The organism is Curtobacterium sp. PvP017 (assembly GCF_054060195.1).
On record NZ_JBSSCY010000006.1, the window covers coordinates 1 to 57,671 of the forward strand.

Here is a 57,671-nt window from a genome sequence, read left to right on the forward strand (position 1 = left end):
TACCCCGTCGTCATCACCCAGCAAGACGGCACCAACAAGATCAAGCGCATCACCCACACCATGCAACCCACCACCTGAACACCACACCACTGAACGACGAAGGACCCGGCTCTGGAGAAGAGCCGGGTCCTTCGTCTGTCGGAGCGTTCGGTCAGCGCGGGCCGCGGTACAGCACGATCTGGGTGTTCCGCTGCGGTCGCGCACCGGCCCGCAGCGACACCGCGGCTCCCGTGGTCGTCGCCGCGAACACACGTGCACCAGGCCGGTTGATGAGCTGGTCCGCCAACGCGGTCTCCAGCTCACGCACCCGATCACGCAGGTCCTTGTTCTCGTTCTCCAGTTCGAGCACCCGCCGGATCCCCTCCAGGGACACCCCCTCGGAGCCGAGGCGCGCGATCTCGCGCAGCTGCGCGATGTCGCGCATCGAGTAGCGGCGGGATCCGCCGCGGGTGCGGCCGGGCACGACCAGGCCGAGCCGGTCGTACTGCCGCAGCGTCTGCGGGTGCATGTCGGACAGCTCCGCGGCGACCGCGATCGCGAAGACGGGCGAGTTCTCGTCCATGTCGGTCATGGCGTGTTCCTTCCGTCGTTCGCGTGGTGGTGAAAGCCAGCCTGGAGGCTCGGTGCGGCTTCCTGACGGAGCCGCACCCCGCCTCCAGGCCGGTTCTCCTGCTGTTGGTGCGTGACGCTAGTCACGCGCCTTGGCGAGGAGGTCCTCGCGAGGGTTCTCGTCGGGCAGGACCTCCGCAAGCGCCTCGACGGCCTCGCGCTGCTTGTCCGACAGGTGTGACGGCACCGCGACCTGGACGGTCGCGAGCAGGTCGCCCGTTCCGTTCTTCGTCGCGACACCGCGCCCCTTGACGCGCAGGACGCGACCCGACGGCGTGCCGGGAGCGACCTTGAGCTTGACGGGCTCGCCGCCGAGCGTCGGCACCTGGATCGTGGCGCCGAGTGCCGCTTCCGGGAACGTCACGGGGACGTCCACGCGCAGGTTGAGTCCGTCGCGCTCGAAGACCGGGTGCTTCCGGACCGTGACGGCGACCACCAGGTCACCGGCCTCGCCGCCGTCGGGCGAGGGTTCGCCACGACCGCGGAGCCGGATCTTCTGGCCGTCCGCGACGCCCGCGGGGATGCGGACGTTCACCGGGCGACCGTTGCCCTGCGACAGCTTGACGGTGTCGCCGGCGATCGCCGTGGTGAAGTCGAGCGTCGTCGACGCCGTGACGTCGCGACCCTTCGTCGGTCCACCGAAGCCGCGGTAGCCGCCGGAGGTCTGGCCGAAGCCACCACCACCGCCGAACATCCCGCCGAGGATGTCCTCGAAGCCGCCGGCACCGCCCGGGCCGCCCTGGCCGAAGCGGACGCGCTGTCCGCCACCGCCGGCACCCTGCTGACCGAACATGCCACCGAAGACGTCCTCGAAGCCACCGCCCTGGCCCCCGCCGCCCGCCGTGAAGCGGGCGCCGGAGCCCATGGCGCGGACCTGGTCGTACTCCTGACGCTGCTCCTTGTCGGAGAGCACCGAGTAGGCCTCGCTGATCTCCTTGAAGCGGTTCTCCGCCGCGGCGTCACCCGGGTTGGAGTCCGGGTGGAACTGCCGGGCGAGCTTCCGGTAGGTCTTCTTCAGCTCGGCCTCCGACGCGTCCTTCGACACTCCGAGGACCTTGTAGAAGTCCTTGTCGAACCAGTCCTGACTGGCCACTGGTACCTACCTTCCGTTCCGGCTCAGGCCGGGACCGCCACCGCGACCTTGGCCGCACGGAGCACGCGCTCACCGAGCTTGTAGCCCGGCTCGACGACGTCCGCCACGGTCTGGCCGGTGGCACCCGGGGTCGGGAGCTGGACGATCGCCTCGTGGATGTTCGGGTCGAAGGCTTCACCCTTCTCACCGATCTGCACGAGCTTGAACTTCTCGAAGCCCCCGCGGATCTTCTGACCGATGACCTGCATCGGGCCCTCGGCGAGGTCACCGTGGGCCTCGGCCCGGGTGAGGTCGTCGAGCGCCGGCAGCAGGGCCCGGACCACTTCGGCGATGGCGACCTCGCGGTTCGCTTCGCGGTCACGCTCGACGCGCTTCCGGAAGTTCACCAGCTCGGCCTGCGCACGGAGCATGTCCGCGCGCATCTCGGCGACGAGGTCGCGGTCCGCCGTGGACAGGTTGTCCTCGGCGATGCCACGAGCGGCGTCGTCGAGCAGGGCCTGGTCCTCCGGGGAGAGGTCGTTCGCCGCGTCCGCTGCCGGGCCGCCGGCGGCGGGGCCGTCGGTCGGTACTTCGACGTCGGGCCCCTCCGCCTCGATGAGGTCCTCGGGTTCGGCCGCGTTCGTGGCGTCGCCCTCGACCTGGGGCTCGTCCTCGCCCGGCGCGTTGTCCTTGGGATCCGTCATCGTTACTTCTTGTCCTTGTCGTCCTCGTCGTCCACGACCTCGGCGTCGACGATGTCCTCGTCGTCCGCCGGCTGCTCACCCGCGGGCTGCTCGCCACCGGCCGCGCCGGCTGCTGCGTCCTGCTGGCTGTAGATGGCCTGACCGAGCTTGCCCTGCGACTCGTTGAGCCTGTCGAAGGCGGTCTTCACGGCCTCGTCGTCCTCACCCGCGAGCGCGGACTTGAGCGCGTCGACGTCCGCCTGCACCTCGGACTTGACGTCCTCGGGGAGCTTGTCGTCGTTCTCCTTGATGAGCTTCTCGATCGAGTAGACGAGCTGCTCGGCCTGGTTGCGACGCTCGTTGGCCTCACGACGGGCCTTGTCCTCGGCCGCGTGCTCCTCGGCCTCGCGGACCATGCGCTCGATGTCCTCCTTCGGCAGCGACGAGCCGCCGGAGATGACCATCGACTGCTCCTTGCCGGTGCCCTTGTCCTTCGCGGACACGTGCACGATGCCGTTGGCGTCGATGTCGAAGGTGACCTCGACCTGCGGGACGCCACGGGGAGCCGGCGCGATGCCGGTGAGCTCGAACGTGCCGAGCGGCTTGTTGTCGCGGGTGAACTCGCGCTCGCCCTGGAAGACCTGGATCGCGACCGACGGCTGGTTGTCGTCAGCGGTCGTGAAGGTCTCGCTCCGCTTGGTCGGGATCGCGGTGTTGCGGTCGATGAGCTTCGTCATCAGGCCGCCCTTGGTCTCGATGCCGAGCGACAGCGGGGTGACGTCGATGAGCAGGACGTCCTTGCGCTCGCCCTTCAGCACGCCGGCCTGCAATGCGGCGCCGACGGCGACGACCTCGTCCGGGTTCACGCCCTGGTTCGGGGACTTGCCACCGGTGAGCTGCTTGACGACCTCGGCCACGGCGGGCATGCGGGTCGAGCCACCGACGAGCACCACGTGGGCGATGTCGTTGACCGAGACACCGGCTTCCTTGATGACGTCGTTGAACGGCTTCTTGGTGCGGTCGAGCAGGTCGGAGGTCATCTGCTCGAACTGTGCGCGCGAGATGGTCTCGTCGAGGTTGAGCGGGCCCTCGGCCGTGAGCGTCAGGTACGGCAGCTGGATGTTCGCCGACATCTGCGACGACAGTTCCTTCTTGGCCTGCTCAGCCGCTTCCTTGAGACGCTGCTTGGCGATCTTGTCCGTGGACAGGTCGACGCCGTGCTCGTCCTTGAACTTCTTGACGAGGTAGTCGACGATGCGCTGGTCCCAGTCGTCGCCACCGAGGCGGTTGTCACCGGAGGTCGCGCGGACCTGGATCGTCGAGAAGTCGTCGTCCTTGCCCACCTCGAGCAGGGAGACGTCGAACGTGCCGCCACCGAGGTCGAAGACCAGGATGAGCTCGTCTTCCTTGCCCTTGTCGAGGCCGTAGGCCAGAGCGGCCGCGGTCGGCTCGTTGATGATGCGGAGGACGTTGAGACCGGCGATCTCACCGGCGTCCTTCGTGGCCTGGCGCTCGGCGTCGTTGAAGTACGCCGGCACGGTGATGACCGCGTCGGTGACGTCTTCACCGAGGTACTGCTCGGCGTCGCGCTTGAGCTTGCCGAGGGTGCGGGCCGAGATCTCCTGCGGCGTGTACTTCTTGCCGTCGATCTCGACGGTCCAGTCGGTGCCGACGTGACGCTTGACCGACGCGATGGTGCGGTCCACGTTCGTCACGGCCTGACGCTTGGCGGTCTCGCCGACCAGGACCTCGCCGTCCTTCGTGAAGGCGACGATCGACGGCGTGGTGCGGAGCCCCTCGGCGTTCGCGATGACGGTGGGCTCGCCACCCTCGAGAACGCTGACGACCGAGTTGGTGGTTCCGAGGTCGATGCCTACTGCACGTCCCATGTGTGGTGCTCCTTCTTGCTCGAGGTAAGTCGTTGGACTTGCGTCCGATGGACTCAACTCTACTCCGGACGGGGGGCGCGTCAACTCTGGGACCAAAAACTTGCGTTGGTCACACTCAACTCTCAGGGCGTCGATTGTGGAACGCACTCGCCAAGCGTTGGTATTTCATGTGATATTCTGTATGTACATACTGCGCTGGTTCGGCTGGCGCGTGCGTATCTCCCTTCCCGAACGGCCGCGCTCTGCGGCCCGTCCTGAAAGATGCACATGTCTCACAAGAAGAGGGCTTCGACGGCCTTCAAGTCCATGGGTGCGGCCGGGCTGGTCGCCGCCACCATCGTGTCGGGGCTGTCCTTCGGCGCCGCCCCGGCCACTGCCGCTCCCAACTCTGCGACCACGGCCGCATCATCGCAAGCTAAGCTCGTTTTCAAGAACGGATCGACGTTCAGCGCGTTCGTTCCGCGGTCGGAGGGGACGGAGAGGGTGAGCGCCAGGTCATTCTCGACGCTGGCCGAGGCAACGGCGGCTGCGGCCAAGCTCAGCGTCACTGCGGTGAGCGGCGGCTTCTTTCTCAGTGGCCCGACGTCAGGCACGTGCCTCGGAACGTCTACGAAGCTCTCGGGCGTTGCTCTCCACGTTTACCCCGCGAACATCAATGCAAGCTGCGGGACGTTCAGCGTCAGCGGCGGCAATCTGCTGATGAATGGATCGAACTTGGGAGATGTGGCGACCGTGAGAGGGACCTCGCCGGAGGACAGGTGGGTGTACCGCGGAATCCGCACGAGCGGAAACGCCGAATTTGTGGGTGACCCCGGGCCGATGCAGCCAGACGTCCCCCTCGTCGCCAGCGTGTCAACGGTGAACCACATCGCGAAGAGCGCGGTGGTGTCGGGAACGGCGACGCCGGGTGCGAAGGTGTCCATCGGCTCCCAGGAAGTCGAGGCCGACAAGACTTCCGGCGCCTGGTCGATCACGGTGACCGGACTCGCCGCGGGCAAGAACGACCTTGTGGTGATCCAGAAGATCAACAGCACCGAGTACGACCAGAAGACCGTGTCCCCCGAGATCGTCGAAGGTGGCACGCTCGTCGGTGTCGATCAGGGCCCGATCGAACTCGAGAGCGGCGAGACCACCCAGGTGCCGTTCGTCGTCGAGAACCGCGAATCCCGCACGGACGCCAAGGGCACGGTCGTGCTCAACGCCCCCGACGGCACGACCTTCTCCGAGCAGGACACGGTCCAGGGTTCCTGGCGAGGGGTCGGCAACACCGCGTGGAACGCCTCCACGTCCATCCCGCTCACCGACGGCCGTCTGTCGAACGACAACACGACCCTGACGTTCGACGCGGACTGGGCGAGCGAGCGTCCGGCCGACGTGCAGTACCGCTTCATGGTCGGTGTCACCGCCGGCGACGAGACCCCCGAGGGCTCGAGCGCCATGGAGTTCGACTTCAGCGGCACGAGCAGCAAGGGCGACTTCCGGGCACAGGGCGAGACCACCACCACCGTCGCCGACAGCGAGAACGTCGCAGCCCCGACGGGTGAGGTGGAGTTCTCGGACGACGTCACCGAGAAGGCAACCGTGAAGGGCACGGGTGCCGAGGGCGCCACGATCGACCTGTTCAACGGGTCCACCAAGATCGGCACGGCGACCGTCGAGAACGGCGAGTGGTCGACCACGATCGACCCGATCGGTGCCGGCACGCACACCATCCGCGTGCAGCAGACGCTCGGCGAGGACGTGCAGAACGTCAACGTCGAGGCGGACTACCGCCAGGCTGCGGAGTTCACCACCGCCGACAACGTGCAGTTCACCGACGGCACCGTCACCGTCTCGGGTCGGTCGTCCCAGGGCGCGATCGTGAAGATCGTCACCGGCGGCAAGCAGGTGGACGAGTTCACCGTGACCGCTGCTGACGGCACGTTCACCCGTGAGCTCGAGGGTGTCGGCTCCGGTCCCATCGTCCTGACGATGACCGCCGCGTCCCGTGGTGGTCTCGAGACCTCCGACACGCTGCGGGCGGAGTCCCCGGTCAAGGTCGAAGACCTGACGGTCGCCTCGCACGTCCGCGGCGGCACCTTCGTTCCCGGCACGCAGGCCTTCACCGGTCAGGGCACGGCTGGCACCACGGTCACGCTGAACCCGTTCGGCTTCGACCCCCGGTACGCCGCCTACGACGTCACCACCACGGTGAACCAGTTCGGCGAGTGGACCATCAACCGCGGCCTGTCCGACACTCCGTACGCGCTGATCTCGTTCAAGCAGACCACGCAGCGCGGCGTCGTGAACGAGGTGCTGAACTACGACCTCAAGCCCTTCAAGGAGATCGGCGAGCCGGGTGACCTGATGATCACCAACTTCAAGGCCGGCGACTTCTTCACCCCGGGCGGCCAGGTCTTCACCGGCATCGCGACCCCCGGCGCGACCGTCATCGTGAACCCGTTCGGCTTCGCACCGCAGTACGAGCAGTACAACATCACGACGACTGCCGACACGACGACCGGCGCCTGGGAGATCCGTCGAGGGCTCGCGGACACCGTGTACCGCGAGTTCGCGGTCAAGCAGGACCCCGAGGCCGAGGGCAAGGTCAACAAGATCGAGAAGATCACCATCGCGGCCACGGGTTGGGTGGGCTCGCCAGCCGACCTCACCCTCGCGACGACCGAGCCCACGTTCGCGCCCGGCATGGTCACCTTCTCCGGCACCGCGACCCCGGGCACCGTCGTGACGATGTACCCGTTCGGTGACGACCGCTACGCCGACATCACCACCACCACGGTGACGAACGCCGTCGGCAACTGGGAGATCAAGCGAAACATGGGCAACCAGGCGTTCCCGGCCGTCTTCACCCAGACCGACGCCGGCGACAAGGTCGACCGCATCGAGCACCGCATCACCCCGGCGAGCTAGCCGGTACCTCGGCCGGCCGTTCCGGCACGGTGGCGGCGAGCATCACGCTCGCCGCCACCGCTCCCCTGCTCTTCCCGACTTCCCCAAGAAGGAGACCTCGTGCGATCCCGCATCATCACCGCCGTCCTCGCCGTCGGCGTCAGCGCGGCACTGCTCACCGGCTGCTCGAGCACGCCTGACAAGTCCGACAAGCCGGAACCGACCGCGACCAAGTCCGTCGCCGCTCCGGACCGCGAGACGCCGGCCCCGTACGACAACGCGTGCGACGGCAACCAGGCCGTGCTCAGCGGCGACGGCGGGCAGCACGAGCTGCCGAAGGGCTGTGACGCGGTGTCCGTCGTCAGTTCGGGCAGCGAGATCACCCTCGGCGAGACCGAGTCGATCGTCGTCGAGGGGAGCAACAACGACATCACCGTCTCCTCCACGAAGAACCTGCTGCTCCTCGGCACCAACAACAAGGTCCACGTCGAGGGCGAGGCGCCCGAGGTCGACGACCAGGGCACCGGCAACACCGTCGACTGACCCACTCCCCACCAGCTCCACATCCGAAGGCCGTCCCGTTCCGGGGCGGCCTTCGTTCGGTATTCCGGGTTTACATATCACGTGATAGACTTCAAATACCGAACAGACAGGGACACGAAATGGACCTCCCCGACCTCCTGCACTCGCTCCGCCGCCGCTGGCCGATCGTGCTCGCGGGGACCGCGCTCGGCACCGCCGCAGCTTGCTCGCAGCTCGCCCTGGCGACACCGACCTACGACGCCACCGCGAAGCTCTACATCACGATCGCTGCGGCGGAGAACGGTTCCGCCACCGACCTGGTGCAGGGCGGCAACGCCGCCGAACAGCGCGTGCGCTCCTACGTCGACATCGTCACGACACCCCGCGTGCTCGAACCGGCGATCGAGTCCCTCGGCCTGAAGACCTCCGCCGCCGACCTCGCCGAACACGTCCGAGCCGACTCGCCGAACGACACGGTGCTGCTCAACGTCACCGTGCGCGACACATCCCCCGAGCGTGCAGCAGCGATCGCCAACGCCATCAGCACGAGCTTCACGACACTGGTCAGCGACGACCTCGAAGTCGGCAAGCCGGACGCGGTGAGCCCGGTGTCCGTCCGCACCGTCCAGCCGGCCGTTGCTCCGGAGGACGCTGCCACCCCGCAGCCCGCGAAGAGCGGCCTGCTCGGCTTCGGCGGCGGTCTCGCGCTCGGGCTCCTCGCGGCGGTCCTCCGCGACCTGCTCGACACCCGGATCCGCGGCCGTGCCGAGGTCGAGTCAGTGACCGACCGCCCGATCCTCGGCGTCGTCCCGAAGAGCAAGTCCGTCCAACACACCCCCGTGTACATCCAGGGTGACCGTCGCGGACAACTCGCCGAGGCCTTCCGGTCCCTCCGCACCAACATGCGCTTCGTCGAACAGCGGGGCGCCGAACAGGTCTTCGTCGTGACGTCGGCGAACGCCAGCGAGGGCAAGACCACCACGGCCCTCAACCTGGCGGCGGCCCTGATCGAGGGCGGTTCCCGCGTCACGGTGGTCGACTGCGACCTCCGACGCCCGGCCGTGGCAGGCCGCCTCGACTTCGAGAACGCGGCCGGCCTGACCGACGTGCTGACCGGACGCGCCGAGCTCGAGGACGTGCTCCAGCCGTGGGGGACGACCGGGTCCGTGCTGCCCGCGGGCCCGACCCCGCCGAACCCCGGCGACCTGCTGGCCTCGCCGGCGATGTCCGAGGTGCTCCGCATCCTGTCCACCGACAACGACTACGTCATCCTCGACACCCCGCCGCTGCTCCCGGTGACGGACGCGGCGATCCTCGCGAGTTCGACGGCCGGCGCACTGCTCGTGACGGCAGCCGGCAAGTCCCACACGCACGACCTCCGCGACGCGCTCGAGGTCCTCGACCGCGTCGGCGCCCGCACGATCGGCATCACCGTGTCGATGGTCAAGCCGCCCCGACGCCGCGACCGCTACGAGTACCTGCACACGACCGACGAGCTCACCGGGCGACCGGGCATCGGACGGGGCGTGCGCGCAGCAGACTGACCCACCGCCCACCGGGACGCTGACGGCGGACCCGCACCGCGCCTCCAGACAGGCACGCACCCCAGACGAACGCACCGCACCGCACCGCACCAAGCAGAGGAACAGGCCCACACCATGACCCACACCGACTCCCTCATCGGCTCCCGCGTCCTCGTGACCGGCGGGACCGGCTCCTTCGGGAAGACCGTCACCAAGCGCCTGCTGGCACGCGGCGTCGGCGAGGTCCGCATCCTCAGCCGGGACGAAGCGAAGCAGGACCAGATGCGGCACGAGATCGGCGACGCACGCGCCCGGTTCTACCTCGGCGACGTCCGCGAGCCGGAGAGCGTCGGCCGGGCGATGCGCGGCGTCGACCACGTCTTCCACGCGGCGGCGCTGAAGCAGGTGCCGTCCTGCGAGTTCTTCCCGCTCGAAGCGGTCCGGACGAACGTGCTCGGCAGCCAGAACGTCGTGGCAGCGGCCGTCGCCGCCGAGGTCAAGTCGGTCGTGTGCCTCAGCACCGACAAGGCCGTCTACCCGGTCAACGCGATGGGCATCAGCAAGGCGCTCATGGAGAAGGTCGCACTGTCCTACGGACTCAACAACCCGGACGCCGGCACGATCGTCTCCTGCGTGCGCTACGGCAACGTCATGTACTCGCGAGGATCCGTGATCCCGCTGTTCGTCGACCAGATCCGCAAGGGGATCCCGCTCACGATCACCAATCCGGAGATGACACGCTTCATGATGTCGCTCGACGACTCCGTCGACCTGGTCGAGCACGCGTTCGTCAACGCCAACCAGGGCGACCTCTTCGTGAAGAAGGCCGCGTCCTGCACGATCGGCGACCTGGCCCGTGCGCTCGCGAACCTGTTCGACGTCCGCGGGGAGCCGTTCCGCGTGATCGGGACCCGGCACGCCGAGAAGCTGTCCGAGGCGCTCGCCAGCCGCGAAGAACTGTCCCGCGCCGAGGACATGGGCGGCTACTTCCGCATCCCGGCAGATGTCCGCGACCTCAACTACGCCGCCTACATGGAAGAGGGCGACCCGGCCCAGACCGAGCGGATCGCCTACGACTCGCACACCGTCGAGCGGCTCGACGTCGCCGGGGTCGAAGCGCTCCTGCTCAGCCTGCCCGAGTTCCGCACGGAGCTCGAGCGCGCCGGCCGTCGGACCGGACTGGTCGCCGCGTGACCCAGGTCATCAGCGGCCGCGCCGGGCTGGTCGGCTGGCACCTGCGCGCCGTCCTCCACAGCACCGGTGGGACCTGGCACGACGTCGACCTCCGTCAGCCGGACGTGCAGCTCGACGAGGTCGACTCCATCGACCGGGCCGTCCACGTCGCCGGGATCACCCGGGGGACGACCGAGGACCTGCACGAGGGCAACATCGCGCTCGCTCGTCGCTTCGTCGACGCGATCGACGCCACCGGTGCCGTACCCAGGCGCGTCGTGCACGCAGGATCCGTGCAGGCCTTCCGCGACACGCCCTACGGGCTCGGCAAGGCCGGCGCTTCCGCGGTCCTCGCCGACGCGGCCGAGCGCTGGGGCGCGGAGTTCCTCGACCTCCCGATCGAGAACGTCTTCGGTGAACACGGTGCCCCGGACCACAACACGGTCACTGCCACCTTCTGCCACCGACGAGCACGTGGCCTGCCGATCCCCGTCGACTCCGACGCCGAGCGCGTCTTCGTCCACGCGCAGCACGTCGCGGACGCCCTGCTCGGGACGATCTCCCCCGCACGGCTCGCCGAGCTCGGGACGGTCATGACGATCCCGGCCCTCGCAGCCCGGCTGGACGAACTCGCCGCGGTGTACGACCTCGGAGAGGTCCCCGACCTCAGCAGTCCGTTCGACCGCGACCTGTTCAACACCTACCGAGCCGCCGTCTTCGACGTCCGACCGGTCCACCCGCTGCACGCGGCGCAGGACCACCGCGGCGCGTTCACTGAACTCGTCCGGGTCCACGGTGGGACCGGCCAGACCGGCATCTCGACGACCAAGCCAGGGGTCACGCGCGGGGACCACTTCCACCGGCGGAAGGTCGAGCGCTTCGTCGTCGTCGCGGGGCGTGCCCGGATCACGCTCAGGCGCGTGCTCACCGACGACCGTCGGCACTTCGACGTCGACGGGGACCACCCGGTCGCGATCGACATGCCCACGCTCTGGAGCCACGCCATCACCAACACCGGCGACGAGCCGCTCGTCACCGCCTTCTGGACCAACGACCTGTTCGACCCGACCGCCCCCGACACCCACCAGGACCGCGCATGAACGCCCCCGCAGCAGACGCCCGCCGCACCAAGGTGCTGACCGTGGTCGGGACCAGGCCGGAGATCATCCGCCTGTCCTCCGTCATCCACCTGCTCGACGCCACCTGTGACCACGTCCTCGTGCACACCGGGCAGAACCACGACCGGCAGCTCAGCGACGTCTTCTTCGAGGACCTCGGACTCCGCCGCCCCGACCACCACCTCGACGTCGACACGTCGTCGCTCGGCTCCGTCCTCGGAGGCATCCTGATGCGTATCGAGCGCGTCCTCCGCGACGAACGCCCGGATGCCGTCCTGGTCCTCGGCGACACGAACAGCGCCATCGCCGCCCTCATCGCGAAGCGGATGCGCATCCCGGTGTTCCACATGGAGGCCGGCAACCGGTCGTTCGACGAGAACATCCCGGAAGAGACGAACCGCCGGATGGTCGACCACCTGGCCGACTACAACCTCGTCTACACGGAACACGCGCGCCGCAACCTGCTCGCCGAGGGCATCCACCCGTCTCGGATCCTGCTCACGGGGTCGCCGCTGCGCGAGGTCCTCGGCGAGCACGCCGACGCGATCATCGCGAGCGACGTCCTCAGTCGGCTCGGTCTCGCCGCGGACGGCTACGTGCTCGTGAGCGCGCACCGCGAAGAGAACGTCGACGAGCCGGACCGCCTGATGGCGCTGCTCGCCGCCGTCCAAGCGGTCGGCGACGCCCACGACCTCCCCGTGCTCGTGTCGACCCACCCACGGACGCGTCGATCGCTGAACGGGCTCGACGAGTCGACGTGGCCCCGCCTCCGGTTCCACGAGCCCTTCGGCTTCCACGACTACAACGCACTCCAGCGGTCCGCGTTCGTCGTCCTCTCCGACTCGGGCACGATCAGCGAGGAGTCCGTCATGCTCGGCTTCCCCGCGGTCACACTGCGCGACCGCATCGAGCGCCCGGAAGCCCTCGATGCCGGCTCGATGATCACCGCCGGCGTGCAGACGGCGCCGGTGCTCGAAGCGGTCGCCTTCGCCCGGCGCGTCGCCGAGACGACGGACCGGACGGGAGGCCCGGGAGACTACGCCATCACCGACACGGCCCGGCGTGTGGTCGCGTTCATCCTGGGGACGGCGCACACGCACCACGCGACGTTGGGTATCCGGAGGCGGCCGTGACGGCGCAGCCGCCATCGCTGGCGCTCCGGCTGTTCCGCCGCTTCCCGACGACGACGCTGGTCATGGCGCCGTACGTCCTGCTGTACCTGCCGCTCGCGATCTGGAACGACAACCCGGGGACCGACTTCATCATCTACACCGGTGGGCTCGCGGTCGGCGCCGCCTTCGTGGTCGAGTTCTCGTTCGCACTCGTCGTCCTCAGTGAGCGACGAAGCCGGCGCGCTCCCGGTGCGCCCGCCACCACCTCGACGACCTCGATCTGGCACGGGGACCGTGTGGGCGTCGTGGCGCGTGCGGTGTCCGTCGTCTCGATCGTCACGAACCTCGCCTTCGTGACCCTCGGCGGAACCACGCTGACGTCGCAGGTGGCCGGAGTCGTCCCGAGCGGTGTCCTGACACTCCTGAGCCCGTTCGTCTCATGGGGGTGGGTCGCACTGGCCCTGCTCTTCTCCGCACACGCCCTCGGCGGGATCGACCGGTGGACCCTCGTCCGGTGGCTGGTGGCGCTCGTCGCGACGCAGGCCGCCGTCGCGTACGTGACCAACATCACCGCCCGGACCCTGGTGTTCCTGGTCACGCTCGCCGCCGTCGCCCTCCTGACCCGACTGCTCCCGCGGAGTTGGATCCTCGGTGGCGTGGCCGCGGTCGCGGTCGTCTGGCCGACCGTCTACCAGATCCGCAACACGCTCCGCCAGGCGAACGGCATCGCGGTGGCCGAGGACGTGTCGGCGACGGACCGGCTCCGGTTCGACGAGCAGATCGTCAAGGCGGAGCAGTACGGTCCCGGGCACGACCTGGGGCAACCCGACCTGTTCTCCGCACTCCGGTACGGACTGGTGCCCCGCTTCCTCGACCCTGGCCGTCCCGCCGTCTCGTCCGGCAACCTCGTCAACGAGTTCCTCGGCGGCGCATCGTTCTCCTCGTGGACTTTCATGTCGGTGGCCACGTCGTGGTTCTTCTGGGGCACGGTCGTCGTCGTCCTGATCTACGCGGTGCACGCCGTCGTCATCCTCGGCCTCCGCCCGTGGAACGACATCGCCCGACGCCCCGCAGCGTTGATCATCCTCACGCTGATCATCGGCGGCCCGTTGTCCTGGGTCGCCACCCCGCCGGACGTCTTCATCATGTTCCTGCAGACGACCGTGTCCGCGATCCCGGTGTTCCTCGTCCTCCGCCTGTGGGCCCGGTCGAGCCGCGAACCGCGCACCGCGCGAGTCGGGAAGCTGCTCCGGGATGCCCCACGACCGGTGCCGCAGGGATCGGCCTGATGGCCGCGAAGCGCGCTCCGGTCCGACTGTTCCGCGCTCGAGCGTCGGCAGCACTGATCGTGAGCTGCTGTTCGAGTGCGTCCGGCATGCTCGTCGCCGTCGCCGTCGCGCGGTCCTCGACGGTCGCCGAGACGGGCCGCTACGGCGTCGCGGTCGCAGCCGTGCTGCTCGTGACGGCGCTCGCGCGGTCCGCCGTCGCAGATCCCCTGACGGCGACCTCGGGCGCCACCGGCGTCCTGCGTCGGACCGGGCGGGCGTCGGTGATCGGCGTCGGCGGTGCGGTGCTCCTCGGCATCGCTGCGATCCTGCTCCGCTCCGAGTACCTCGCCATCGGTGCCCTCGCGATCCACGGACTGGCCGTGCGCGACACCGTACGCGCGGTCCTGCTGGCACGGGGGACCGCCTCCGTCGCGGTCGTCGCGGAACTCGTCGGCCTGGGATCGACGACGATCGCGTTCGGCGGAACGCTGCTCGGGGTGTGGGACAGCGTGACGGCGTTCGCGGTCTGGGCGGGCACCGGCGCCCTGCTCGGGTACGCAGTGTCGACGGTCACGAAGTCGACGCTCCGGCCGCGGTGGCACGACACACCGGTCCCGACCCCGCGGAGTCTCGCCTTCGGGGGCGACACCATGATCGGCAGCGGGGTCGTCCAGGTCGTCACCTGGATCGCCACCGCGATCGGCGGGCTCCCCGTCGCAGCGGCGCTGCGCGGTGCCGGCACGCTCGCCGGCCCCGTCACCGTGGGGTTGACCGCGGCTCGTGCGGTCCTCATCCCCCACGCGGTCCGCCGCCTCGACGGCGGCGGCGGCATCCGCGGGTTGCTCGGCGACACGACGAAGCTCTGTGCCGTCGCAGCACCGGCCCTCGTGCTGCTCGCCGTGGTCCCCGAACGACTCGGTGTCGCCCTGCTCGGCGCCACGTGGCCGCTCGTCGCCCCGATCCTCGTCTGGACGGCGATCGAGCTCTTCGCCCAGCTCGTGGCCGCGGTTCCGGAGTCCGCGCACCGTGCGCTCGGCGCCGGTCGCAGGATCCTCGCCCTGCGGTGCACCACCGCGTTCGTCCGGATCCCGCTCGTCCTGCTCGTCGCGCCGTCGGGTGTCGGCGCCGTCGTCGTCGCCGCCGCTGCGGTCACGGCCGGCAGCGCGGTCATCTGGTGGATCAGCCTCGCCACACTCGCGCCGCGCCCCGTTCTGCTCCCGACCTCCGACTGAAGGACCCCGCACCATGCGCACACTCGCTCTCGTCGTCCCCGAGTACCGAACCCCCGAGGCACGCGGCGGTGGTCTGGCCGCCGTCGCCGACTTCGTCGTCGGCGCGGTCAGCGGGCCGGAGGTACCGGCCGACGAGCGCTGGCGCGTCCGGATCGTCGCGCCCCGCATGTACCACCGAGCAGCCGAGCACCGGTCGGTGTTCCGCCCGGGCAGCCTCGTGCGTGGTCCGGTCGCGCAGCGCCGACCCGGCTCCGACCCCGAGGTCTGGGACGTCGGTACCTCGATGCCCGAGTTCGAGGCGAACCGGTACCGCCCCCGGCGTGCGCTGTCCGAGCTGGTGAACGGGTGTGACGCGGCGGTCGTCGTCGCGGGCACGCCGGCCATCGGCGCCGCGATGCGGGACGTCACCGTCCCCTGGGTGCTCAAGGTCGCGACCCTCGTCGAAGAGGAGCGCGCCGGCCGGCTCGCCGAGGCCCGGGGTCTCCGCGGGCTGCTGCTCCGCCGGGCCACGACGTCGACCGCGCGCCTCGACCGGGCGGCCCTGCAGTTGCCGGACGCGGTCGTCACGCTCAACGACACGATGGCAGCACGCCTCCGCGAACTCACTCCGCGTCCGGTGCACCTGCTGCCGACCGGGGTCGACACGGACCACTTCCGCCCGGCCGACCGCTGGGCCGCAGACGGACCGATCACGATGGTGAGCCGCCTCAACGACGCGCGCAAGGACGTGCCGACGCTCCTCCGCGCCTACGCCCTGGCCCGCACGCGGCACGGACTCGAGAACCCGCTCGTCCTCGCGGGCCGACACGACCTGCCGACGGAACACCGCACGTTGATCACCGAACTGCACCTCGACGAGCACGTGCGGGTGATCGAGTCGCCCTCCGACGCCGAGCTCGCCGAACTGCTGCGCGCAACGTCGGTGTTCGCCCTGGCGAGCCGCGAGGAGGGACTCGGCGTGGTCTTCCTCGAGGCGATGGCCAGTGGGCTCCCCGTCGTGACGACTGCCACCCGCGGAGCCTCGTACGCAGTGCCTGCGGAGGCCGGACAGGTCATCCCCTTCGGCCCCGGCCTGGTCGACGACCTGGCTGCTGCGCTGGCGGACAGCGTGCAGAACGTGCCGCTGGCGGTCGAACGCGGTGAGGCCGCACGGCGCCACGTCCTCGAGCGCTTCGCCCTGCCCGTCGCCGAACACCAGTGGCGCACCCTGCTCGAAGCCGTCGCGGGCGGTGACGCACGGTGACCACGGTCCGCGTCCTCGCACCGTACTTCGCCCCCGCGGTCGACGGCGGCGGCCCGATCCGCACCCTGGAGGCACTGACCCGCGCAGCGCCTGCGGACGTGTCGGTGACGGTCGTCACCCGCGACCGCGACCGGGGCCACCACGAGCGTCTCGCCGTACCGGTCGGTCCGGTCCGCGACGGCGACCGCCGTGTCCACTACGTCGACACGCGCGGCCTACCCGGCCTGGTGCGGTTGGCGTCGGCGATCCGCCGCCGTCCGGCCCCTGACGTCCTCTACCTCAACAGCGTCTTCGACGCCCGCTTCGCCGTGCTGCCGCTCATGCTCCGGCGGCTCGGCCTGGCGCGGCCCGCGTGCACGCTGCTCGCGCCCCGTGGCGAGTTCGACGCGGGGGCACTCGCGGTGAAACGCCCGAAGAAGGCGGTCTTCCTGGCGCTCGCAGCCTCCACGCGCCTCTTCTCGGGGGTCGTGTGGCACGCCTCGACCGCGCTCGAGGCAGCACACATCCGCTCGGTCGTGGGAGACGGCGCCGACGTGGTGGTTCGGGAGAACGAGACGTCGCTGCCCGAACGGGCCGAACGAGCACCCGTGCCGCGTTCCTCGCGGCTCGAACTCGTCACCCTGGGTCGGATCAGTCCCAAGAAGCGCACACACCTGCTCATCGAGGCACTGGCGGACGTCGGTCGTCCCGTCCGGCTGGTCGTCGTCGGTCCCGACGACGACGCGGCGTACGCGCGCCGGTGCCGAGCGGCCGCCGCAGCCCTGCCCGACGACGTGACGGTCGAGTTCCGCGGCTCACTGTCGCACGATGCCGCGATGGAGGCGCTCACCCACGCGCACGCCATGGCCACCGCGACCGCCGGCGAGAACTTCGGACACACGATCGCCGAGGCACTCGCTGCCGCACGGCCCGTCCTGCTCCCGGCGACGACCCCCTGGACCGATCGCGTGCGAGCCGGTGGTGGGAGCGTGGTGGACGACGACGGGTGGGGCGAGGCGTTCCGGACGTGGGCGGACCGCGACCAGGCGGATCTCGAAGCGCGGTCGGCCGCGGCAGCCGACGGCTACGACGCCTGGCGGGCGACCGCCGCGGGCGCACCCCACGTGTTCGACCTCGTCCGTCGGTCGCGGTCCTGACGTCCGGCCGTCGAACGGCGCGGAGAACGAACCAGCCCGGTGCCGTGTCGGCACCGGGCTGGTTCGTTCATCGGGGGGGGGTGTGCTCCGTTCAGCGCGCTCCGACGGGTTCCTGCACGAGCGGCACCGAGGCGGTCCCGTGGTTGCCCTCGAACAGCGCCATGGTGGCGTGGCCGGGAGCGGAGACGCCACGACGGCCGAGGACCGTGCCGACGGTCGCGAGGAGGATCCGGAGGTCGAGGACGAGCGACCGCTGGTCGACGTACTCGACGTCGTGGTCGAGGCGTGTCGCCCAGTCGACGGCGTTGCGGCCGCGGACCTGCGCCAGGCCGGTGATGCCGGGTCGCACCTCGTGGCGCCGGGACTGGTGATCGGAGTAGAGCTCCAGGTACGACATCAGGTGCGGTCGGGGCCCGACGATGCTCATCTCACCCCGCACCACGTTGACGAGGTTCGGGAGTTCGTCGATGCTCGTCGCGCGGAGGACCCTGCCGAGCGGCGTGATGCGCTGGTGGTCGGCGTCGGCGCCGATCCGCTCGAGCGTCTCGTCGGAGCGCATCGACCGGAACTTCAGGATCTCGAAGCCGTGCCCGGAGCGCCCTGGCCGGGTCTGCCGGTAGAGCGCAGGACCGCCGTCGTCGAGCCGGATGAGGAGTGCGACCACCAGGAGCAGCGGCGACAGCACGACGAGCAGCAGGACAGCGGCGACCAGGTCGAACCCGCGCTTCCACGGGTCCCACGGACGGCGGGCGATCTGATCGGGGACGGTTCGGGTGGTCATGCTGCTGCCTTTCGGAGGACGTGTTCCAGGTGGTCTGTGGCGGCGTCGACGTGCATCGTCCGTTCAGCCGTCGTCCGCGCACGGCTGCTGAGCCGCGCACGTTCGCCGGCGTCGGTCGCGTGCGCCGCACGGAACGCGGCTTCGAGCTCGTCGACGTCCTCGGGGGTGACGACGAACCCGGCACCGCTGGACGCGACCAGGTCGGCTGCGTCACCGGGCACCGCGGCGATGACCGGGACACCGTGGGCCATGGCGTCCTGCAGCTTCGACGGGATGGTGACGGCGGACATGGCGACGTCTCGCAGGGCGACGATCTCGAAGTCGGCGCTGGCGTGCACCGAGGGCATGTCGTCCGGTGCGACCGGAGGACGGAAGACGATGTCGTGCGCGCCCGCACGGGCGGCGAGGGCACGGAGGGCGTCGAGGGCGATGCCGTCGCCGACGAAGGTGAAGGACAGGTCGGGGAGGTCTGCGCACCGGGCTGCCGCGATGACGACGGCATCGAGGCCCTGGTTGGGGCCGATGGTCCCCGCGTAGACGACGTGGGTGCCGGGTGCCTGCGTCACCGCGGAACGGTCGGCGACCGCGTCGGGACGACCCCAGTTGCGGCAGACCGACGTGCGGTCGGGGTCGGCGCCACGGTCGATCAGCAGCTGCGCAGCGCCGGGCGAGATCGCGACGACACCCGCTGCGGCGCCGTGCAGGACCCGCAGGGCCCGCAGGAGCACCGCGCGGACCGCCTTCGTGACGACGCCCGACGGGAGCATGTCGGAACCCGTGACGGACTCGGGCCAGATGTCCTGCACGTGCAGGACGAACGGGATGCCGAGCAGACGACGCCAGAGCATCGGGGCGACGGCCGCCGTGGGTTGGGCACAGTAGACGTAGACGACGTCGGAACCCCGGACGAACCGGGTGGCTGCGAGGACCGACACACCGAAGCTCACGTACGCGAGGATCCGCCGGAGTGCCCGGCCCGAGTGGTCCGGCACCATCGGGACGCGGCGGATCGCGATCCCCCGGTCGCGCTCGAGGTGTCGGAGTCGTTGTCGCCAACCGGGGAACACGCGGCCGTAGGGGTGGTTGGGGAAGCTCGTGACGACCCGGACGTCGTGTCCCCGCCGAGCGAGTTCTCGTGCAAGGGAGTCGGGTAGTGCGCCGTGCGTCTCCGGTGGGTAGTACTGCGAGACGACGATCACGCGCAGCCGGTCCGACACGATATCCATACGTGAAATATTAACATCGATGTTTCGTCGAGTCGACAGTGTGGAGTTTACATTTCACATGTGAATAACTCGTGGGGAGCCGGTCCGTCTGGTGAGACTGCTTCGATGGACATCCCGGCTCATGCGACGAGACTCACCCAACGCATCACCGCCCTCGACGGGCTGCGAGCGTTCCTGGCGTTGCTCATCACGGCGTACCACCTCGGAGCCCCGGGGATCCACGGTGCGGTCGTGGCGCTCCCGGTCTTCTACGCGATGTCCGGAACGCTCATCACGAGCCTGCTCCTCGCCGAGGTCCGCAAGCACGGCAGGGTCCGTCTCCCCCGCTTCGTCCTGAACCGCTTCCTGCGGATCGCACCGCCGGTGGTCGTGCTGGTCATCGGGGTGTCCGTGCTGTGGCCGGTCGTCGGCGGGTTCAACCGATCCGTCGAGGACCTCGGCGTCGCCGCGACACTCGCCCTGACGTGGACGACCAACATCGCGCGGGCGTTCTTCGGCATCCGCCAGGGCGTCCTCGATCCCCTGTGGAGCCTGTCCGCAGAGGAGCAGTTCTACGTGCTGTGGCCCGTGCTGTTCGCCGTGCTCATCGGCTGGCGTCTGGGGCGACGTGCCCTCGTGGTGGCGCTGCTGCTCTTCATCGTCGTGGGCCCGGCGTTGTGCGCGCCCTTCTTCGTCCCGGGCGTCGATGCTGCCCCTGCGGCCGTCTACTACTCCCCGCCGATCAGCATGTCGTCGCTCGCCTCGGGGTGTCTCGGAGCACTGGTGCTGGACCGGCTGCGGGCCACGGGTCGCTGGGGCAGTCGAGCAGCACGGGCCGCGACGTGGGGTGGCCTCATCGCCCTGCTCGCCATCGCCGCGGCGTTCCACCCGGGATGGAAGTCCGATCCGCTCCTCATCATCGGTGCGCTGCCGCTCTCGGGGGCTGCTGCAGCGTGCTTCATCGCCGGCCTCGGGACGGTCGAGACCCTGCCCGCCCGCGTCCTGAGCGTCCGTCCGCTCGCGTGGTACGGGGCCCGCGCCTCGTACTCGCTGTACCTGTGGCACCTCGTCGTCCTGGCGATCCTGACGCCGCACCTGGGCGGGGTGAGCGGTCGCCTCGGCATCCTCGTGGTCGCGGTGGGGATCGGTGCCCTGTTCGGCATCGCGGTGGAGCAGCCCGCGGACCGCTTCCGGAAGTGGGCGTTGCGCCCGCGTTCCTCCGGCCAGCGAGCGCTCGACACGGCAGCCGGTCAGCCGTGAACTAGTGTCGACCCGTGCGATGGAGTCGAGTGAACTGGCCGTCCGTGGGCTACGTCTCCCTCGAGGACTTCGACGGACAGCGGGAACACGTCGCCCGGGTGCTCGAGGACGCTCCCCCGGCCGTCGCCGCACTCCTCACCGTCAAGTGGACGGACTCCCGCATCGCGCGCTGGGACGTCGAGCACCCGGACCTCGAGCACCCGGACGACGACGATGACGACGACACCGCGACGACCGTGGACCTGCCGGGCCACGGCGTCCCCGACCCCGTGGTCGTGCACACCGAGGTCATCGTCCGCAACGACGAGGTGCTCGACACCCCGGACGGCCTGTGGCGCCGCTGGAACCACGCCAGGGTCACCCTCCGCCTTCGGGACGCGGTCGTCGATCCCCCGGGGACCGACCCCGCGGCGCTGCTCGCCGGCGACGCCCACGTGGTGCGCGGCGAGTTGGAGTACCTGCACGAGCTCGACCAGTGGGAGCTCCGCCTGCTCGTGTCCCCCGTCGGCGAGGTGGCGATCCGCTTCCGCGGCGTCCGGGTCGCGATCCGGAGCGTCCCCGAGTCCGTCTACACGGAGCTCGACGCTCGGCCGGCCCGTGGGTGGCACGGCCCGGTGCCCGATGGCTGGGTCGAGTACGCCACCGAGGTGGTGCGTGCCGCCGCGTACGGCGACCTGGGCGGGCTGCACCTGGCCGACGACGCGAGCGACGTCGACGACGTCGACCCGCGTTGGGGCTTCGCCCCGCTGCACGCCGCCGCGTGGTTCGACCGGCCCGAGATGCTCGAGGAGCTCCTCCACCGCGGGGCGTCGCTGCAGCTCACGGACGCCGAGGGGCGGACGCCGCTGACGCTGGCGATCGACCGCGACGCACGTCGGGCGATCGACGTGCTCGTGGCTGCGGGCGCCGACCTGGAGGCCCGGGACGGCGACGGCAACACCCCGATCGTCCGCGCCGCATGGGGTGGCCACGCCGCGATCGTGCGTTCGCTCGCCGCCGCGGGTGCGGACACCAGGGCGCTCGGCTCACGGGGCGCGTCCCTGCTGATCGCCGCAGTCGACTCCGGTGACCTGGACACCGTGCGGTCGGTGCTCGCACTCGACGTCGACGTGAACGCCGAGGACGACGAGGGCTCGACCGCCACCGCGCGCGCAGAACTGCTCCGCGACCGTGCGGTCGCGGAGCAGTTGGCGCACTACTACTCGGGCAGCTGAACGAGCAGGCGGACTACTCCGTCGTCTCGATCGCGTTCGCCTGGGCGACCTTCCCGTACCAGCGAGCCGAGTCCTTCGGCGTGCGCTCGAACGTCTCCGGGTCCCACGACACCAGGCCGAAGGTCGGTCGGAAGCCCGACGCCCACTCGTAGTTGTCGAGGAGCGACCAGTGCTGGTAGCCGAGGACCTCGATGCCGTCCTCGATGCAGCGGTGGATCCCCTCGAGGGCACCCTGCGTGTACGCCTGCCGACGGGTGTCGTCGGCGGTGGCGATGCCGTTCTCGGTGATCATCAGCGGGACGCCGCCGGAGAGCTCCCACGCGCTGCGCAGCCCGTCGGCCGAGGCCTCCGGGTAGAACTCCCAGCCGGTCAGGGTCGTCTCGACGTCGTCCGCCACGGGCAACGGACCGGAAGCGCCGATGAAGGTCCGGGTGTACGCCTGCACGCCGAGGAAGTCGTCGCCGGCAGCGTTCTCGAGGTACCAGTCGTCGCGCGGGTACCCGTACTCGCGGAGCATCGCGTCCGCGCCGGGCTCGCCGTTGGACCTGAAGGCCTGGGTCGCGATGGTCCACCCGGACTGGAGGCCCGACACCTGTCCCAGCACCTCGCGCGACCGCTTGTGGCTGGCCAGCAGGGCGTCGGCGACGCCGAGGTCCGGGTTCGGCAGGCCGTAGGCCACGAGGTTCGACGCGTCCTCGCCGCCGGCGAGCATCGCCGCGATGTTCGGCTCGTTGATCGTGCAGACGTACCGGACGCCGTCGGACACCACGGGGAGCGCCGCTTCCGTGTACCGGGCGAACAGGTCGGCGGCGTCGGGGGCGCGCCAGAAGCCGTCGCGCTCGAACCAGCGCGGCACCGTGAAGTGCATGAGCGTGACGATCGGTTCGATGCCGAACTCGTGGCACGTCTCGACCATGCGGCGGTAGTGGTCGATCTCGGCGCGGCTGACGAACCCGCGCTCCGGCTCGATGCGCGCCCACTCGATGCTGAAGCGGTACGAGTTCAGGCCGAGCTCGGCAGCGATCCGGATGTCGTCGCGGTAGCGGTGGTAGCTGTCCGCGGCGTCGCCGGAGGGTTCGACGATGGTGGTGTCCGGCTCGTGCTCGTGCACCCACCAGTTCGAGTTGATGTTGTTGCCCTCGATCTGGTGCGCAGCGGTGGCGGCGCCCCAGAGGAAGCCCTTCGGGAAGTCGAGCGTGGTGATGACGGGGTCCTTTCAGTGGGCGTTCGTGTCAGTGCTTGCTCATGAACGTGTCGAAGACGGCGACCGTCCCGAGCGGGTTCTCGACCTGGGGGCCGTGGTAGCTCTCGGCGATGACGGCGTACTCGGCGGCGAGCCGCTCGGCCATGTCCGCCTGCCACGGGATCGGCCATGCGCCGTCCCAGACGCCGTGCGCGACGAGGACCGGCAGTCCGGTCGCACGCAGGGCGTCGGTGGTGTCGGCGCGGTCCTCGAGGATCGCCGCGCCGGCGAGCACGCTGAGCACGCTCGTGTGGTCGAAGCGTTCGCGGACCATCCGGACGTCGTCGGGCAGCTCCGCGTCGGGACGGCCGGCCCAGAGCGGGTTCTGCGCGTCGAACAGCGCGCGGTTGGAGCACGTGTCGGCGACGATGGTCTTCTCGGCGGCCTTCCGGTACTGCCAGCCGTGCGGGCCGGAGCAGAACAACGTCACGTCGCGGAACGACGTCGGGGATGCGATCGCCGCGGCGCGGACGATCACACCGCCGAGCGAGTGGCCGATGAGGTGGACCGGTGCCCCGTCGTCGAGCAGCTCAGCGACGCGGACGACGTCCGCGGCCTCGTGCTCGAGCGAGTAGGCCGTGCGGTCGTCCGGTGCCGCCGAGTCCGCCTGTCCGCGGCGACTGATCGCCACCGCTGACCACCCGGCGTCGCGGAGGATCGGCAGGAACGTCCGCCAGTCCTCCTTCGAACCGGTGTAGCCCGGGACGACGAGGACCGTGCCCTTCGAGGGGCCGGACGGCACGATCCGGTACGCGGTGAGCCGTCCGACCGGCAGGTCGATCCCGACGACGTCCACGCCGTCCGGTGTCGGCAGGTGGCCGAACGCCGGCACCGCCGGGAAGTCGTGGAGCGTGGTCACAGCCGCCCCTCCGCCAGTGCCCGACGGGGGTTCGGCACGGCGTCGAGGAGGGCGATCGTGTACGGGTCCTGCGGGTTCTGCAGCACCTCGGCCGTGTGCCCGCGCTCGACCACGGCGCCCTCGTGGAGCACCATGATGTCGTCGGTGATGAGCCGTGCGCTGAGCAGGTCGTGCGTGATGTAGAGGAGCGAGACGCCCCACTGCTCGCGCAGGTCCTCGAGCAGGGCGAGCACGCCGGCGCGCAGGGTCACGTCGAGCATCGAGACCGGCTCGTCGGCGATGATCACCTGCGGGTCGGATGCGAGTGCCCTGGCGATGACGACGCGCTGCCGCTGTCCGCCGGAGAGCTGGTGCGGGAGCTTCTGCGCGAACTGCTCGACCGGGGTCAGCCCCACGGTCTCGAGGAGCTCGAGCACGCGGTGCCGCGCGTCCTTGCCCGTCAGGTCCGTGTAGTTCGCGATCGGGCGGGACAGCGTGTACTCCACGGTGTGCAGTGGGTTGAGCGCCGCGTACGGGTCCTGGAAGACCATCTGCACCTCGGACCGGAGGTCGCGCAGACCGCGCTTGCCCAGCCGCGCGACGTCGAGGTCGCCGAACCGGACGGTACCGGTCGTCGGCTTCTCGACCCCGGTCAGCAGCTTCGCGATCGTCGACTTGCCGGATCCGGACTGGCCGACCAGGGCGAGCGACTGCCCCGGCTCGAGGGTGAACGACACGTCGCGCACCGCCCGCACGGGCTGCTCGCCGCGGCGCGGAGCCGGGTACGTCTTCACGATGTTCGAGACGACGATCGGGTTCTTCGCCGCCGAGCGCTCACGCGAGCCGACGGTGCTGAACGACGACGTCGCCTCCTGCCGCTTCTCGCCCGACGTCGCGCGCTGCGACCGGTCCGGGAACCCGGGCAGGGACACGACCTCGGCCCGTGGGTCGGCGTAGTGCGAGAGCAGCATCTGCGTGTACGCGTCCTGCGGGTTGCGCAGGAGCTCCTTCGAGCCACCGTCCTCGACGATGCGGCCCTCGTGCATCACGAGCACGCGCTCGGTGGCCTCGAGCACGATGCCGAGGTCGTGGCTGATCAGGATGGCCGTGAAGCCCTCGGACTGCTGCAGCTCGATGATCGTGTCCATGACGGCGTGCTGCACGAGCACGTCGAGCGCCGTGGTCGGCTCGTCGAACACCATGAGCTGCGGTTCGAGCGACAACGCCAGGGCGATCGAGACGCGCTGCCGCATGCCGCCGGAGAGCTCCCCCGGGAACCGGGCGAGCATCGACGTCGGCAGCTTCACCTTCTCGATGAGCTCCTTCATCCGGGCGTCCCAGCGGTCGCGCGACACGTGGCCGTGCGCGTTGAAGATGTCGATGAAGTGGTTCCGGACGGTGCGCACCGGGTTCAGTGCGTTCATTCCGGACTGCAGCACCATGGCGAAACCGCCCTGGCGCTGCTGGCGGAGTGCTTCCTCGTCGAGGTCGCGGATGTCGTGGCCGTTGAAGACGATGCTGCCGCCGTTCGTGCGCGCCGGCGGCTTCTGCAGCCGTGTCAGCGCGTAGCCGAGCGTCGACTTGCCCGAACCGGACTCGCCGACCAGGCCGACGAACTCGCCCTTCCGAAGCTGGAACGACACGTGGTCGACCGCCTGGACGGCCGTCTGGCCGGCCGACTCGTAGACGACCGACAGGTCGCGGACGTCGAGCAGGACGTCCGCAGCCTGCGGGGCGGACCCGGCACGGGCCTCCAGGGTGGATTCAGGCATTCTTGGCTCCCTTGGGACGACGCGCGCCCTCGCGCAGCCGCGGGTTGGAGACGGCGTCGACGCCGAAGTTGATCAGGGTGAGGCTCATCGCGAGCAGCGCGATGCAGAGGCCGGGGGCGAAGAGCAGGATCCACTGGCCGGTGAGCAGTGCGTTGGAGTTCTGCGCCCAGTAGAGGATCGTGCCCCAGCTGACGATCGACGAGTCGCCGAGCCCGAGGAACTCGAGGCCGGCCTCGGCCAGGATCGCGCTCGTGGCCGCCCCGAAGAACGAGCCGACGATGAGCGAGGTCATGTTCGGCAGGATCTCGCGGAACACGATGCGGGTCGCACCGTCACCGGAGAACTGCGCCGCCGTCACGAAGTCACGGCCGCGCAGGGACTGCGTCTGGCTCCGCAGGACGCGAGCGCCCCAGGCCCAGCCGGTGACGACGATCACCGCGATGATGACGGCGATCCCGCCGTTCTGCAGGTACGCGGCGATGACGATCATCAGGGGCAGACCCGGGATGACCAGGAACAGGTTCACGACGAAGCCGATGACCTCGCCGATCCACCCGCGGACGTAACCCCAGCTGAGGCCGATCGCGACGGCGACGAGCGTGGACAGGATGCCCGCCACCGCGCCGACCATCACGGAGATCCGTGCGCCGTAGATGATCTGGGACAGGACGTCCTCGCCGGCGGCGGTGGTGCCCATCCAGTGGTCGGCGGTCGCGTCGGCGGAGCGGGCGAACCCGTTCTGGCTGGCGCCGTACGGGGCCAGGAGCGGCGCGAAGATCGCGACCAGCACGAACACCCCGAGGATGATGATGCCGATCCGGGCCTTCGAGTTCGACCAGACCACGCCGAACTGGCGGGCGGCTGCGCGGAGCTTGCTCGGGGCGTGCTGTTCTTCTTCTTGCGTGCGGACTGCGACTGTGGCGTCCGGAGTGGTGGTGTTGGTCATCGACGCGTCCTCGGGTCCAGGACGCCGTACATGACGTCCACGATGAAGTTGGCGATGAGCACCGACACGGTGATCATCAGGAAGAGGGCCTGCATGAGCGGGTAGTCCTGGCCGATGACGGCGTTGAACAGCAGGTAGCCGATGCCGGGGTAGCCGAAGACCTGCTCGACCAGGACCGAACCGCCGACCACGCCACCGAGTGCCAGACCGAAGCCGGTCAGGTTCGGCAGGATCGCGTTGCGGGCCGCGTAGCGGATGGCGACGGTGCGTCCGCGGAGGCCGTTTGCCTCGGCGAACGTCACGTAGTCGTCACCGAGGGTGTTGATCATCGCGTTGCGCATGCCGATGATCCAGCCGCCGAGGCTCGTCACCAGGATCGTCACCGCGGGCAGCACAGCGTGCTGCAGGGCGTCGGCTGCGAACGCTCCGTTGAGCCCCGGGGTGGTGGTCGCCGAGTAGGCGCCCGTCGTCGGGAACCAGTGCAGCACGTAGCCGAGGAAGAACAGCAGGAGCAGGGCGGTCCAGAAGTACGGGAACGTCGACATGAACGAGCCCGACAGCGTCGGGAGCGAGTCGAGCCAGGTGCCGCGCTTCCACGCCGCTGCGACACCGATGAGGGTGCCGAGCACGAACGCGAGGATCGTGACGACGCCGACCAGGATCAGCGTGTACGGCAGGGCCTTCGCGACGAGGTCACCGACGGGCTGCGGGTAGAACGTGTAGCTCGTGCCGAAGTCGAGGGTGATGACCTGGTGCAGGTAGCTGACGTACTGGTCCCACAGGTTGCCGGTGGGGACGCCGAGCTGGGCTTCGATGGCCTTCTTGGTGGCGTCGGTGACCGGACCGTTCTGGCTGAGCTTCGCGAGCGCGGCGTCGGCCGGGCTGCCGGGCATCAGGCGCGGGAGCAGGAAGTTCAGCGTGACCGCGGCCCAGAGGGTCAGGACGAACAGGACGAGTTTCTGCAGGATGTACTTCACTTCTGGTCCCCCTGCGGCTTCTGCTCCTGCAGGATCTGCTTGCCGGCTGCGCTGTCACGGAGCCGGAGCTTCGTGAAGATGAGCAGCGGCGCGGAGTCGTAGTTCTGCGGTGCCATGTACGGGTCCTTCGCGGTGGGCCACCCGACGAACTTGCCGGTGTTGAACAGGCCCCAGAGCCCGCCGTAGTACATGCCGATGACGGGCAGGTCGTTGTAGACGATCTCCTGCAGCTGGTTCAGGATCTCCTGCTGCTTCGCGGGGTCCGTCGTCGCCTTGTACTCGTCGAGGAGCTTCTGGGTGTCGGCGTTCTTGTAGCGCTCGTAGTTGTTCACCGTCGACTTGCCGACCGGCTGGTAGAAGTCGCTGCTGAGCAGGGAGTTGAACGCCTGGTAGACGTCGCCGTTGCCCATGCCGCCCATCGCCATGTCGAAGGTGCCGTTGTTGATGTTCTGCTGGTAGCCGGCGGGCTGCGGGGCCTGGATCGTCACCTTGATGCCGATGGCCGTCAGGGAGCGGCGGACCTCCTGCGCGGCGCGGAGCCAGTCCGAGTAGCCGTTCGCGGTCATGATGTTGATGGACAGCTGCTTGCCGTCCTTCATGATCTTGCCGCCCTGCTCGGTGTAGCCGGACTTCGCGAGTTCGCGCTTCGCGGCGTCGACGTCCTGCGTGATCATGCCCTGGTCGGGGATGTCCGGGTTGAGGTACTGCTCCTGGTTCGGCAGGATCAGGCCGGTCTGGCCCGCGGCGGACAGGTTGCCCTCGGACGCGGTCTCGGCGATGTCGTCACGGTTCAGCGCGAGCGAGATGCCCTTGCGGACGTTGACGTCGTTGTACGGCGCCTTCGTCAGGTTGGGGATGAGGCCGATCACACCGCCGGCCGGGAACCACCACTGGTTCGTCTTCGACGCGGCGCCCCAGGTGCCCTTGACGTCGGAGATGAACGAGTACGCCCAGTCGTAGCCGCGGGTGACGGTGTCGAGCTGCGTGTTCGTCGCCGGCAGGATGAGGTGCTTGATGGCGATCTTGTCGGCTTGCCAGTACGTCGGGTTCTTGTTCATCGAGTACTGCTGGTCGGTGTAGTTGCCGAGGACGAACGGACCGGTGCCGACCGGGTTCGGGTCCCGCCACGTGGTCGGGTCCTTCACCCCGCCCCAGTGCTGCTCGCCGAGGATGTACGTCGCACCGATGATGTTGAGGCTCGGGACGTCCTCGCTCTTGAGGTGGAAGACGACCTGGTCGCCGTCCTGCTCGATGCGCTCGATGTGCTGCCAGGCGCCCTTGACGTCCATCGCCGGGAACTTCTTGAGCAGGTCGAAGGTGAAGACGACGTCCTTCGCCGAGAACGGCGAGCCGTCGGACCACTCGACGCCCTGGCGGATCGTCATGTCGATCGTCTTCGCGTCGGGCTGGCTCCACTTGCTGGCCAGCCACGGGGTGCCCTTGCCGTCGAGCGGGTTGATCTCGATGAGCGGCTCGTACATCCACTTGGAGGCCGTGCGGGCGTTCGCGATGTACGGGTTGAAGTTGCGGTCGAACAGCGGGTTGCCGCGGTCCGCGTTGATGAGCATCGTGTCCTTGCCGATCGTGGGATCGGGCTCGGACCGGACCTGGATGCTGCAGCCCGTGGCCATGAGGGCCACTGCTGCGAGCCCGGCGATCGCCGCGACGAGTCGTCCGCGTCGTCGGGTGCCGTTGCGCTGTGGGGGAAGCGTCATTGCTCGGTCGACCTCCGTGTCGAATCGGTACTGGGTCAATGTATGCGCTTACATCGCGCAGCGCAACACCGGGGTTCCGTGCCGGGGCGGCACGGTGCGCGCTCGGTCGGCGGGTGCGAGGTTGCGGGCGCCGCACGGTGCCCGTTCCGTCAACCGGTGCGAGATTGCCCGCTCCGTGCGCCGCTGCAGGCTGGCACCAGGCAAGCAACGTCGCACGGGATGAGCAAGGCGGCACGGTGCGGACCCAGCGCGCCCTACAGCGCCGGCGGGCAGCTCTCGCGCAGCAGCACCTCGACCGGCAGCCGGACGGCACGCGGCGGCCCCTCGCGTCGGTCCAGCCGGTCGACGATCGCCCGCACCGCCGCACGCCCGAGCTCACCCATCGGCTGGTGCACCGTCGTGAGCCGCGGCGACGAGAACCGCCCGGCGTCGATGCCATCGAACCCGGTGACGACGACGTCCTCGGGCACGCGGAGACCCCGTGCGGCGGCGGCGTCGAGCACCCCGAGCGCCGACTGGTCGTTCGAGCAGACGACGGCCCGGGGCACGTCGGCGGCCAGCAACGTCTCCGCCAGTTCCCGCGCCCGCGCCCGGCCGAAGTCGCCGTGCACCACTCGGACCGACGACGCCGGCACCCCGTGGTCCGCCAACGCCGACCGGAAGCCCGTCGAGCGCTCCATGTCGTCCGGTGAGTCGATCGGACCCGCGACGTACGCGAGCGACCGGATGCCGAGCCGCCCGATCACGTGCGACGCGAGCGTCCGCATGCCGGCCGTGTTGTCGACGCTCACCGAGTCGAAGCCGTGCGACCGCCGGTCGTCGGCGAGCACCACGACCGGGATCCGACGGGCGACGTGCTCGAGCAGGTCGTCCGGGACGGTCTGCGCGAGCACCGCGAGGCCGTCCACCCGGCCGGCGACGTCGTTGACGATCACGTCGCGCGACGACCCCCGACCGGCGGCGACCATGAGCGCGAGGCCGCGCTGCCAGGCCTCGGTCTCGGCGCCGCGCAGGACCTCGTCGAAGTACAGGTTGGACGAGAACGGCTGCGTCACGTGCCGCCGGTCGTCGACCACGCGGACGCCGCCGTCGGTGACGAGGTCCGGCCGCTCGTCGGGCACCACGTCGAACCCGGGCAGCAGCAGTCCGACGACGCCGGTGCGCTTGCCGGCGAGGGCGCGGGCGTTGCCGGAGGGGACGTAGCCGAGGCTGCGGATCGCCGCCTGGACGCGGTCCCGGGTGCCCTCGCGGACGGCGTCCGGCGTGCGGAGCACGCGCGAGACGGTCGCGATCGAGACGTTCGCGGCACTGGCCACGTCGTAGACCGTGGGAGGTGCGGTGCGCGGTGCAGCCAAGCCGTGCCTCCCGTCCGACGTCCGCTGGGTCGCACCGTTGCGGCGCGGCCGCACCATCCTAGGCATGCTCCTCCCCGGCACTTTTCCACATGTGACGCAGGGGCCTTGCGGCGACGGAAGCGAGCGCGTCACACTGTTGCGACCTCAGTACGTCCCGTGAGGAAGCGCACCGGCGGGCAGGATGCCCGCGCTCACCACGATGCCCACACACAGGGGAAGGACACCGACATGTCACAGGCGACACGATCCGGAAGCAAGCTGGCCAACCGCGCGAGCCACGACGAGGCCGAGGTGCGCGACGCGCTGCTCGACCGCACCGACGGCAGCGGCGGCTCGACGTTCGACCAGCTCGACGCGGCAGAGGAACGCCCGGACCGCCCGTAACGGGTCGCGTCCGGCGTCGACCAGGCCTCGGCCAGGAGGCGCGGCTCGGCAGCTCCTGTCGGGTCGCGTCTCGAGACGCCCGCGTCCACGGCACGGACCGCGTCACGACACGTGCGTGCCGTCAGCGCTCGGTCGCGCCGACGATCGTCATGCCAGCACCGCGCAGGCGCCGGCGTTCCTGCGCGATCCAGCCGAGCAACCGGTCGTTCGTGCCGGCGACGTGCGCGGCGACGAGGTCGGCCGCGCGGTCGGCGTCACCGTCACGCACGGCGTCGATGATCGCGCTGTGCTCGTCCCACGCGGCGTCGCGGGCCTCGGGTGTGCGCACCTCGATCCACCGGGTGCGCTCGAGCCGGGTCAGGGCGTCGGCGATCGCGTCGGTGATGAACCGGTTGCCGCCGAGCGCGGCCAGGTCGAGGTGGAACGTCGACCCCATCCGGATGCCGGCCTGCTGGTCGGGCGTCGGACGCAGGGTGTCGAGGTGCCCGCGGACTTCGGCGAGCTGTTCGGCACTCGCCCGCTCGACCGCGAGTCGGGCTGCGGCGGGTTCGAGCACGCCGCGGAGTTCGGCGAGCGAGGCGATCTCGTCGAGGTCGATCGGGGTGACCGTCCACGAGCGCCCCTCGTGCAGGATGAGCCCCTCGCGCTCGAGCCGCGACAGCGCGGCACGGACGGGGGTCCGCGAGGCGTGGAACCGTGCTTCGAGACCGCGCTCCGAGATGCGCTCCCCCGGCGCGATGTCGAGCGTCAGGATCGCCGCACGGAGGTTGTCGTAGAGCTGGGCCGTCTGCGACACCGGGGTTGCATCGGTCGTCTCGGTCACGGCCACCAACTCTAGCGGGGACACCGTCGGAATGGTATACCGTTGTGGTATACCAATTGCTTCCGACGCGAAACGATGCGACACGCATGCGAACTCCCACCCCGACCGCGACCGCCGCGCCCCGGACCTCCGGCTCGATCGGACCCCGAGCGTGGACGATGCTCGCGCTCGGGGTCGCCGCGCAGGCCGCCGGTACGCTCGTGGTGACGGCTCCGGCACTGCTCATCCCGTACCTGCACGCGAGCGGCACGTCCCTCACCGTGGCGGGGGTCCTCGCCGCCGCACCGACCTTCGGCATGGTCCTGACGCTCATCGCCTGGGGCGCGATCACCGACCGGTTCGGCGAACGGATCGTGATCGCCGGCGGGCTGGTCCTGACGACCCTCGCGGTGGTCGGCGCCTGGCTCGCCGCGGGTGACCCGGTCCTGCTCGGGCTGGCGTTCCTGGCGGCCGGCATGACGAGCGCGTCGACGAACGCGGCGAGCGGCCGGGTCGTCGTCGGGTGGTTCCCGAAGGAGCGACGCGGGCTGGCCATGGGGATCCGGCAGATGTCGCAGCCGCTCGGGGTCACGCTCGCGGCCGTCACGGTCCCGCAGCTCGCCGAGGGGTCGGGGATCCGCGCGGCCCTCGTCCTGCCGATCGTCCTGTGCGTCGTGCTCGCCGTGCTCTGCGCCGTCGGCATCCAGAACCCGCCACGGCCGGCCCGGCACACGGCCCCGGCCGAGACGACGGCGAACCCCTACCGGTCGAGCGGCTTCCTGTGGCGGATCCACGCGGTGTCGATCCTGCTCGTCGTGCCGCAGTTCACGCTGTCGACGTACGGGCTGGTGTGGCTCGTCGGCCTGGGCTGGTCGACCCCCGCGGCCGGGCTGCTCGTCGGCGCGTCGCAGTTCGTCGGGGCGATCGGGCGGATCCTCGTCGGGGTGTGGAGCGACCACGCTGGCTCGCGGGTCGGACCGCTGCGGATCGTCGTGGTGAGCGCCGCCGCCGTGATGGGCCTGCTCGCCCTGGTCGACGTCACCCACCTGGCGGCCGGGGCCGTGTTCCTGGTCATCGCGACGAGCGTCACGGTGGCGGACAACGGCCTCGCCTACACCTCGGTCGCCGAGGCCGCCGGGCCCTTCTGGTCCGGCCGGGCACTCGGCACGCAGAACACCGGGCAGTTCATCGCGGCGAGCGCCGTCGGCCCGGGCATCGGCGCGCTGGTCACGGCACTCGGGTTCGCGGCGTCGTTCGGCATCGTCGCCGTGCTGCCCCTGCTGGCGCTCCCGCTGGTCCCGCGCGCGGACCGGTCGCACGACTGACCCGCGCGGCGTCGGGCCGCCGAGGTCCCACGACCCGCGCGGGGTCGGGGCGCCGAGGTCCCAGGACCCGCGCGGTGTCGGGGCGCCGAGGTTCCACGACTCGCCGCATGCGGTTCGCCGAGGTTCCGACGAACCGCGGTGCGAGCCCCGAGATGCCGAGATTTCGGAACCTCGGGGCGCGCACGGTCCGCGAACTAGGCCGGGACGACCGGGCCGACGGGCCAGCGCAGCAGTGCGGCGGCCGGGGCTCCCCCGGGCAACGATGCGGCGTTGACGAGCACGAGCTCGGCGTCGGTCAGCACCGCGGCCCGCACCAGCGCGCACACCGCCGGCACCGCTCCGATGACCGGCGTCCCGGCGGCCTGCTCCGGTGCGGTGGCGACCCACGGTGCCCCGGCGAGCGCGAGCAGCGTCCGGTCGCCGATGGCCACGGCGTCGAGCGCGACCGTCGCACCCTGCGCCTGCTGGAGCGCCTCGACGACGGGCCCGAGGCCGGTGACGACCTGGTTGTCGCCGCGGCCGACGTGGGTGCGGAGCGAGTCCTCCAGGTCGTGGCGGCGGGTGGCGACGACGCGGGCGAGTGCGGTCTCGACGTGGTCGACGAACGCCTGCTTCGAGCCGGCGTCGGCGCGCGGGTCGCCCGGGAACACCGACACGAGCGCACGGGTCTCCGCCGAGAACGCCTTCACCAGCAGCTCGCGGGCGGTGACGTCACCGGCGACGACGACGAGCCCGGGGCGGATCGTCCGCACGGTCTCGTCGACGGCGGCCGCGGTCTCCGACGAGTTCTGCTTCCAGATCTCCTCGGTGTGCTGCTGCCAGTGCGGCTGCTTCCACCCGGTGCCGGCCTTGGCGTAGTGCAGGGTGTCGTTCCGGCCCTGGACCTGCTGCTCGGAGGTGTTCCCGGCGACCGGGGCGTGTCCGAGGCGGTAGGCACGGAACGCCCCGCCCTCCTTGCCGGCGTGCACCACGAGGAAGGGCAGGTCGACGGGGCGGTGGGCGACGAGCGGCACGAGGTCCGGCACGGCTCCGACGCCGACGGACTCCGGTCCGTGCAGCTGCCCGGGCAGGACCTCGCTCAGCACGACCTCGCCGTCGTGCACGAGCACGTAGCGGTTCACGGGCGAGGGGACGCCGGGCTCCTGCTCGAACTCACCGGCGACGGCGTCGACGACCTCGTCGGATGCACCCTGCGCGCGGAGTCCTTCCTCGACGCCGCGGAGCTTGAGCGCCGCCTGCCGTCGGGGATCCTCGACGTTGCCGGAGACGTCGGCGTAGGCCCAGGCCCAGGTGCCGCCGCCCTCCAGTCGCTCTCCCAGGATCCGGTGCAGTTCGCTCGTCGCGTTGGTCGACGTCATGGCAGCTCCTCTCGGACGGTTGCCGGAGCCGATGAGCTCCGGCGCTCTCACGTGCGACCACACTCCACCTCGCCGCCAGCGGGCGTCCACAGTCGGGAGCGAACACCCAGGCGCGAAACTGCAACGACGCTCGGTTTTGTGGTTTCCTGATCACGACCCCGAATCGACGACGAACCGGAGTACGGCAATGACGCCACGACCACGACCCATCTCCCGACGACAACTCCTGGGCTTCGGCATCGGCACGGCGGCGGCAGGGCTGCTCGCCGGCTGCGCGGTCCCCGGTTCCACCAACGTGAACAAGGCCGCCCTCGTGCCGGCCGCCGCGTCGGGCGAGACCGTCCAGCTCACCTACTGGGCCTGGTTGAAGGACCTGCAGAAGGTCTGCGACGTCTGGAACAAGACGCACCCGAACATCCAGGTGTCGGCGAACTGGATCCCCGGCGGCAACAGCGGCGGGTACCAGAAGATGTACTCCGCGCTCGCGGCCGGCGGCGGCCCGGACATCGGCCAGGTCGAGCTCCGGCAGATCCCCGAGTTCATGCTCGCCAACGGCCTCGTCGACCTCGCCCGGTACGGCGCGAAGGACTTCGAGTCGAAGTACGACGAGGCCGCGTGGGCGCAGGTGTCGTTCGTGGACGGCATCTACGGCATCCCGCAGGACACCGGTCCGATGGGGTTCTACTACCAGACGGCGATCCTCGAGCAGGCCGGCGGCGAACCCCCGACGACGTGGGACGAGTGGCGCGACCTGGCCGAGAAGGTCCGGGGGACCGGCAAGCAGAACTACCTCGAGGTGTTCCCGGTGTCCGACGCGTCGCCGTTCGCCGCGTACGCGCAGCAGGCCGGTGCCCGCTGGTTCAAGGTCGACGGTGACGAGTGGGTCGTCGACATGACCGACGACAAGACCCTGATGGTCGCGGACTTCTTCGACGGGGTCATCGACGACAAGCTCGTCGACACCTCTGCCGGCGCCTACTCCCCCGGCTGGTACGCCTCGGCCGCCAGCGGCAAGATCGCCGCCGTCACGAGCGCGAGCTGGGGTGACGCCCTGATCGAGTCGGTGCAGGGCGGCGAGGGCAAGTGGAAGGTCGCCCCGATGCAGAAGTGGGGCTCCGACGGCTTCGGGTCGAGCGCGATCGGCGGCTCGACGGCGGCGGTCCTGGCGAACGCGAAGCACCCGAAGGAGGCGCTCGAGTTCATCACGTGGATGACGACCTCGAAGGAGGGCATCGACGCGATGATCAAGTACTGCGGCATCGGGTGGTCGCCCGCGGTCGACTACATCGGGGCGCAGCGCGAGAAGCCGAGCAAGTGGTTCTCCGGCCAGAACTACAACGAGGACGTCTTCGTGCCGGCGTCGAAGGAGCAGAACATCGACTGGTCGTGGTCCCCCGTGACCCAGTCGGCCTTCACGAGCCTGCAGAACCAGTTCCGCCGGAAGCTCACCTCCGGCCTCAAGCTCTCCGACGCGGTGGAACTCGCGCAGCGGGAGATCGTCCAGTCCTTCAAGGACAAGGGCCTCAGCGTCAGGACGGCACGATGAGCCAGCAGACCAGCACGCGACCCGCCTTCCGGACGAGCACGAAGGCCACGAGTGCGCAGAAGCGTGCGCCGTGGATCCTGCTCGCGCCGTTCCTGGCCCTGTTCCTGCTGACGTTCATCATCCCGATCATCAGCGCCCTGTTCCAGTCGTTCACGACCGTCGACCGCGAGGGGCTGTTCGGCGAGGACGGCGTCGTCGGACGCTTCGCCGGCTTCGACAACTACGCGATCGCCCTGCAGGACTCCGGCTTCGTCGCCTCGATCGGCCGCATGCTGCTCTTCGGCATCGTGCAGGTCCCGGTGATGATCATCGCCTGCACGATCCTCGCGCTGCTGCTCGAGTCGGCGAGCGCCCGTTGGCCAGGCTTCTTCCGGGCGATCTACTTCATGCCGTACGGCGTCCCCGGCGTCATCGCGACGATCCTGTGGTCGTTCCTGTACGTGCCCGGTCTGTCGCCGATCGTGTCGCTGCTGCAGTCGATGGGGCTGCAGCCGGACTTCCTCGGCGCGAACAGCGTGCTGTGGTCGATCGCGAACATCGTCACGTGGACCTACACCGGCTACAACATGCTCATCATCGTGGCCCAGCTGAAGTCGATCCCCGGCGAGGTCTACGAGGCCGCGAAGATGGACGGCGCCGGCCCGTTCCAGGTCGCGTGGCGGATCCAGATCCCGCTCATCGCGCCGGCCCTGGTGCTCACCACGGTCTTCTCGATCATCGGGACGCTGCAGCTCTTCGCGGAGCCGCAGATCCTGTCCACGGTCGCCCCGGCGATCGACACCGAGTACACGCCGAACTACGCCGCCTACACGAACGCGTTCGCGTTCAACGAGTACGGCGTCGCGAGTGCGCAGGCGGTCATCATCGCGCTGGCCGCGTTCATCCTGTCGTTCGCGTTCCTCGCGTTGACGAACCGCGCGCCGAAGGACGAACGCGACCGGCGCAAGCGTGCCAAGCGTGACGGCCTGGAGGCCCGCACCGCGCTCCAGACGCGCGCTGCGGCGGGCAGCACGGGTACTTCCCAAGCCGCACCGGGCCTCCAGGCCAGGTCCGGTCTGCAGAACGGAACGAAGGGGGCGGACGCATGACCAGCGAAGCCATCGAAGCGCCGGCGACCGCCAAGACGGCCGTACCGGTCGACACCACGTCGATCTCGGCGCACCAGCGCCGCAAACTCGACCGGTCCCCGCGCTCGCAGATCGTGGTGACGGGCATCCTCGTCATCGTCGCGCTGTACTTCCTCGTCCCGCTGTACTGGGTCGTCATCGCCGCGACGAAGACCACCGGGGCACTGTTCTCGACGAACGGGTTCTGGTTCGGCGGCGAGTTCGCCCTGTGGAGCAACCTGCAGCAGGTGTTCACGTACGACGGCGGCATCTTCGTCCGCTGGATCGCGAACAGCATCCTGTACTCCGGCGTCGGTGCGGTCCTGGCGACCTACTTCGCCGCGGCCGGCGGGTACGCCCTAGCGAAGTACGACTTCAAGGGTCGGCAGTTCGTGTTCGGCACGATCCTCGGCGGCGTGCTCGTGCCGGGGACCGCGACGGCGCTGCCGCTGTTCCTGCTGTTCTCGACGCTGGGCCTGACCGACACCTACTGGAGCGTGCTCATCCCGAGCCTCGTCTCCCCGTTCGGGCTGTTCCTGTGCCGGGTGTACGCCGCCGCGTCGGTGGACACCACGCTCCTCGAGCAGGCACGCATCGACGGTGCGAGCGAGCTCCGGATCTTCCACACCGTGGTGCTCCGCCAGATGACCCCGGCCCTGGTGACCGTGTTCCTGTTCCAGGTCGTCGGTATCTGGAACAACTTCTTCCTGCCGCTCATCATGCTGGCAGACCAGAAGCTGTACCCGATCACACTGGGGTTGAACAACTGGCGCTCGCAGGTCGACCGCCTGCCGGAGTTCTACCAGCTCACCACCGGCGGGGTGCTCGTCTCGGTCATCCCGCTCGTCATCGCCATCATCGTCCTGCAGCGCTTCTGGCGCGGGGGCCTCACGGAAGGATCGGTCAAGGGTTGACCATCTCCGCACTCGACGACCTCCACTCGACCTCGCCGGGTTCGGCGTCACGGCTCCCGCCGCGGGCCGCGCTCCACACCGACGCACCCTCGCTGTCGCTGAACGGCGACTGGCGCTTCCGGTGGTCGCCGGTCGCGTCGGTGTCGGACGCGTTCGCCACCGACGACGTCGTGGACGACGACCCCGCCTGGGGCGAGCTGCCGGTGCCGTCGCACTGGGTGCTGCACGGCCACGGGTCGCCGAGCTACACGAACCTGCAGTACCCGTTCCCGATCGACCCGCCGCACCCGCCGGACGAGAACCCCACCGGTGACCACCGCCGCTCGTTCGAGCTGCCGGCGTCGTTCGCGGCGGCCGGCCGTGTGCTGCTGCGCTTCGACGGGGTCGAGTCGCACTACCGGGTCTGGCTGAACGGCACGCTCGTGGGCTGGTCGACCGGGTCCCGCCTGGCGACCGAGTTCGACGTCACCGAGCTGCTGCGACCGGGGTCGAACGACCTGGCCGTCCGGGTGCACCAGTGGTCGGCGGCCTCGTACCTCGAGGACCAGGACCAGTGGTGGCTGCCGGGCATCTTCCGCGACGTCACGCTGCTCGCCCGTCCCACGGCACCGATCGACGACGTGTTCGTCCGCGCCGGGTGGAGCCCGACCCTCGGGAGCGCCGCGACGGCCGGGACCGCGGCGTCCGGTCGCCCGGCGACCGGCAGCGGGACGATCACGTTCCCGACGCTCGACGCCGTGTTCCCGGTGCGGTTCGCGGTGCCCGACCTGGGTGTCGACGTGACCTGGGCGACGCCGGACGACGTCACCCCGATCGCGGTCGAGGGCGTCGAGCCGTGGAGCGCGGAGCTGCCGAAGCTCTACGACGCGACGGTGTCGACCGGCACCGATGCCGGCGGTTCCGCCGGCGGCGAGACCGTCTCGTTGCGGCTCGGCTTCCGCACCGTGTCGATCGAGGGCGACCGGTTCCTGGTCAACGGCGAGCGCGTGGTGTTCCACGGCGTGAACCGGCACGAGACCCACCCCGTGCGCGGCCGCGTCTTCGACGAGGAGCACGCCCGCGCGGACATGGCGCTCATGAAGCGCAACAACGTCAACGCGATCCGGACCTCGCACTACCCGCCGCACCCCCGCGTGCTCGACCTGGCCGACGAGCTCGGCTTCTGGGTGATCCTCGAGACCGACCTCGAGACCCACGGGTTCATCTTCACCGGCTGGGTCGGCAACCCCTCCGACGACCCGGACTGGGCCGAGGCCTACCTCGACCGCGTCGCACGCACCGTCGAGCGGGACAAGAACCACCCGTCCATCGTGATGTGGTCGCTCGGCAACGAGTCCGGCACCGGCCGGAACCTCGCCGCGATGTCGCAGTGGGTGCACGACCGCGACGCCGAGCGCCCCGTGCACTACGAGGGCGACTACACGGGCGAGTACACCGACGTGTACTCGCGGATGTACCCGACGCTGCAGGAGACCGAGTCCATCGGCGGCGGCACCCCGACGCCCCTGCTCGGCTGCGGCCCGGCCGAGGCGGCACGGCAGCGCTCGAAGCCGTTCATCCACTGCGAGTACGTGCACGCCATGGGCAACGGCCCCGGGCAGATCGCCGAGTACGAGGCCCTGGTCGACCGGTACCCGCGCCTGCACGGCGGGTTCGTGTGGGAGTGGCGGGACCACGGTCTGCTCGCGACGACTCCCACCGGCGAGGACTACTACGCCTACGGCGGCGACTTCGGCGAGGTCGTGCACGACGGCAACTTCGTGATGGACGGCCTGGTGCTGCCCGACGACACCCCGACGCCCGGGCTCGCCGAGTTCGCGGCCGTCGTCGCCCCGGTCCGCCTGGCGGTCTCGGACACGACGATCCTGGTCGAGAACCGGTACCACTCGGCATCGACCGCCGGGTTGCGGTTCTGCTGGACCCTGTCGCGCAACGGCGTCGTCGAGGCGTCCGGCCGGTTCGCCGCCGGCGTGGTGGCGGCCCGCGAGTCGGCGACCGTCCCGGTGCCGACCGAAGTGCTCGACGCGGCCACGGCCGAACTCGCCCCCGGCGACGAGCTCTGGCTCGACCTGACCGCCGAACTGGCGGGCCCGACGGCGTGGGCCGACACCGGCCACGTGGTCGCACGCACCCAACGGCTCGTCGCGAGCCGCGGCGCGGACGCACCACGGGCCTCCCGGCAGGGGTGGGACGGCGACCGTCTCGGCGACGGGACGTTCTCGGACCGCGGCGCCCTGGTGTCCTGGAAGGGACACGAGGTCGCGGGCCCTCGCCTGGAACTCTGGCGCGCCCCGACCGACAACGACCGACTGGCCTCGCAGGGCGGCTACGAGGCGGCGGACCCGGTGCTGACGCACGGCGTCGGCGACCCGGACGCTCCCCCGTCGGCCACGCGCTGGCGGGAGCGAGGGCTGGACCGGCTGACGCACCGACTGGTGTCCGTGTCACGGACCGACTCCGGCCTGGAACAGCGGGTCCGCGTGGCGGCGGCGAACAGCGGCTGGGGCCTCGACGTCACGCACCGCTGGACCCTGACCGCCGAGGGGCTGGTGCTGCAGACCGACGCGGTGCCGTTCGGCGCGTGGGACGTCACCTGGCCGCGGATCGGCGTGCGGTTCGACCTGCCCGCCTCGCTCGCGGACGAGGACGCGACGTGGTTCGGCACCGGACCGTTGGAGTCGTACGCCGACTCGTCGCACGCTGCCCGTGTCGGCCGGTTCACCGCGCCGGTGCGGTCGCTCGGGGTGGAGTACTCCAGGCCGCAGGAGACCGGGCACCGGCCGTCGCTGCGGTCCCTGTCGGTCGGCCCGTTCACGGTCTCCACCGTGGGGTCGCACCGTGCGGGGTTCACCCTGACGCCGTGGACCGCGCAGCAGATCGACCGCGCCGAGCACCCGTACGAGCTGCCGACGTCCGACCACCTGTACCTCTACCTCGACGCGGCCCAGCACGGGCTCGGCAGCCGGGCGTGCGGCCTCGACGTGCTGCCGGAGCACCAGCTCTGGCCGCAGGCGTTCAGTTGGAGCGTGCTGCTGGCGTAGGGCGGGGCGGGCTGCGTCCGACTCGTCGGCGCCCCGGTGGCGGGGGGGGGGGCCCCCCCCCGGGGGGGGCCCCCCACGACCGCACGGGGGCGCGGGACCACCAGCGCGCGACGCGCGACTGACGGAGTCGTCAGTCCGGCACCTCGGACCAGTCACCCTCGGCGCCGGCGAACGAGCCGGCGTCGATCAGGCACGAATCACCGTCGCAGACCGGCGCACCGCCGGGCGTGACCAGCGTGAGCAGGCCGGGGCGCGCCTCCAGACCGGAAATCGCATCCGGGACCGACAGGGCGGACGGGAGGCCCGCTCCACCCCCGGCGGTGAGCGTCGCGCCCGTCATCGGGTCGCCGCCACGTCGGCGCTCGCGTCGTCCGCAGCGCGTTCGGTCGCCGAGGCGACCTCGTCGGGCGTCGTCCCGCGCAGCGCGACGACCTGCGTCAGCACCTGCTCGAACGCGGCCGGGTCCTGCGCGCCGGAGACGCCGTACTTGCCGTCGATGACGAAGAAGGGGACGCCGTTGATGCCGAAGGCCTGCGCCTGGGCCTGGTCGGCGCGGACGGCGGCGAGCTGTGCGTCGTCGCGGAGCGTCGCGAGGACCTCGTCGCGGTCGAGCCCGATCTCGGCGGCCAGGTCGGCCAGCGTCGCCTCGTCGCCGACGTGTTCGCCGCGTTCGAAGTAGGCAGTGAACAGGCGCTCGACCATGTCGAGCTGCTTGCCGTGCTGCTTGGCGAGGTGGATGACCTGGTGCGCCTTCACCGTGTTGGTGTGGTGCATGGCCTCGAAGTCGTAGTCGAGCCCGACGCTCGCGGCGATGCCGGTGACCTGGTCGAGCATCTGCTGCGCCTGCTCGACGGGCATGCCCTTGTGGTTCGACAGGAACTCGGCCTCGGTGCCCTCGAAGTCGACGGGGGTGTCCGGGCTCAGCTCGAAGGAGTGGTACTCGACCTCGACCGGCAGGGAGTCCGACGAGGCGCCGAACGCGGCCACGCCGGCCTCGAACTTGCGCTTGCCGATGTAGCACCAGGGGCAGGCGATGTCCGACCAGACATCGACCTTCACGGAGTCGTTCATGCTGATGCCAACCCGCGGCGTGCGCCCGCATTCCCGCAGAACCTGGTTCCGGACACCGCACCCTGGATCTTCGTGGTGCTGTGTCCGGAACCTGGTTCCGACGCCCGCGAAACTGCTAGGCGCCGAGCAGGCGCTGCGCCAGGTAGCCCTGCAGCTGGTCCAACGCCACCCGCTCCTGCGCCATCGTGTCGCGCTCGCGCACCGTCACGGCCTTGTCCTCGAGCGTGTCGAAGTCGACCGTGATGCAGAACGGCGTGCCGATCTCGTCGTGGCGACGGTAGCGGCGGCCGATCGCGCCGGCGTCGTCGAAGTCCACGTTCCAGTTCTTGCGCAGGTCGTCGGCCAGGCCACGGGCGACGGGCGAGAGCTGCTCGTTGCGCGACAGCGGCAGCACCGCGGCCTTGACGGGCGCCAGACGCGGGTCGAGGCGCAGCACGGTGCGCTTGTCGACGCCGCCCTTCGCGTTCGGGGCTTCGTCCTCGTGGTACGAGTCGAGCAGGAACGCCATGAGCGCACGGGTCAGGCCGAACGACGGCTCGATGACGTACGGCACGTACTTCTCGTTGGCGGCCTGGTCGAAGAACCGGAGGTCCTGGCCGGACGACTCGATGTGGTTGTTGAGGTCGAAGTCGGTACGGTTCGCGACGCCCATGAGCTCGCCCCACTCCGAGCCGGTGAAGCCGAAGCGGTACTCGATGTCGGCGGTGGCGTCCGAGTAGTGCGCCCGCTCGCCGTCCGGCACGTCGAAGCGCCGCAGGTTCTCCGGGTCGATGCCGAGGTCGGTGTAGAACGCGACGGAGTCGGCGATCCACTGCTCGTAGTGCTCGCCCGCCTCGGCCGGCGGCACGAAGTACTCGATCTCCATCTGCTCGAACTCGCGCGTGCGGAAGATGAAGTTGCCGGGCGTGATCTCGTTGCGGAACGCCTTGCCGACCTGACCGATGCCGAACGGGGGCTTCATGCGGCTGGTCGTGACGACCTGCGCGAAGTCGACGAAGATGCCCTGCGCGGTCTCGGGGCGCAGGAAGTTCAGGCCTTCCTCCGACTCGACCGGGCCGAGGTAGGTCTTGAGCATGCCGGAGAACTCGCGGGGCTCGGTCCACTCACCGCGGGTTCCGCAGTTCGGGCAGGCGATCTCGGCCATGCCGCCCTCGGGGTCGCGGCCCTTCTTCGCCACGAACGCCTCGGTCAGGTGGTCCGCACGGAACCGGTGGTGGCAGTGCAGGCACTCGACCAGCGGGTCGGTGAAGGTCGCGACGTGGCCGGAGGCCTCCCACACCTTGCGGGGCAGGATGACGGCCGAGTCCAGGCCGACCATGTCCCCGCGGCCGCGGACGAACCGCTGCCACCACTGGCGCTTGATGTTCTCCTTGAGCTCCACACCGAGGGGCCCGTAGTCCCACGCGGAGCGGGAGCCTCCGTAGATCTCACCCGACTGGAAGACGAAGCCGCGGCGCTTGGCCAGGGCGATGACGCTGTCGAGACGGGAGGGCTGTGCCAAAGGGTGCTCCAGAGGTCGCCGAGCTGGGTGCTCGGTGCGGAAACGGTCCGGGCAAGACTACCGGCGTTCGTCGGCCGGGAGGCCCGCCCCGCGTCCGCCGTCCGCGCTCACCTTCCCGACGCGCCCGGCCCCACCCCGCCCAGCGCGGCGACGACGTCGGTCACGTCCGCCTCGTCGTTCCACAGGTGGAACGCGATCCGCAGCCGCCCGGCACGTCCGGAGGCGGTGATCCCCGCAGCGGTGAGGGCACGGAGGGCCGACCCGTCGGCGTCCGCGAACGTAACGATCGCCTGCCCGTCGCCTTGCCGAGGCAACCCGAGGGCGTCGCACAGCCGATCTGCGAGACCGGTGGCGTGCCTCCAGACCGCTTGCTGGTCGAGCGCGACCGCGTGCTCGAGCGCGGCCACGGCACCGGGCCACGCCTGCCAGGCCGGCGAGACGTCGAAGCGACGGGCGTCGTCGGCCAGGTGCATCGCGGGTCCGTAGCAGGACGACCACACGTCCTCCCCCGCGTACCAGCCGGCCTGCACGGGGCGGAGCCGGCCGAGGGCGGTGTCGGAGAGTGTCATGAAGGCGACGCCGCGCGGCGCGCAGAGCCACTTGTAGGCGTGCGTGAGCGTCACGTCGAACGGTGCCGCGTCGACGGGCAGGACCCCGGCGGCCTGCGTGAGGTCGCAGAGGGTCAGGGCGCCGACGCGGCGGGCCGCGGCCACGACCGGGTCGGAGTCGGTGACCGCGCCCGTGGCGGACTGCACCGCGGACCACGCGACGAGGGCCGTGTCGGGCCCGACGGACGCGGCGAGCCGGTCGAGCGGGACGCTCCGGACCCGGACGCCGCGGTGTGCCTGGGCGAGGAACGGGAACACGACCGAGCTGAAGTCGCCGTCGGGGACGACCACCTCGGCACCGTCCGGCAGCGCGTCGGCGACGACCGCGGCCATCACCGAGGTCTGCGAGCCGGTCGCGACGCGGGACGCCGGGACCCCGACGAGCTCCGCGAAGAGCGCGCGTCCCTGTTCGACCAGTGCCCCGTAGTGGGCCGGCGACGTCTCGGCGCGGGACCACGCGTCCAGGTCGGCGCGCTGGGCCGCGAGGGTGTGACGCGTCGGCAGACCGGCGGTGCACGCCGCGAGGTAGCCGCGGCCGGCGGGGAAGGAGTCCATGCGGACAGCGTCCCGGCTCGCTTCCCATCACACCAGGGCCGGTTCGTTGTGCCACCGATAATATGGCGTGATGGACGAGATCGATCCCCAGCTGCTCCGGGTGCTGCGCGCCGTGGCCGACGGCGGGTCGATAACCCGTGCCGCCGCAGCGCTCGGGTCGAGCCAGCCAGCGGTCAGCCAGCTGCTCGCACGTGCCGAACAGCGGCTCGGGCACGCACTGGTCCTCCGTGGCGGCCGCGGTGCCACACTCACGCACGCCGGACAGGTGCTCGCCGACCACGCCCTGCATGTGCAGGCCGCACTGACCGCCGCGCGCGAGGACCTCGACGCCGTCGGCGGCCTGACCCGCGGTCGGGTGCGCCTCGCCGGGTTCCCGAGCGCTTCCTCCGCCCTCGTGCCCGCCGTGCTCGCACGGCTGGCAGCGACCGCTCCGGGCGTGACGACCTCGTACGTCGAGGTCGAACCGCCCGAAGCGCACGACCTGCTGCGGAGCGGCGAGGTCGACGTCGCCCTCACCTTCACCTACGTCGGCGACGAGGTCGGAGCCACCCCGGACCCCGGGCTCCTCACCCGGGCACTGGGACGCGACCCGCTCGCGCTGGTGACGCCGTCCGGGGCCGCGGGGCCCGGTGCTGCAGACTCCGGCGCAGCGGGTTCGGGTGCTGTCGACCTCGCGTCGCACCGCGATGCCCGCTGGATCGGCGGCTGCCCACGGTGCCGGGGACACCTGCTCGCCTCGTGCGCCACCGCCGGGTTCACGCCCGACATCGTGCTCGAGACCGACAACGCGGCGGCGGTCGTGGGGCTCGTCGCCGCCGGACTCGGGGTGGCGCTGCTCCCCCGGCTGGCACTCGCGACGACGGTGATCCCCGCCGAGGTCCGGGTCGATCCCGTCGACGACGACCTGGCTCGACGCGTCGAGGTCGTCGTGGCACGCGGGGCCGAGCGAGTGCCGAGCGTCCGTGCGGCCCTGGATGCCGTGCGGTCCGCGGCGCACCTGCTCGACGGGCCCGGCTGACGGTTCCGCTACGCCGTCGGCGCGTCGACCGCACCGCCGTAGCGCCGGTCGCGGCGTGCGTACTCCTCGATCGCACCCCACAGGTCGGTGCGGCGGAAGTCCGGCCACAGGCGATCCAGGAACACCATCTCGGCGTACGCCGACTGCCAGAGCAGGAAGTTGCTCGTGCGCTGCTCCCCCGAACTGCGGAGGAACAGGTCGACGTCGGGCATCTCGGGCTCGTACAGCCGCTTCGCCAGGGCCTTCTCGGTGACCTGGCTCGGCTTCAGGCGTCCGGCGGCGACCTCTTCGGCCATCCCCCGCACGGCGTCGACGATCTCGTTCCGGCCGCCGTAGTTGACGCACATCGTCAGGGTCAGCACGTCGTTGCCCGCGGTCATCTGCTCGGCGCGGTCGAGTTCGTCGATGACGCTCCGCCACAGCCGCGGACGCCGACCGGCCCACCGCACCTTGACGCCCCACTCGTTGAGCTGGTCGCGCCGTCGGCGGATGACGTCGCGGTTGAAGCCCATCAGGAACCGGACCTCTTCGGGGGAACGCTTCCAGTTCTCGGTCGAGAACGCGTACGCCGAGATGTGCTTGACGCCGATCTGGATGCCGCCGGCGACGACGTCGAGCAGCGAGGCCTCACCCGCCTTGTGCCCCTCGATCCGGGTGAGCCCACGGCCGTTCGCCCACCGGCCGTTGCCGTCCATCACGATGGCGACGTGGTCCGGCACGAACCGGGCCGGGATCGCCGGGGGCGTCTGGCCCGTCCAGTCGATCGGGCGGAACGGCTCGGCGTCGTCGGGGCGGCGGGGGCTCATGCGGTGGGGGTTCCTTCGGCGGCGGGATCGAGGTCGGAGTCGGCGGGGTCCGGGACGGAGGGCGCCGGGGTGGAGGCGACCGCACGGGCCGTCGCCTCGGGCCCGTCGTGGGTCAGCGGCACCGGCAGCGGGTGCTCCGACCGGTCGACGTGCGGCAGGGACCGGAGCGATCGTTCCAGGTGCCACTGGGCGTAGGCCGCGACCACGCCGGAGGCCCGTGACCGCGTCCGCTCGTCGGTGGCGTCGACGCTCGCCCAGTCGCCGGCGAGCAGCGAGCCGAGCACCCCGAGGGTCGCCGGGTCGAGCCGCGGCGTGCCGGGAGGCGCAGCGCGATCGGCGACCACGCCGCCGAGCTGCACGACGAAGGCCGAGTGCGGCCCGGGCTCCCCGGTGACCGCACAGTCGCCGAACGAGGGCGCCCACCCCGCGATGCTCATCGCGCGGAGCAGGTAGGAGTCGAGCGTGGCGCTGGAGTGGTGCTCACCGCGGGACAACGACCGCAGCGCACCGACGAGCAACAGGTACTGCTGCAGGCCGGCGTCGGCCTCGCTCAGGCGGTCGGCGGTCTCGACCATCGCGCTGGCAGCCGTGTACGCGCCGTAGTCGGCGACGATCTGCGCACCGTAGGCGCCGAGCGACTCGGCCTGCGTGACGATGTCGAGCGAGCGCCCCTCGTAGAACTGGGCGTCGACGACCATGAACGGCTCGAGGCGGCTGCCGAACTTCGACGCGGTCCGCCGCACGCCCTTGGCCACCGCTCGGATCTTGCCGTGCTGCCGGCTGAGCATGGTGACGATGCGGTCGGCTTCCCCGAGCTTGTGGGTGCGCAACACGACGCACTCGTCCCGGTACAGCGGCATGCCCCCAGTATCCCCCGCCCCGCCGACACCGCGCCGCGCGGGGCGTGGCGTGCGCGGGCTGGGCGTGCGCGGGCTGGGCGCGGGGGCGTACTTGGCGGGATCGGGCGTACCTGGTCGGAAGAAACGACCAGGTACGCCCGATCCGACGTGCCATCGCGCGTGACGGGGGAAGTACCGCGCGTGTCAGGCGGAGACGAGCTCCGGCGAGTCGGCGCCGGTCGCGGCTCCCGCGCGGACCGCACGGTTCACCGCGGAGACGATCGCCTTGAGCGACGCCGTCGAGATGTCGGCGTCGATGCCGACGCCCCACAGGCGCACGCCGTCGACGTCGAGCTCGACGTAGGACGCCGCCTTGGCGTCACCGGAGGCGCTCATCGTGTGCTCCGAGTAGTCGTACAGCGTGACCTGGACGCCCTGCTCGGCGAGGACCTTGAGGAACGCGTCGATCGGACCGGTACCCACGGCGTCTGCGGTGACGGAGCCCTCGTCGACGCGGAGCGCGACCGACAGCGAGGTCGTGCCGTCGAAGTCGCTCGACGTCGCCGTCTTCGTGAGCTCGTAGCGGCCCCACTTGTCGTCGTCGGTCGGTGCGGGCAGGTACTCGTCCTGGAACACGTCCCAGATGCGCTGCGAGGAGAACTCGCCGCCCTCGGTCTCGGTGTGCCGCTGCACGACGCCGGAGAACTCGATCTGCAGCTTGCGGGGCAGGTCGAGGGCGTGGTCGGTCTTGAGCAGGTAGGCGACGCCGCCCTTGCCGGACTGCGAGTTGACGCGGATGACGGCCTCGTACGACCGGCCGATGTCCTTCGGGTCGACGGGCAGGTACGGCACCGCCCACTCGATCTCGTCGATGTCCTTGCCCGCCGCGGCCGCCTTGGCCTTCATCGCCTCGAAGCCCTTGTTGATGGCGTCCTGGTGCGAGCCACTGAACGCCGTGTAGACGAGGTCCCCCGCCCACGGCTGGCGCTCCGGCACCGGCAGCTGGTTGCAGTACTCGACGGTGCGCTTCACCTGGTCGATGTCCGCGAACGAGATCTCCGGGTCGATGCCCTGCGTGAACAGGTTCATGCCCAGCGCGACCAGGTCGACGTTGCCGGTGCGCTCACCGTTACCGAACAGGCAGCCCTCGATGCGGTCCGCGCCGGCCATGTAGCCCAGCTCCGCGGCGGCGACGGCGGTGCCGCGGTCGTTGTGCGGGTGCAGCGACAGGATGACGTCCTGACGGTGGGCCAGGTTGCGCGACATCCACTCGATCGAGTCGGCGTAGACGTTCGGCGTTGCCATCTCGACGGTCGCCGGCAGGTTGATGATGACCTTGCGGTCGGGGGTCGGATCGAAGACCTCGAGCACGGCGTTGCAGATCTCCAGTGCGACCTCGAGCTCGGTGCCCGTGTAGGACTCCGGCGAGTACTCGTAGTAGACCGTCGTGTCGTGCTGCAGCGTCGCCTCGGCCGCCTTGCACAGCTTCGCGCCGGCGACCGCGATGTCGACCACACCCTGCACGTCGGTGCGGAACACCACCTCGCGCTGCACGACCGACGTCGAGTTGTACAGGTGGACGATGGCCTGCTTCGCGCCGTCGATCGCCTCGTACGTGCGCTGGATGAGGTGCTCGCGCGCCTGGGTCAGCACCTGGATCGTGACGTCGTCGGGGATCGCGCCCTCGTCGATCAGCGACCGGACGAAGTCGAAGTCGGTCTGCGAGGCGCTCGGGAACCCGACCTCGATCTCCTTGTAGCCCATCCCGACGAGCAGGTCGAACATCGCGCGCTTGCGCTCGGCGTCCATCGGGTCGATGAGGGCCTGGTTGCCGTCACGCAGGTCGACGGCACACCAGCGCGGCGCCTTGTCGATGCGCTTCGTCGGCCAGGTGCGGTCAGGCAGGTCGACCGAGATCTGTTCGTGGAAGGGGACGTACTTGTGGATCGGCATCCCGGAGGGCTGCTGCGTGTTCTGCATCGTTCGTCGCTTTCGTGTGCTCTGGGTGAGGGCGGCCACGACGGACTCCGCGACGAGGTGGGCCGGTGTGTCAGGCCTCGTCGCGGCAGCGAAGGAGGAGGAGTGCCGAGTACATCGGGTCCACGGTAGCACCGGCCGCGACTCGTGTGACAGCGAGGGGCGTTCGAGTGGTCACGACATGCCGTCGGCCGGACGCCGAGGTTCCACGAACCGTCGCCGGCGGCCGTCCGGAGTCCAAGATCGTGGAACCTCGGCGAACGCGAGCGGCGTGGCGGCGTGGCGGGCGCGCCCGCGGCGGTGGAGGCACGGGACGACGGACGGGAGGCACGGTGCCAGCTGGCACCGTGCCTCCCGTCCGTCGCGTGGGCCGACCACGGCCGCTCGTCAGTCGACCGCGAGCGCTTCGGTCGGGGGCACGCGCATCGCGCGCCGCACCGGCGCGATCGTCGCGACGACCGCGAGCACGAGCGCCCCGACGACGACGATCCCGATGGTGAGCGGCGGGAGCACGGGCGTGACCGGGGTGCCCAGCGACCCGAGCAGCGTCTGCCCGCCGACCCAGCCGTAGAAGGTGCCGAGCACGAGCCCGGAGACGACGGCCGCGACGACCATCTGCACGGCCTCGGTCACGATCATCCGGCGGACCTGCGCCCCGGTGAGTCCGAGGACCCGCAGCAGCCCGAGCTCGCGGCGACGCTGCAGGACCCCGAGTGCGAGCGCGTTCACGACCCCGACGGCGGCGATCACGGCGGAGAACCCGACGATGACACTGACGACGGCGTTCAGCTGCACGAAGAAGTCGCGCTGCGCCTGCACCATCTCGGTCGTCATCTGGCCCTGCCCAAGGTCCTCGAGCTGGGCCTCGAGCACGTGCTGCATGATGCCGAGCGCGACCGCGAAGGTGACGAGCAGGGTGACGCCGATCACGAGCCCGATCGTCGCCCGCGAGGACCGACCCGGCGCACGCATGGCGTTGCGGCCGGCGAGCAGGACGACGGGGTCGTGCGAGCCGATCCGGCCGATGAGCTGCAGGACGGGCGGCATCACGATCGTCGCCCCGACCGCGACGCCCGCGAAGGACACGAACCCGCCGAGTGCCGCCGGCAGCACCGCGATGGGCGAGCTCGCACTGACCGCGAGCCCGATGAGCATGAGCGCCGCGCCACCCGCCATGAGGACGATCGCCCAGACCTTGCGGGCGGTGCCGGAGCGGACGTCGTCGCGGCTCGGTTCGACGCTCGACGACAGCGCCTCGAGCGGGGTGACGGTCAGCACCCGGCGGGAGCCCGCGGCGAAGGCTCCCCACGTCGCCAGGACGACGGCGACGACCGGCAGCACGAGTTCCCACGGCAGGAGCGTGTAGTCCGCGTCGGGCAGGAACCCGTTGCCGCGCAGGACGACCACGAACACCGCGGACAGTCCGGTGCCGACGACGGCGCCGATCAGTCCGCCGAGCACCCCGACGACCAGTCCGGTGCGGGTGATCCGGGCCCGGAGGGTCGCACCCGTGGCACCGACGAGACGCTGCAACGCGATGATGCGGGTCTGGCCGGCGATGAGGGTCGCGCAGGTGTTGGCGGTCACGATCGCACCGACGTACAGCGCGATCCCGAGGAACAGCCACCCGACGACGGACAGGATCGACTTGACCGGCCCGAGGTCGGCGAGCCCGGCGGCGCCGAGCGCCTCGGTCACGATGCCGGGGGCGATGACGAGTGCCGAGCCGAACGTCGTGCCGAGCGCCGCGACCAGCACGGTCGGGGCGAAGGAGCGGACGCCGTTCACGCTGCTGCCTCCATCCCCAGCATCGTGGTGGAGATCGCGCCGGCGTCCATCGCCGGACGGTCGGCGACGACGCGGCCGTCGGCGAGGAACAGGATCCGGTCGGCGTTGGCGGCCGCGACGGGGTCGTGCGTCACCATGACGACGCTCTGCCCCCACTCCTGCACGGCGCCGCGCAGGATCGCGAGGACGTCACGGCCGGTGCGCGAGTCGAGGGCACCCGTCGGCTCGTCGGCGACGACGACTGCCGGCCGGGAGGCGAGCGCCCGGGCGATGGCCACGCGCTGCTGCTGCCCACCCGACAGCTGGTGCGGCCGGTGCGAGAGCCGGTTGCCGAGTCCGAGCTGGTCGACCAACCGGTCGATCCACGCGCTCTCGTCCTTCGACGGCTTGTGCCCGCCGAGCAGGAACGGCAGTCGGATGTTCTCGCTGACGTCGAGCGTCGGCACCAGGTTGAACGACTGGAACACGAACCCGAGCCGACGTCGACGGAGCTCGGTCAGGTCCTTGTCGCCGAGCCCGGTGATGTCGACGCCGTCGATCTGGATGCGGCCGGCGGACACCGCGTCGAGCCCGGCGGCGACGTGCATGAGGGTCGACTTGCCGGACCCGGACGGCCCCATCACGGCGGTGAACTCCCCCGCGCCGATGTCGACGCTGACGTCGTCGAGCGCCGTCACCCGGCGCGCGGCGTCGCCGTAGTGCTTGGACACGTGGTCGAGTCGGATGATCGGAGCGTGGCTGGTGGTCATACACCAACGATGACGGCCGGGAGGCCCGCCCCGCGTCCGTCGGGCGGCTCCTGTGGATGCACCGCTCGGCTCGACTTCCTGTGGACGGGTCATCCGATCGGATGACGTCCGTCAGTCGGCCTTGCTCACCAGCCCGTGCTCGTGCGCGAACACGACGAGGCGCACGCGGTCGCGGAGTCCGAGCTTCGTCAGGACCCGCGAGATGTGGGTCTTCACGGTCGCCTCGCTGACGTACTCGTGCTGCGCGATCTCGCTGTTGCTGAAGCCGCGGGCCGCCAGGTCGAAGATCTCGCGCTCACGCGGTGTGAGGTCGTCGAACGTCGCCGGCACGGTCGCGGCCTGCTCGACCGAGTCGTCGTACCGACGCAGGAGCTCGCGCGTCGCCGAGGCCGCGAAGACCGCGGTGCCGGCGTGCACGGTCCGCACGGCGGCGAGCAGGAACTCCGGGTCGGCGTCCTTCAGCACGAAGCCGCTCGCGCCGGCGCGGATGGCCTTCGCCGCGGCCTCGTCGAAGTCGAACGTGGTCAGGACGAGCACCTTGGCGCCGTCGGTCCCGGCCTGCTCGACGATGTGCGAGGTCGCCGTGATGCCGTCCATCACGGGCATGCGGACGTCCATCAGGACGACGTCCGGACGGGCACGGCGGACGAGCTCGACACCCTCGGCGCCGTCGCCCGCCTCGCCCACGAACTGCAGGTCGGGCTGGGAGTCGATGAGCATCCGGATGCCCGTGCGGAAGAGTGACTGGTCGTCGACGAGGGCGACGCGGATCCGGCCGTCGGCCGGCGGGGTGGTGGTCATCGGACGGTGCGCTCCTGCTCGGTCGGGCTGGCGGTCGGGCCGGCGGTCGGGGTGACACGGCCGCGGGGCATCTGTCCGCTGGCGGGGACCGCGGGCATCCGGACCGAGACCTCGAAGTCCGGACCGCGAACCCCTGCGGTCATCGTGCCGCCGGTCATGGTCGCACGCTCGCGCATCCCGACGAGGCCGTGGCCGGTGCCGGGACCCCGCGTGCCGTCGTCCGCGCGGCGGTTCACGACCGCGATCTCGACGGTGTCCGGGCGGTAGGTCAGCGATGCGTGCACCGGGGTCCCCGGTTCACCGTGCTTGTACGCGTTCGTCAGGCTCTCCTGCACGATCCGGTACACCGCGAGCTGCGTCGTGGTCGGGAGACCGGCAGGGTCGCCCTCGCGCTCGACCCGGACGTCGAGGCCGACCTGCCGCATCTCGCCGATGAGCCGGTCGATGTCGTCGATCTCGGGTGTCGGGACGGTCCCCTGCTCGTGCCGCAGCGCGCCCAGGAGCTCGCGGACGTCGCCGAGCGCACGGCGGGCGGTCGTCGAGATGGTGCCGAGTGCCTGGTCGGCGACGGCGGGGTCGGCCTTCAGCGCGTAGCGGGCGCCGTCCGCCTGGGCGATGACGACCGCGAGCGAGTGCGCGACGATGTCGTGCATGTCGCGGGCGATCCGCACACGTTCCTGTTCGACGGCGACGGCTCGGTCGGCGCGGGCGGCGTCGCGCTCGGCGAGCAGCTGGGCCTCGCGGCTCATGCTCGCCGACCGACGGGTGCGCAGGACGAGGCCCGCCAACCACGGCAGCAGCAGGAGGAGCAGGACGACGGCGAAGTACGAGACCGTGACCTGCAGCGACTCCTGGAACGGGGTCGAGGCGGTCTCGATCGTCAGGCGGTTCCGGTAGTCGTCGACGCCGATGTAGAGCGCCGCGGTGACGGACCCGACGATGGCCGAGATGAGTCCCGCCAGCCGGACCCGTCGGCTGCCGTAGGCACTCGTCGTGTAGAGCACCGCCGCGATGAACACGTTCGACAGGTCGGGCATCTGGCCCGTCAGCATCTCGAAGACCGCGAACACCCACGCGACCGCCAGGGCGAGTCCTGGTGACAGCCGTCGGAGCGCCAGCGCGGCGGTCATGCCGACGACGGTGACGACCGCGAGCGGGGTGTCCATCCCCCGGGCCGAGGTGATCAGCACGAGCGAGCCGAGCACCACGGCGATGACGACGTCGGTGATGACCTGCGCGCGCAGCATGGGACGGAACACGCGTCCACGGTACGGCGCTCGGGTCACCGGCGCGTCCCTCGCGTGGATGACACCCGGCGCCGGGAGCTCAGAACCCGAGGCGTCCGAGCTGCTTCGGGTCACGCTGCCACTCCTTGGCGACCTTCACGCGGATGTTGAGGTACACGTGCCGACCGCCGAGCAGCGACTCGATCTCGACGCGGGCACGGGAGCCGACGTCCTTCAGGCGCTCGCCCTTGTGGCCGATGACGATCGCCTTCTGGCTGTCGCGCTCGACGAACAGGTTCGCGAAGATGCGCAGGGGGCCGTCGGCGTCGTCGTCCTCGTCGGGCTCGACGATGTCCTCGATCACGACGGCGAGCGAGTGCGGCAGTTCGTCGCGGACGCCCTCGAGCGCGGCCTCGCGGATGAGCTCGCTGATGCGTTCCTCGTCCGTCTCCTCGGTCACGGCGGACGAGTCGTAGAGCTGGGGCGACTCCGGCAGCAGTGAGGTGATCTCGCCGAGGAGGTCCTCGAGCTGCAACCCCTTCGTGCCCGACGTCGGGATGATCGAGTCCCAGTCACGGAGCCTCGAGACGGCCAGCAGCTGCTCCCCGACCTTGTCCTTCGAGGTGCGGTCGATCTTCGTGACGATCGCGACCTTCTTGGCCCGCGGGTACTGGTCGAGGGTGTCGTTGATGAAGCGGTCGCCCGGGCCGATCGGCTCGTTGGCGGGGACGCAGAAGCCGATGACGTCGACGTCGCCGAGCGTGGACTGCACGAGGTCGTTGAGCCGCTCGCCGAGCAGGGTGCGCGGACGGTGCACGCCCGGGGTGTCGACGATGATGACCTGGCCGTCGGGACGGTGCACGATGCCGCGGATCGCACGGCGGGTGGTCTGCGGCTTCGACGAGGTGATCGCGACCTTCTGGCCCACCAGCGCGTTCGTCAGCGTCGACTTGCCGACGTTCGGGCGCCCGACGAACGAGACGAAGCCCGCACGGTACGGCGTGCCCGAGGCGGTGGGGGTGGAGTCGGAGTCGGTCATGCGTGCGTGGTTCCCGTCGTGGTGGTGGCGTCGTCGAAGGCGTCCTCGACACCCGCGAGGGCGTCGGTGCGCTCGGCGAGCACGGTGATGAGGTGGCGGCGCTTGCCCTCGACCCGGTCGGCCGTCAGGACGACGCCGGACACCGTGACGGTGTCGCCGGAGATCGCCAGGTGGCCGAGCTCCTTCGTGAGCAGGCCGCCGGCGGTGTCGACGTCGTCGTCGTCGAGCTCGATCCCGAACAGGTCGCCGAGCTCGTCGACGGGCAGTCGGGCGGAGATCCGCCAGACGCCGGGTTCGACCTCGACCCGGTCGACCACGGCGCGGTCGTACTCGTCGGAGATGTCCCCGACGAGTTCTTCGATGAGGTCCTCCATCGTGACGAGACCGGCGACGCCGCCGTACTCGTCGACGACCAGGACCAGGTGGTTCTTCGCGACCTGCATGTGCCGCAGGGTGTCGTCGGCGGCCTTCGACTCCGGCACGAACTCGGCCGGACGCAGCAGACGCGTGACCCGCTCGCTGCCCGACCCCGGACGCTCGTACAGCGCCCGCGACACGTCGCGCAGGTACAGCACACCGAGCACGTCGTCGCTGTCCTTGCCGGTGACGGGCATGCGGGACACCCCGGCGGCCAGGAACTGCTCCATGCCGGCGGCGAGCGTGTCCGAGCCGTCGACGGTGAGCATGTCGGTGCGCGGCACCATCACCTCGCGCACGAGGGTGTCGCTGAACTCGAAGACCGAGTGGATGAGCTCGCGGTCCTCGTCCTCGAGCACGTTGCTCTCGGTGGCCTCGTCGACGAGCGACAGCAGCTGCTCTTCGCTCGACACCGTCGAGGCGCTCCGGCCACGGCCCGGGGTCACGCGGTCACCGATGTGGACGAGCAGACCGGCGAGCGGACCGAGCACGATCCGGACGGCACGGACCAGGCCGCCGGTGGACGCCAGCAGTCGCTCGGCATGCGCCCGTCCGACGCTGCGCGGACTCGACCCGACGAGCACGAACGACACGGCCGTCATGATGGCGGCGGAGACGATGAGCGCCACCCACCAGCTGTCGAAAGCCCGCACCAGGGCGATCGTGACGAGCACGGCCGCGGCGGTCTCGGCGAGGACCCGGAAGAAGTTGAGCGCGTTGACGTGCGCACCGACGTCGTCCGCGATCGCCTCGAGCGCACGACGCCGCTTGTTGCCGCGGGCGATCTCGTCGAGGTCGGCACGGGACACCACGGAGAGCGCGGCGTCGCTCGCGGCGAGGAGTCCGCCGAGCACGACGAGCCCCAGCGCCACCGCGAGCAGCCCGACGACGACGAGCATCGGCTACCGACCCCGGTGCTGGGCCGCGAAGGCCGTCAGGATCTCGCCCTGCAGCCCGAACATCTCGGCCTTCTCATCCGGCTCGGCGTGGTCGAACCCGAGCAGGTGCAGGATGCCGTGGCAGGTGAGCAGCAGCATCTCGTCGGTGCTCGAGTGCCCGGCGGTCTTCGCCTGTTCCTCGGCCACCTGCGGGCAGAGCACGATGTCGCCGAGCAGTCCGGCGGGCGTGGGGTCGTCCTCGGTACCCGGTCGGAGTTCGTCCATCGGGAAGCTCAGGACGTCGGTCGGGCCGGGCTCGTCCATCCACCGCACGTGCAGCTGCTCCATCGCGCCCTCGTCGACCAGGACGATGGCGAGTTCGGCGTCCGCGTGCACGTGCATTGCATCGAGGGCGAACGCGGCGAGGCGCTGGATCGCGGCCTCGTCCACCTCGACCCCGGACTCGTTGTTGAGCTCGATGCTCACCGGTTGCCTCCTCGGGCGTCGTTTTGGGGGTACGGGGGTCGCTGACGGTCCTGCGGCGGCCGCCCCCGGCGCTCGGCACGGTTGGCGCCGTCGGGGTTGCCGACCGGCGCGGTGCCACGGCCACCGGGACGGTGACCGGCCTGCTCGGCGAGGCGTTCCTCGTCGTAGACGGTGTAGGCGTCGACGATGCGGCCGACGAGCGTGTGCCGCACGACGTCCTCGCTGCCGAGCCGGGCGAAGTGGATGTCCTCGACCGTCTCGAGGATGCGCGTCACGAGCCGGAGCCCGGACACGTTGCCCGGCAGGTCGACCTGGGTGATGTCGCCCGTGACGACCATCTTCGAGCCGAACCCGAGACGGGTCAGGAACATCTTCATCTGCTCGGGGGTCGTGTTCTGCGCCTCGTCGAGGACGACGAACGAGTCGTTGAGCGTCCGGCCGCGCATGTACGCGAGCGGCGCGACCTCGACCGTGCCCGCAGCGAGCAGCTTCGGGACCAGCTCGGGGTCCATCATCTCGTTCAGGGCGTCGTAGAGCGGCCGCAGGTACGGGTCGATCTTGTCGGTGAGCGTGCCCGGCAGGAACCCGAGCCGCTCGCCGGCCTCGACCGCTGGACGGGTCAGGATGATGCGGGTGACCTCGCGCCGTTGCAGGGCCTGCA

Annotated in this window: 49 protein-coding genes and 1 pseudogene (1 of these 50 running past the window's edge); 19 read left to right on the plus strand and 31 right to left on the minus strand. The window is 70.6% G+C overall.

Annotated elements, in window-relative coordinates; translation table 11 throughout:
* Window positions 1–151: 151 nt before the first annotated feature.
* The 5 genes from ACVKXF_RS12505 to ACVKXF_RS12525 form a co-directional block, all read right to left on the minus strand.
* Window positions 152–562 (minus strand): heat shock protein transcriptional repressor HspR, encoded by a 411-nt coding sequence (locus ACVKXF_RS12505; RefSeq protein WP_123312152.1) that lies wholly within the window; start codon window positions 560–562, stop codon window positions 152–154.
* A 126-nt stretch (window positions 563–688) separates the two neighbouring features.
* The gene (locus ACVKXF_RS12510) at window positions 689–1,702 is read right to left on the minus strand and encodes a DnaJ C-terminal domain-containing protein (RefSeq protein ID WP_456795893.1); all 1,014 of its coding nucleotides are present in this window, start codon (window positions 1,700–1,702) and stop codon (window positions 689–691) included.
* 23 nt (window positions 1,703–1,725) lie between these two features.
* On the minus strand, window positions 1,726–2,385 hold the full coding sequence (locus ACVKXF_RS12515; RefSeq protein ID WP_456795894.1) for a nucleotide exchange factor GrpE: 660 nt from the start codon (window positions 2,383–2,385) through the stop codon (window positions 1,726–1,728).
* A 2-nt stretch (window positions 2,386–2,387) separates the two neighbouring features.
* A complete protein-coding gene (gene dnaK, locus ACVKXF_RS12520) occupies window positions 2,388–4,253 on the minus strand; it encodes a molecular chaperone DnaK (protein ID WP_456795895.1) in 1,866 nt (621 codons plus the stop codon).
* 272 nt (window positions 4,254–4,525) lie between these two features.
* On the minus strand, window positions 4,526–4,846 hold the full coding sequence (locus ACVKXF_RS12525; protein ID WP_456795896.1) for a hypothetical protein: 321 nt from the start codon (window positions 4,844–4,846) through the stop codon (window positions 4,526–4,528).
* Between the two features lie 265 nt (window positions 4,847–5,111).
* Here ACVKXF_RS12525 and ACVKXF_RS12530 point away from each other — a divergent pair, with 265 nt between their 5' ends.
* The 10 genes from ACVKXF_RS12530 (at window position 5,112) to ACVKXF_RS12575 (ending at window position 17,469) form a co-directional block, all read left to right on the plus strand.
* Window positions 5,112–7,163, plus strand: a complete 2,052-nt coding sequence (locus ACVKXF_RS12530) for a hypothetical protein (protein ID WP_456795897.1) — start codon at window positions 5,112–5,114, stop codon at window positions 7,161–7,163.
* A 99-nt stretch (window positions 7,164–7,262) separates the two neighbouring features.
* Window positions 7,263–7,685: a DUF3060 domain-containing protein gene (locus ACVKXF_RS12535; RefSeq protein ID WP_456795898.1), complete on the plus strand. Its 423-nt coding sequence runs from the start codon at window positions 7,263–7,265 to the stop codon at window positions 7,683–7,685.
* Between the two features lie 119 nt (window positions 7,686–7,804).
* A complete protein-coding gene (locus tag ACVKXF_RS12540) occupies window positions 7,805–9,208 on the plus strand; it encodes a polysaccharide biosynthesis tyrosine autokinase (protein WP_456795899.1) in 1,404 nt (467 codons plus the stop codon).
* Window positions 9,209–9,322: 114 nt separating this feature from the next.
* Window positions 9,323–10,381 (plus strand): SDR family NAD(P)-dependent oxidoreductase, encoded by a 1,059-nt coding sequence (locus ACVKXF_RS12545; protein WP_456795900.1) that lies wholly within the window; start codon window positions 9,323–9,325, stop codon window positions 10,379–10,381.
* Entirely contained in the window at window positions 10,378–11,460 is a 1,083-nt protein-coding gene (locus tag ACVKXF_RS12550; RefSeq protein WP_456795901.1) for a polysaccharide biosynthesis C-terminal domain-containing protein, read from the plus strand. Before ACVKXF_RS12545 ends, ACVKXF_RS12550 begins: the two co-directional genes overlap by 4 nt.
* The gene (gene wecB / locus ACVKXF_RS12555; RefSeq protein WP_456795902.1) at window positions 11,457–12,611 is read left to right on the plus strand and encodes a non-hydrolyzing UDP-N-acetylglucosamine 2-epimerase; all 1,155 of its coding nucleotides are present in this window, start codon (window positions 11,457–11,459) and stop codon (window positions 12,609–12,611) included. The genes ACVKXF_RS12550 and wecB overlap by 4 nt, the downstream gene beginning before the upstream one ends.
* Window positions 12,608–13,879, plus strand: a complete 1,272-nt coding sequence (locus ACVKXF_RS12560; protein WP_456795903.1) for a hypothetical protein — start codon at window positions 12,608–12,610, stop codon at window positions 13,877–13,879. Before wecB ends, ACVKXF_RS12560 begins: the two co-directional genes overlap by 4 nt.
* The gene (locus ACVKXF_RS12565; protein WP_456795904.1) at window positions 13,879–15,090 is read left to right on the plus strand and encodes a hypothetical protein; all 1,212 of its coding nucleotides are present in this window, start codon (window positions 13,879–13,881) and stop codon (window positions 15,088–15,090) included. Before ACVKXF_RS12560 ends, ACVKXF_RS12565 begins: the two co-directional genes overlap by 1 nt.
* A gap of 13 nt (window positions 15,091–15,103) precedes the next feature.
* Window positions 15,104–16,333: a glycosyltransferase family 4 protein gene (locus ACVKXF_RS12570; protein ID WP_456795905.1), complete on the plus strand. Its 1,230-nt coding sequence runs from the start codon at window positions 15,104–15,106 to the stop codon at window positions 16,331–16,333.
* Window positions 16,330–17,469 carry a glycosyltransferase gene (locus ACVKXF_RS12575; RefSeq protein WP_456795906.1) on the plus strand — a complete coding sequence of 380 codons (1,140 nt, stop codon included), beginning with the start codon at window positions 16,330–16,332 and terminating at the stop codon, window positions 17,467–17,469. Before ACVKXF_RS12570 ends, ACVKXF_RS12575 begins: the two co-directional genes overlap by 4 nt.
* Before the next feature lie 91 nt (window positions 17,470–17,560).
* Here the strand turns inward: ACVKXF_RS12575 and ACVKXF_RS12580 are convergent, their stop codons facing one another.
* Together ACVKXF_RS12580 and ACVKXF_RS12585 are read right to left on the minus strand one after the other, a co-directional pair.
* Entirely contained in the window at window positions 17,561–18,250 is a 690-nt protein-coding gene (locus ACVKXF_RS12580) for a sugar transferase (RefSeq protein ID WP_456795907.1), read from the minus strand.
* Window positions 18,247–19,476 carry a glycosyltransferase family 4 protein gene (locus tag ACVKXF_RS12585; RefSeq protein WP_456795908.1) on the minus strand — a complete coding sequence of 410 codons (1,230 nt, stop codon included), beginning with the start codon at window positions 19,474–19,476 and terminating at the stop codon, window positions 18,247–18,249. The genes ACVKXF_RS12580 and ACVKXF_RS12585 overlap by 4 nt, the downstream gene beginning before the upstream one ends.
* Before the next feature lie 105 nt (window positions 19,477–19,581).
* Here ACVKXF_RS12585 and ACVKXF_RS12590 point away from each other — a divergent pair, with 105 nt between their 5' ends.
* Both ACVKXF_RS12590 and ACVKXF_RS12595 read left to right on the plus strand, forming a co-directional pair.
* Complete coding sequence (locus ACVKXF_RS12590) at window positions 19,582–20,715, plus strand: acyltransferase family protein (RefSeq protein ID WP_456795909.1); 1,134 nt, start codon at window positions 19,582–19,584, stop codon at window positions 20,713–20,715.
* Window positions 20,716–20,729: 14 nt separating this feature from the next.
* The gene (locus tag ACVKXF_RS12595) at window positions 20,730–21,929 is read left to right on the plus strand and encodes an ankyrin repeat domain-containing protein (RefSeq protein WP_340197475.1); all 1,200 of its coding nucleotides are present in this window, start codon (window positions 20,730–20,732) and stop codon (window positions 21,927–21,929) included.
* Window positions 21,930–21,942: 13 nt separating this feature from the next.
* Here ACVKXF_RS12595 and ACVKXF_RS12600 read toward each other — a convergent pair whose 3' ends face one another.
* The 7 genes from ACVKXF_RS12600 to ACVKXF_RS12630 all read right to left on the minus strand — a co-directional run bounded on the left by ACVKXF_RS12600 (window position 21,943) and on the right by ACVKXF_RS12630 (window position 30,736).
* Window positions 21,943–23,133: a glycoside hydrolase family 1 protein gene (locus ACVKXF_RS12600; RefSeq protein ID WP_456796044.1), complete on the minus strand. Its 1,191-nt coding sequence runs from the start codon at window positions 23,131–23,133 to the stop codon at window positions 21,943–21,945.
* Window positions 23,134–23,161: 28 nt separating this feature from the next.
* A complete protein-coding gene (locus ACVKXF_RS12605; RefSeq protein WP_456795910.1) occupies window positions 23,162–24,031 on the minus strand; it encodes an alpha/beta fold hydrolase in 870 nt (289 codons plus the stop codon).
* Window positions 24,028–25,782, minus strand: a complete 1,755-nt coding sequence (locus ACVKXF_RS12610) for an ABC transporter ATP-binding protein (protein ID WP_456795911.1) — start codon at window positions 25,780–25,782, stop codon at window positions 24,028–24,030. Before ACVKXF_RS12610 ends, ACVKXF_RS12605 begins: the two co-directional genes overlap by 4 nt.
* Complete coding sequence (locus ACVKXF_RS12615) at window positions 25,775–26,728, minus strand: ABC transporter permease (protein ID WP_340197472.1); 954 nt, start codon at window positions 26,726–26,728, stop codon at window positions 25,775–25,777. Before ACVKXF_RS12615 ends, ACVKXF_RS12610 begins: the two co-directional genes overlap by 8 nt.
* The gene (locus ACVKXF_RS12620) at window positions 26,725–27,705 is read right to left on the minus strand and encodes an ABC transporter permease (protein WP_123310534.1); all 981 of its coding nucleotides are present in this window, start codon (window positions 27,703–27,705) and stop codon (window positions 26,725–26,727) included. Before ACVKXF_RS12620 ends, ACVKXF_RS12615 begins: the two co-directional genes overlap by 4 nt.
* The gene (locus ACVKXF_RS12625) at window positions 27,702–29,420 is read right to left on the minus strand and encodes an ABC transporter substrate-binding protein (protein WP_456795912.1); all 1,719 of its coding nucleotides are present in this window, start codon (window positions 29,418–29,420) and stop codon (window positions 27,702–27,704) included. Before ACVKXF_RS12625 ends, ACVKXF_RS12620 begins: the two co-directional genes overlap by 4 nt.
* Before the next feature lie 254 nt (window positions 29,421–29,674).
* A complete protein-coding gene (locus ACVKXF_RS12630; RefSeq protein WP_260232922.1) occupies window positions 29,675–30,736 on the minus strand; it encodes a LacI family DNA-binding transcriptional regulator in 1,062 nt (353 codons plus the stop codon).
* Between the two features lie 267 nt (window positions 30,737–31,003).
* Here ACVKXF_RS12630 and ACVKXF_RS12635 point away from each other — a divergent pair, with 267 nt between their 5' ends.
* On the plus strand, window positions 31,004–31,159 hold the full coding sequence (locus ACVKXF_RS12635; protein ID WP_185021236.1) for a hypothetical protein: 156 nt from the start codon (window positions 31,004–31,006) through the stop codon (window positions 31,157–31,159).
* Between the two features lie 121 nt (window positions 31,160–31,280).
* Here the strand turns inward: ACVKXF_RS12635 and ACVKXF_RS12640 are convergent, their stop codons facing one another.
* The gene (locus ACVKXF_RS12640; RefSeq protein WP_260232923.1) at window positions 31,281–31,982 is read right to left on the minus strand and encodes a GntR family transcriptional regulator; all 702 of its coding nucleotides are present in this window, start codon (window positions 31,980–31,982) and stop codon (window positions 31,281–31,283) included.
* A gap of 86 nt (window positions 31,983–32,068) precedes the next feature.
* On the opposite strand from ACVKXF_RS12640, the gene ACVKXF_RS12645 reads away from it, so the two are divergent.
* Window positions 32,069–33,286: an MFS transporter gene (locus ACVKXF_RS12645; RefSeq protein ID WP_456795913.1), complete on the plus strand. Its 1,218-nt coding sequence runs from the start codon at window positions 32,069–32,071 to the stop codon at window positions 33,284–33,286.
* Window positions 33,287–33,480: 194 nt separating this feature from the next.
* Here ACVKXF_RS12645 and ACVKXF_RS12650 read toward each other — a convergent pair whose 3' ends face one another.
* The gene (locus tag ACVKXF_RS12650) at window positions 33,481–34,644 is read right to left on the minus strand and encodes a baeRF2 domain-containing protein (protein WP_396290029.1); all 1,164 of its coding nucleotides are present in this window, start codon (window positions 34,642–34,644) and stop codon (window positions 33,481–33,483) included.
* Between the two features lie 187 nt (window positions 34,645–34,831).
* On the opposite strand from ACVKXF_RS12650, the gene ACVKXF_RS12655 reads away from it, so the two are divergent.
* From ACVKXF_RS12655 to ACVKXF_RS12670, 4 genes and pseudogenes are all read left to right on the plus strand, one after another.
* Entirely contained in the window at window positions 34,832–36,190 is a 1,359-nt protein-coding gene (locus ACVKXF_RS12655; protein ID WP_123310544.1) for an ABC transporter substrate-binding protein, read from the plus strand.
* Window positions 36,187–37,107 (plus strand): annotated as a pseudogene (locus ACVKXF_RS12660) (carbohydrate ABC transporter permease); the annotation flags it as partial. The gene ACVKXF_RS12655 and the pseudogene ACVKXF_RS12660, both read left to right, overlap by 4 nt.
* Before the next feature lie 167 nt (window positions 37,108–37,274).
* On the plus strand, window positions 37,275–38,210 hold the full coding sequence (locus tag ACVKXF_RS12665; protein ID WP_111085425.1) for a carbohydrate ABC transporter permease: 936 nt from the start codon (window positions 37,275–37,277) through the stop codon (window positions 38,208–38,210).
* A 2-nt stretch (window positions 38,211–38,212) separates the two neighbouring features.
* Entirely contained in the window at window positions 38,213–41,251 is a 3,039-nt protein-coding gene (locus tag ACVKXF_RS12670; RefSeq protein WP_456796045.1) for a glycoside hydrolase family 2 TIM barrel-domain containing protein, read from the plus strand.
* Window positions 41,252–41,381: 130 nt separating this feature from the next.
* Here the strand turns inward: ACVKXF_RS12670 and ACVKXF_RS12675 are convergent, their stop codons facing one another.
* The 4 genes from ACVKXF_RS12675 to ACVKXF_RS12690 form a co-directional block, all read right to left on the minus strand.
* Entirely contained in the window at window positions 41,382–41,591 is a 210-nt protein-coding gene (locus ACVKXF_RS12675; RefSeq protein ID WP_340195733.1) for a hypothetical protein, read from the minus strand.
* Complete coding sequence (locus ACVKXF_RS12680) at window positions 41,588–42,322, minus strand: DsbA family oxidoreductase (RefSeq protein ID WP_123312886.1); 735 nt, start codon at window positions 42,320–42,322, stop codon at window positions 41,588–41,590. Before ACVKXF_RS12680 ends, ACVKXF_RS12675 begins: the two co-directional genes overlap by 4 nt.
* 115 nt (window positions 42,323–42,437) lie before the next feature.
* On the minus strand, window positions 42,438–43,823 hold the full coding sequence (locus tag ACVKXF_RS12685) for a glycine--tRNA ligase (RefSeq protein WP_123312887.1): 1,386 nt from the start codon (window positions 43,821–43,823) through the stop codon (window positions 42,438–42,440).
* A gap of 107 nt (window positions 43,824–43,930) precedes the next feature.
* Entirely contained in the window at window positions 43,931–44,986 is a 1,056-nt protein-coding gene (locus ACVKXF_RS12690; protein WP_456795914.1) for an aminotransferase class V-fold PLP-dependent enzyme, read from the minus strand.
* A gap of 70 nt (window positions 44,987–45,056) precedes the next feature.
* Here ACVKXF_RS12690 and ACVKXF_RS12695 point away from each other — a divergent pair, with 70 nt between their 5' ends.
* The gene (locus tag ACVKXF_RS12695) at window positions 45,057–46,004 is read left to right on the plus strand and encodes a LysR family transcriptional regulator (protein ID WP_456795915.1); all 948 of its coding nucleotides are present in this window, start codon (window positions 45,057–45,059) and stop codon (window positions 46,002–46,004) included.
* 8 nt (window positions 46,005–46,012) lie between these two features.
* Here ACVKXF_RS12695 and ACVKXF_RS12700 read toward each other — a convergent pair whose 3' ends face one another.
* The 11 genes from ACVKXF_RS12700 to ACVKXF_RS12750 form a co-directional block, all read right to left on the minus strand.
* Window positions 46,013–46,810, minus strand: a complete 798-nt coding sequence (locus ACVKXF_RS12700; RefSeq protein WP_456795916.1) for an isoprenyl transferase — start codon at window positions 46,808–46,810, stop codon at window positions 46,013–46,015.
* The gene (gene recO / locus ACVKXF_RS12705) at window positions 46,807–47,670 is read right to left on the minus strand and encodes a DNA repair protein RecO (protein WP_123312891.1); all 864 of its coding nucleotides are present in this window, start codon (window positions 47,668–47,670) and stop codon (window positions 46,807–46,809) included. The genes ACVKXF_RS12700 and recO overlap by 4 nt, the downstream gene beginning before the upstream one ends.
* A 183-nt stretch (window positions 47,671–47,853) precedes the next feature.
* Complete coding sequence (gene leuA, locus ACVKXF_RS12710; RefSeq protein WP_456795917.1) at window positions 47,854–49,629, minus strand: 2-isopropylmalate synthase; 1,776 nt, start codon at window positions 49,627–49,629, stop codon at window positions 47,854–47,856.
* A 384-nt stretch (window positions 49,630–50,013) separates the two neighbouring features.
* Window positions 50,014–51,414, minus strand: a complete 1,401-nt coding sequence (locus ACVKXF_RS12715) for an FtsX-like permease family protein (protein WP_456795918.1) — start codon at window positions 51,412–51,414, stop codon at window positions 50,014–50,016.
* Complete coding sequence (locus ACVKXF_RS12720; RefSeq protein ID WP_123312894.1) at window positions 51,411–52,163, minus strand: ABC transporter ATP-binding protein; 753 nt, start codon at window positions 52,161–52,163, stop codon at window positions 51,411–51,413. The genes ACVKXF_RS12715 and ACVKXF_RS12720 overlap by 4 nt, the downstream gene beginning before the upstream one ends.
* A gap of 111 nt (window positions 52,164–52,274) precedes the next feature.
* Window positions 52,275–52,964 (minus strand): transcriptional regulator, encoded by a 690-nt coding sequence (locus ACVKXF_RS12725; protein WP_456795919.1) that lies wholly within the window; start codon window positions 52,962–52,964, stop codon window positions 52,275–52,277.
* Window positions 52,961–54,223 (minus strand): sensor histidine kinase, encoded by a 1,263-nt coding sequence (locus ACVKXF_RS12730; RefSeq protein WP_456795920.1) that lies wholly within the window; start codon window positions 54,221–54,223, stop codon window positions 52,961–52,963. Before ACVKXF_RS12730 ends, ACVKXF_RS12725 begins: the two co-directional genes overlap by 4 nt.
* Window positions 54,224–54,290: 67 nt before the next feature.
* Window positions 54,291–55,229: a GTPase Era gene (era, locus tag ACVKXF_RS12735; protein WP_123312896.1), complete on the minus strand. Its 939-nt coding sequence runs from the start codon at window positions 55,227–55,229 to the stop codon at window positions 54,291–54,293.
* Complete coding sequence (locus ACVKXF_RS12740; protein WP_456795921.1) at window positions 55,226–56,545, minus strand: hemolysin family protein; 1,320 nt, start codon at window positions 56,543–56,545, stop codon at window positions 55,226–55,228. Before ACVKXF_RS12740 ends, era begins: the two co-directional genes overlap by 4 nt.
* A gap of 3 nt (window positions 56,546–56,548) precedes the next feature.
* A complete protein-coding gene (gene ybeY, locus ACVKXF_RS12745; protein WP_456795922.1) occupies window positions 56,549–57,010 on the minus strand; it encodes an rRNA maturation RNase YbeY in 462 nt (153 codons plus the stop codon).
* A protein-coding gene (locus ACVKXF_RS12750) for a PhoH family protein (RefSeq protein ID WP_228510585.1) crosses the window boundary here: on the minus strand, window positions 57,007–57,671 show its 3' portion. 397 nt of this gene lie beyond the right edge of the window; 665 of the gene's 1,062 nt are visible here — the last part of the coding sequence; the start codon falls outside the window, past its right edge — the gene reads right to left on this strand; its stop codon occupies window positions 57,007–57,009. Before ACVKXF_RS12750 ends, ybeY begins: the two co-directional genes overlap by 4 nt.

Coding starts and splice junctions, on each gene's coding strand:
- ACVKXF_RS12505 (WP_123312152.1), bottom strand. CDS start 562: ATGGACGAGAACTCGCCCGTCTTCGCGATCGCGGTCGCCGCGGAGCTG.
- ACVKXF_RS12515 (WP_456795894.1), bottom strand. CDS start 2,385: ATGACGGATCCCAAGGACAACGCGCCGGGCGAGGACGAGCCCCAGGTC.
- dnaK (WP_456795895.1), bottom strand. CDS start 4,253: ATGGGACGTGCAGTAGGCATCGACCTCGGAACCACCAACTCGGTCGTC.
- ACVKXF_RS12540 (WP_456795899.1), top strand. CDS start 7,805: ATGGACCTCCCCGACCTCCTGCACTCGCTCCGCCGCCGCTGGCCGATC.
- ACVKXF_RS12545 (WP_456795900.1), top strand. CDS start 9,323: ATGACCCACACCGACTCCCTCATCGGCTCCCGCGTCCTCGTGACCGGC.
- wecB (WP_456795902.1), top strand. CDS start 11,457: ATGAACGCCCCCGCAGCAGACGCCCGCCGCACCAAGGTGCTGACCGTG.
- ACVKXF_RS12565 (WP_456795904.1), top strand. CDS start 13,879: ATGGCCGCGAAGCGCGCTCCGGTCCGACTGTTCCGCGCTCGAGCGTCG.
- ACVKXF_RS12570 (WP_456795905.1), top strand. CDS start 15,104: ATGCGCACACTCGCTCTCGTCGTCCCCGAGTACCGAACCCCCGAGGCA.
- ACVKXF_RS12580 (WP_456795907.1), bottom strand. CDS start 18,250: ATGACCACCCGAACCGTCCCCGATCAGATCGCCCGCCGTCCGTGGGAC.
- ACVKXF_RS12585 (WP_456795908.1), bottom strand. CDS start 19,476: ATGGATATCGTGTCGGACCGGCTGCGCGTGATCGTCGTCTCGCAGTAC.
- ACVKXF_RS12590 (WP_456795909.1), top strand. CDS start 19,582: ATGGACATCCCGGCTCATGCGACGAGACTCACCCAACGCATCACCGCC.
- ACVKXF_RS12610 (WP_456795911.1), bottom strand. CDS start 25,782: ATGCCTGAATCCACCCTGGAGGCCCGTGCCGGGTCCGCCCCGCAGGCT.
- ACVKXF_RS12615 (WP_340197472.1), bottom strand. CDS start 26,728: ATGACCAACACCACCACTCCGGACGCCACAGTCGCAGTCCGCACGCAA.
- ACVKXF_RS12625 (WP_456795912.1), bottom strand. CDS start 29,420: ATGACGCTTCCCCCACAGCGCAACGGCACCCGACGACGCGGACGACTC.
- ACVKXF_RS12635 (WP_185021236.1), top strand. CDS start 31,004: ATGTCACAGGCGACACGATCCGGAAGCAAGCTGGCCAACCGCGCGAGC.
- ACVKXF_RS12645 (WP_456795913.1), top strand. CDS start 32,069: ATGCGAACTCCCACCCCGACCGCGACCGCCGCGCCCCGGACCTCCGGC.
- ACVKXF_RS12650 (WP_396290029.1), bottom strand. CDS start 34,644: ATGACGTCGACCAACGCGACGAGCGAACTGCACCGGATCCTGGGAGAG.
- ACVKXF_RS12655 (WP_123310544.1), top strand. CDS start 34,832: ATGACGCCACGACCACGACCCATCTCCCGACGACAACTCCTGGGCTTC.
- ACVKXF_RS12665 (WP_111085425.1), top strand. CDS start 37,275: ATGACCAGCGAAGCCATCGAAGCGCCGGCGACCGCCAAGACGGCCGTA.
- ACVKXF_RS12675 (WP_340195733.1), bottom strand. CDS start 41,591: ATGACGGGCGCGACGCTCACCGCCGGGGGTGGAGCGGGCCTCCCGTCC.
- ACVKXF_RS12680 (WP_123312886.1), bottom strand. CDS start 42,322: ATGAACGACTCCGTGAAGGTCGATGTCTGGTCGGACATCGCCTGCCCC.
- ACVKXF_RS12690 (WP_456795914.1), bottom strand. CDS start 44,986: ATGGACTCCTTCCCCGCCGGCCGCGGCTACCTCGCGGCGTGCACCGCC.
- ACVKXF_RS12695 (WP_456795915.1), top strand. CDS start 45,057: ATGGACGAGATCGATCCCCAGCTGCTCCGGGTGCTGCGCGCCGTGGCC.
- ACVKXF_RS12700 (WP_456795916.1), bottom strand. CDS start 46,810: ATGAGCCCCCGCCGCCCCGACGACGCCGAGCCGTTCCGCCCGATCGAC.
- recO (WP_123312891.1), bottom strand. CDS start 47,670: ATGCCGCTGTACCGGGACGAGTGCGTCGTGTTGCGCACCCACAAGCTC.
- leuA (WP_456795917.1), bottom strand. CDS start 49,629: ATGCAGAACACGCAGCAGCCCTCCGGGATGCCGATCCACAAGTACGTC.
- ACVKXF_RS12720 (WP_123312894.1), bottom strand. CDS start 52,163: ATGACCACCAGCCACGCTCCGATCATCCGACTCGACCACGTGTCCAAG.
- ACVKXF_RS12725 (WP_456795919.1), bottom strand. CDS start 52,964: ATGACCACCACCCCGCCGGCCGACGGCCGGATCCGCGTCGCCCTCGTC.
- era (WP_123312896.1), bottom strand. CDS start 55,229: ATGACCGACTCCGACTCCACCCCCACCGCCTCGGGCACGCCGTACCGT.
- ACVKXF_RS12740 (WP_456795921.1), bottom strand. CDS start 56,545: ATGCTCGTCGTCGTCGGGCTGCTCGCGGTGGCGCTGGGGCTCGTCGTG.